This window comes from Pseudomonas sp. 2hn (genome assembly GCF_019646095.1).
GTDB lineage: Bacteria > Pseudomonadota > Gammaproteobacteria > Pseudomonadales > Pseudomonadaceae > Aquipseudomonas > Aquipseudomonas peradeniyensis.
In genome coordinates this window covers 4,998,341-5,054,790 of the sequence record NZ_CP081016.1, presented here as the reverse complement: position 1 = coordinate 5,054,790, position 56,450 = coordinate 4,998,341, and the positions used below count along the sequence as shown (strand labels likewise).

The following is a 56,450-nucleotide window of genomic DNA, read 5'->3' as shown; positions in this document are numbered from 1 at the left end:
TTGCTTTTTAGGTCGGGCAAGGCGTTTCGCCTGCGAGTGGCTGGTCGCTACGCTTGGGGAGGGGTACCCATGAATCCGTTCAAGTCGCGTTCTGATAAGGTCAAAAGCCCCTTCGCTGAGTTCATTCGCAATGCGAAAGCTGACGAGAAAAAGCGTGTTTACACAGCCGTCCTGGTTGAGGCTACTAAGCGACAGAACGAGATCATGGTTGCAGCCCAAGAAAAGAGCGTGTGATCAAAAATGCGTTACACGAAGCCCGGCTTAAAGTCGGGCTTTTCTTTGGAAAAGGGCCAAGGGTAGTCCATGTGGTTGGCTGTGGTGCAGATTGCACAATGGAGTTTTGGCTGAAACCATTCAGTCATAGGCTTCAGCCGCTGACCCGTCAGAATATAAATCTGTCACCTTTTTTATGGTCACTTTTTTATGAAGTCCGCAAACTCAACGTTAGCCAGGAACCACGATGACCATCCTCTTTCGCCCGCAGGGCGCCTTCGGCTGGTTCAGTTACACCACTTCCAGGGACACGATCCTGGACTGGGTGGCCCTATGCTTGAACGAGCGGCGCCTGGCAAATGCCCCCTATGCAATGGCCGGTTTCACAAATCCCTAGTACGTAGTAGCATTTTGCACTAATGAAGGTGCGCAGAAAGCTGAGAACCGACATTGAGTGAACCTGTTCTGAAGTAATCGGAAGTCAATTCATACTCTTCAAGCAAAACTACTGATCGCTACAGCTTCTACTGTAATGTTGCCCGCTTTAATTATGGAGAAGCTCAGGCGTGACGAACCCAAAGGTGAAGCCATTATATGAAAATTGAATTTCTACCCCATAAAAATTATCAAGGTTCTGTCGCCGTTGAAGCAGGTCCATTTAAAAAGTGGCTCAAGATTAATCATCCAGAGATAGAGGTCGCAACACTACAGGATGCGTCTATCTATGATCTTCATGATTATTCATTTATCATGCCTCTGGTGAACCTAGCTAGCGATATGTCCCTGCCAAACTATCTGGCGCTTGTGATTCAGTACTTGGAAACCTACACAAGCAGTCGCCTGGAAGGAGAAAGTGACGAGGTCCAAATCAGTGCTTTTTACCAAGATGGAACCACAACGAAAGAATTTAACTTCAAGGGAAGCACGGATGCACTAAAGGCCAGCATGAAAAAATTTGATCTTACCAAATTCATGGAAACCCCTTGATGTACGGATTAAATCTTCTTTGCGCTGAGCTTCCAGGCAACGAAAGAGCCGTTTACGAAACCCTGAAGCACATAGCAGCTCGAAAATACGACGATGCCTTGAAGCTCGCCAATGAAGCTCAGGCGACAATCGACGCGTACAAAGCCAGCGCAACCGAAGACTCTGTAAAAAACAACTGCTTTATCTATGCTGGATTTTTTGAATTACTCACAAGTCTTGCGTCGTATTGGAAGTTTGTTGAGTCAGAAAAATACCATAATTCTTGGTGCAGGCTCCAAGATGCCCTAGATTGCTTGCGCCAACTTAAAAAATTTTACAAAGATTACAGTGTCACGCTTTGGTACCTCACTCGACAGCTACTCTCCATAGAGAAGGCTTATCCCTATAAGCTCTTCACAAGCTGCGGTTTTATATTTGAGAGATTTGAGTGCAGTATCTGCTCTCAGAATATAGATGGTGACGAGTGCCCGCACATCAAGGGCAATATATATGCTGGTGAAATAGCAGTGGCGATCGCTAGGAAAATAAAAAAAATAGATCATGTATCACTAGTCGAAAAACCTAAAAATAAGCGTCTCGTGGTTGGGCATGAAGATTCAAGTCAGTACTTTGATTTGTTTCGAATGCTGATTGCGGAATTTGATAAAAATAAGTGCTCACCACTAACGTTGTCGCAAGTTCAGATTGTTGAAACAATCCGCGTCGATCCAGGCCACAGGCAAGCCCCTAGGAACTCTCAGTGCTATTGCGGGAGTGGCAAAAAATACAAAATCTGTTGCATAAGGTTCGAAAGAATTCCTCATGTCCATATGAGTATTTCTCTCGGAGAGTTGATTGGCAACTCGCAGCTCCAACTGAGTAAAAATACCACCGCAGTGTAAATCTTAACCAACTTTAGGAGTAGAAATGGCCAAGGTGACGCCAGAGATGAAAATGCCGGAACTCATGGTGTTTTTTCGCACATTAGCGGTTGGTTTTCTGGCAGCAGAAGTCTGGAGGGTGGCATCCTATTTTGGCAACAATTTTTCTCCAGAATTGATTAATGTTAATTTTTGGGTTCAAGTCTCAGTCATCTTAATTATTACAGTCCTCTGCTGCTATTACGCTCTCTGTCGAGGAGCTATTTCAGATACAGCTCGTATAATGCAAAGCTGTAGGATTGACCTGCTCCTTGCAGTAATAGTCGGAGTATGGGCAAATTTTCTTTTGGCACCGAAGCTCAAAAAATTTCACGATATCATTCACGGTGCAGACCCCTACTGGACACCTGCAATACTCGCAATCTTATGCACCATGTTGCTGTCGCCGATAGTCCAGAACTTACGAGCGCGATTAAAAAAAGATAGGTCTCAGCTATATTTCTTATCAGATGATGAAATACAGCAGGGCAAAGAGGATGCATTGAATTGCGGATCGCAAGCTGAGTCATTCGCGAGAACTGTAATGGCTAGCAACGCACATCCAGGCTTGGTGTTCGGTATCGATGGACCTTGGGGTGTAGGCAAAACCAGCTTCATAAACCTTGCAGCTCGTCATTGGGAAGAACACTCTAAAAAAATCATTGTCTGCCGCTTCGAACCCCTTCGCTTTGCTTCTGAGCCTGATCTGACAGACAGACTGATCAAAGAGCTGTCGGCCACTATTCAACGAGAAGCCTACGCGCCCGAATTCCGACCAGCTGCGAATCGGTATTCGCGCCTGATTAAAGGCAAAGCAGATATATCGTTCCTGGGCTTCAAGCTTGCCGTCGAGCCTTCGCAAGAAACCTTGGATGAACTTTTAGATGACATTGACCATGTGCTCCGCCGTATTGGCAAACGCGTTGTCATCGTCATAGATGATCTCGACCGTTTGGATGCCAAGACAGCCAACTCAGTCCTATTTGCTACCCGCAGAACATTCAGACTATCTCAGGCAACTTTCATACTCTGCTATGACACAGAAATTCTAGCTGGCATTCAAGAGGAAACCTCACGCGCACGTGAATTCCTCGAGAAGTTCGTTACTGTAAAACTCAGCTTGTTTGTCGACACTTCGTCAATACGGAATTTCCTAACAAGGGACTGGCACAACGAGGAGCAAAAACTTACATCGGTACCTTCAGACACGATGATACGGCTTGGTGAAGTGCTCAGTGAGCTTGCGGATATTATTGATGGAGATAACGCAGCAAGCTATTTGCCGTTTGTTGGGAATCTTCGAAAGGTAAAACGTTTCGTAAACGCCCTTCTTATTCTACAGATGGAACGCAGCGACCTATCACGAACAGACTTCAACAAGGTTGACTTGATCAATCTACTATTACTCCATCTGTTCTACCCAGGCACCTTCAGGCTAATTTATGCAGAAGAGACAGAAGGTAGATATGGTCGATTCTCTCTGAAGAGAAATCCTGATGCTGACAACTTTATAAACTCACCAGCGTTCTCAGGGCAATTGGAAAAGGAGCCAGTTCAAGCTTTCCTGCTACGTCAACTCTTCGACGCAGAAACTCTTGAACTGCCCGCACGCGCAGACATAGAGCCATCAGTAAGAGCTAGCCGCGCATGCTTTAACCATGAAGGCTCTCGAAACCTAGAAAACTACCTAAAGCTCATTGTAAGATTTGCCACTCCTGAGCCCCAAGACACTTTCGTTCTGTATCAGAAAGCTGTTGAAGAAGTGGTAAGCGGTAAGAAAATCGATATCATCCTTTCATCAGATAACTTCGACCTGGCTGTACATGAGCGAGCCCATGATCAATTCTGGAGACTGCTAGTCAATAGCTCTTCCAGCTTCAATCACGTTGCAGCCGAGGATGCCATTAACACCTTGGTTGAATACCTCCCCCGCTATGCATCCATCGGTCGGTTCGACGGAAGCTTGCGCCATAGATCGATCTACTCACTCTTGAGACTTCTTGATCGAGCCGGTTGGGGGAGGACGGATAGCAAGCGTCTCGAAAACTCCAATGAAAATGTGATAGAGATCGCTCGACGAATTTTTGGCACTGAAGAGTACAAAAATAAGGGGCTGCTTGACCGCCTTGTCTGCGCTGAGCGGGGCGCCTTGGGTTGGAATGACTTAATGCTATTTAGGCTTCAATGCTCGGCAGATCGCCAAGGCCAACTGTATAACCTTCAAAAAGCACTCATAGTGTTTGATCATCCGGAAGCAGCAACTTCTGGAATAGTGAGTGGATTGGCAATTATGGGAATGAGAAGAATCTCCCAAGTGGTGTTTGCCAAATTCAAAGCCGAGTACATTGATAGTAAAGTCAATTTTTACTCTGCGGTTGATGCAATTCCGGTCGAGAATTTTGACACTACGGGGCTTTTGATTGCCAATAAAGACGATCCGGATACTAAAGATGCAGTCCTCAGTAGCATACTTGCCAGCCGCTCAGGCATAAAAAGCTTTGTTATATACCAGTTAAGCAACAGCAAAAAGGCTAATGGCTCTGGAGTCGGCTGCGGTTACTACGATGAATCAGGGGTTGAGGATAATCACGGCATATCAAGACTGATGGGTCATTACATATTCGACTTTTGCTTCAATCCTGATATTGATGAAAATAATGCCCATCACTTTCTTGACTATTGCCTTACTAACCTCACTAATTCGTATTTTGAGGGAATTCCAGGTGATGGCTTTGTGGCCTCAAAAGGCGGTTTGATAGGGCACTTCGATGTTGAGATTATTGCCTTGTATTGGAGAAAGCATGGAGCTTTTGTCCGTGCAAAATCCGAAGAAATCCCCAGTCGGGAAGTGGTGACGTCTAACTATGTCGCTACCTATGCCGAAGATTTGGATGGAGTATTCAAAGTGCTCGATGATATTATGAGCGAAAGCGAGCCAGCATAACTAAAAGCTAGCATGACGAAACGTCTGCCCTGAGTGCGAGAGAACACTGTCCACTTTTGGCCGCTTTCTGCCCGTCACCAAAGGCGGGAGTCGGTCAAAAGCGGCCCTTGGGGTGCTCTTAGTGACTTGGTGCGAAGCGATCTAGTAACCTAGAAACCCGCCTAAGCGGGTTCCTCAGAGTACATTTGTCGGATGCACCTATTTCAGCACTTTATTGATCTTGTCAATAAGGGCCTTGAAATGATTACGTTCGACCTCTGTCAAGTCGTTAGCACTATTCTCACGTGTCCAACGGATATATGCCTTGCCCAACTTGTATTTCGAAAAACTGCTGTTCGCGGAACTGAGTAGGTCAATGACTGGGCGGGCCGGTTGTGCGGCAGCCTCGCTGGTCACATCAATACCTAGCGACTCCTTGGCAATCTTGATCAAGGTATCGCGTAGAAGATCTTCAACTTCTGGCCTGGCGACAGAGCCAGAATAAGTATCCTTAGTCCGTAGGATACTTTTGTTGCCGATAGTATGAACCAGCGTCTCCTGCTGTGCTGCCTGGTCGCCGGCCGTATCAGAATCCAGTAGCGCCGCCACTTTGAAGTTCTGTGCATAGAGTATAGTGGCGTAATACACCACCTTCCCTGCACTGGCAGCTGGGATAAGAGCGATTTTATCGTTCAGGCTGATAATGTTAGCTGCGTTCAGCAGTGCAGAGGTTGCCTCCAGATACCAGTAGTCTGTTAGTCCCTCCAGTACCAAGTTCCGCTCCTGGGTGAACAGGCTCTGCGCTAGGTCGTAGCCCAATGCTTCCTGTAGTGGCAACAGTGCCGCTGGATCTCCCGAGGCAACTGTCGTATGCACCTTAGTGCCGGCCTTGCGATCGGCCATTTCTACCACCCGAACTAGATCCAGTTCGTCAGGGCCGACCAAAAAGGGAGAATGGGTGGTATAGAGCGTCTGGTTGCCTTCAGAAAGTCGACCAATAGTCGAGCGGAACTCGCGCTGCTTTAGCCCATGAAGGGATAGACCTGGCTCATCCAGCAGCAGGATAGCGTTGTTGTGTTTGCCGGCAGCCTCGGCGAAGAACACCACAAAGAATGAAACTAACCATTGGAACCCCTCGGAGCGCTGATGCAGTTCGATCTCGACACCGAGATCATCCTCCACAACCACTTTGAGATATTGCCCGTCGGCTGAGATACGGAGTTTATCAGCCTCGGCTCGTCCTACCCGAGGACGCCAAACGGATCTTATTTCGTCGGTCAACTGCACGCTGGCGGCATTCAGTTGGTAACTACGATTGTCCAATTGGTCACGGTAGCTCTGTAGAGCTGCTGCGTTGTTCGTCGGTGGTGGCGCTGCTTTCCCGAGATCGGAGAGTTGCTGCGCAGTGAAGCCCAACAACTTCAGGAGGCAAACGTTACCATAGTCATATTGATCGTCGTCCAATAGGTTACTAGCGAGGCGCTGGGCCAGATGATCGAGTTGGATTAATGGCTTAACTCGGTAGTAGTTGTTAAATAGCACAAACACCGGTTTGCGCTTGTCCAGTGCCTCTAGCGTAGCGACTCGGTCGAAGTGGGCGTCAGTAATTTTGACTAGTTTGTCGAACCGCTCTTCTTCAGCTTCGCTGCTCTCGTCAACTAGCGGTAGGATTTTTTCCAGCCATGCTTTGAGCGACTTAGCTTGGTCTCCACCTATGGTAGTGGTGCTAGACCATCCCGCAGTTAATGCAGCCAAATCCTCGCTCGGTGCAGGACTTTCGGGAGCGGTTGTTTTAGCGCGAGGATCAATATGAGCGCATAGGCGCGTCAGGTCTTTTGAAATGGAGCCGTAGGTAGGAGTCACAGGGGCATTATTTAGCGAATGCCAGGCAGAGTTATCCAGCCTTCTGCCGAAAACGTACGTCACCCCACGCATGGCCTCCGGAAGGGCGGAGCGGTCTTCGTCATCTAGCTCGAATTCGACCTCAACTACCTTCACGCTCTTTGGGTCAACACGTCCAGTTGTGATGTCGTTGTATTTGGAACGCGGATAGTCACGAAGAGCGTCAAACTTGGGCACATTCTGCGGGGGGTTGATCTGCTGGAGGGCCTGGAGTATTGCCGACTTGCCGGCCTCATTCGGCCCCACGAAAATTGTCTTAGCGCGTTCCAAATCGAACCAGCCGGTATCGACGATGCTTCGATAGTTGGTGACTCTTGCCTGCTTCAACCGCATACAACGTTCTCCTCAATACCTTCCAGTGGTCTCTAAAGTCGAACTGAAGCATACCATGAGCCGTATAGGACCAGACTACCTCAGTCAGACCGATACTATTCGAGAAGGAGCGTCTTAGGCCAGAGGCGCTCAATGTCTAATTTCTGGGAGCTAGGCCTGACACTGAATCAGTTGGCAGTTTGCATAGGTCAGGTTAGAGGCAGCTTCGATTCGATTTCAGCCGGTAACGGGAGGCCGCTTTTGGCGCATGGGTGACAGAATGCTCCACCACCTTCCATCATCCTGTCAGGGCTTTTTACGGCGCTTCGCAATCCGGAAATAGGCTGAGGATAATTTTAGAGATGAAGAGTTTTACGCAAAAGAATAATGACCATTGAATTCAGTCTCTTTCATGTTGATACGATTCCTGTCTCCGCACCAGCTCCCAGAAGTCATCCCCGTCCTTGCAGCGCGGGCGTTTTGTTTCTAGCTATCTCAGCAGGCCTCATCAATGACCAGATGTAGCTAACCTGCACGCGCCTGCTGTGACATGGCTGCTGTACGCAGGAGACCGTCTGATCTACCGGGTTGTCTTTTCCTCGGTTCGCCAATCTGCGTACTACTGCCACCCTCTCCATACGTAGGGCTGTCTATATCGGGTACGTTTCCATCATGGCGACAGTATGTGGGACACCTCAGGTGTGCCGGTCCCTTTCGTCCCGGTCGGTCAACCCACGTACTGTTGCCACCCAGCCCCTCCGTGCAAGCCATTTCCTACGCTTCCCATTGCCATTTCCCATCCCCAAGAACCTTGCACTAGAAGCCCCCAAGGAATAAATTCCCTACCAGTCGCGGCAAATTCCGCGACCGGGTTTGGGATCGTGTCCCGGGAAGTGGTGTAACTCATCATGGCCTTGACCACTGAGTTTGCCGTTTAGTTGATCACGGCCGACAGCTTGGCCTGTGGATTATCGCTGACTGCCTCGAAGGCCTCCAACTGCATATACCGCCGTTGCAGGCACCACTCGTCGTTCTGCTCCAGCAGCATCGCGCCTACCAGCCGTGTGATTGCAGGGTCGTTGGGAAAGATGCCCACGACGTCGGTGCGACGTTTGATTTCAGCGTTGAGCCGTTCCAGTGGATTGGTGCTGTGCAACTGCTGACGGTGCGCTTTTGGAAACGCCATGTGCGCCAGCACTTCATCCTCGCAGCCGTCCATGAGCGTCGCGATCTTGGGGTACTTTTCGCGCAACTGATCGGCGACCAGGCGCCACTGCTGATGACATTCGGCACGGCTGTCCTGGGCGAAAACCGTGCGCAGAAGCGCTGCCACCATGGTGCGCTGACCCTTGCCGACATGGGCCATGGCGTTACGCATGAAATGCACGCGGCAGCGCTGCCAGGTCGCGTTGAAGACCTTGGAGACAGCCGCCTTGAGCCCCTCGTGGGCATCGGAGATGACCAACTTCACTCCACGTAAGCCACGCCGCATCAGGCTTCGCAGGAAGTCCGTCCAGAACGGCTCGGCTTCTGATGGGCCAACACGCATGCCCAGGACTTCACGGCCACCATCGGTGTTCACGGCCACAGCGATTATTACGGCGACCGAGACGATGCGCCCGGCCTCCCGCACTTTGACGTAGGTGGCATCTATCCAGAGATAGGGCCAGTCGCCTTCAAGCGGTCGGTCAAGGAAGGCGTGAACGCGCTCATCGATCTCACCAGCCAGCCGTGACACTTGGCTTTTGGAGATGCCGGTCATGCCCATGGCCTTGACCAGCTCGTCCACCGAACGCGTTGAAACGCCCTGAATGTAAGCTTCTTGGATCACCGCTGCCATGGCCTTCTCGGCGGTACGTCGAGGCTCGAGAAAGCCAGGAAAGTAGCTGCCCTGGCGCAGCTTCGGGATCTTCAGGTCAACGTCACCGGCGCGGGTTTGCCAGAGGCGATCACGGTAGCCATTGCGGCTGTTTGTCCGGTCTGGGCTTTTGACATCGAAGCCGGCGCCGCACAGGCCTTCGACATCGAACTCCATCATGCGCTGGGCAACGAACTGGATCATTTGCTTGAGCAGATCAGCGTCTGCCCCTTTCTCAACCAACTCGGTCAATGCGATAGTGGGCTTGGTCATCGTGGTTTCTCTGGTGAAGGTTAAGTCCGCAAACTCAACGTTAGCCAAGAACCACGATGACCATCCTCTTTCGCCCGCAGGGCGCCTTCGGCTGGTTCAGTTACACCACTTCCTGGGACACGATCAAGTTGCACCATTTTGAGCGCGAGGCACAAACAAGATCCTGAGGTTACAGGCCCAGCATGTCTTATCTAAAGGAGGTTATTTTCCTAGGAAAATTTCCCTCGCTATTTTCGGAAATTTCCTCCTGCCGTAACCGTTGCGCACTGATCCTTCCTGGAGATAGATTCTCCAAGTCGCAGTAAAACCTGCGGCCAGGTGTAGGAACCTGCTGGTAAACTTGGCGCACGCACTAGGCGCCCCATCAAAACGGCTGGCGCCTTTTTTGCGTCTGCTGCGATGTCATGGCGGCTGTGTGTGGGCAGGCTTCGGCCTGGCCGGTTCCAAGTTTCCCGGTATTCCTACCCCACACACAGCTGCCACCCAATCCCGTAGGAAGGATCGTGGTAGCTCCAATCTCAAACTTGGAGTCTCATGCATGCTTATTCGCATTCTGAGCAGGATCCTCGCATCCGCTCTCCGCCGCCCAACCCCCGCGGCCACCCCATCCCCAACCTTCTACCCGATCGACAGCCACTCCCTCGCCACCCGCGCCAACCGGGAGGTGCCCCATGCCTGACCATGAACGCCTGTCTACCCTCCAGAGCTACGTCTGGACCCTCGAACTGCTTGGCGAGGCGCTGGTCCAGCATGACGAGGTGCTGGAGTGCGAGCACAACCCGCAGCTGAGCTTCCGCAACACGGCGGGGATTCACCAGGCGATCCGGATCATCAGCCGGTTGGCCAGCGAGCAGTTCGGCAAGCTGGAGGCAATGAAAGAAGAGTGTGTTTCTAGAGACTGATGCCGCGCATCATCGGGGCCGCTTAGCGGCCCTACTGCGTGGCGTGCCCTGATCGGGGGCCACTTGCACCGCCCGGCTTTCAACCATTCGCCAGAACAATATGGCTGCTTCACCCACCCCCCATCTCGTATCATCAGCGCCTTCGCATCCGGAACGAACTGTGTGAAATCGCCAACTGGGAAAGCGCCAACTGCCGCTGATGGGCCGAAGTGGGACGTCGCCGAGGCTGTCAATCAGCTCTCGTGGGATGACTTGCGCATCATCAAGACGCTCAGTGATTGCGGCAATCGTGCGGCGACGGCCAAGAAGCTTGGCATCAATGTCTCCACCGTTTCGCGCCGGGTTGCCCAGGTCGAGCGTACGCTCGGCATCGCGCTGTTCGACCACCGCAAATCAGGCTATCTGCTCACCGCCGAGGGCGCCGAGTTGCGAGCACTCGCCGAGCGCGTGGAGCTGGATATCGTCAGCGTCACGCGGCGTGTTTCACGTTCAGGCCAAGGCCCCCTGGGGAAACTTCGCATTACCACCAGCGACTCGCTGCTGCTGTACTTCTTCACCCCCATCATCGCGGACTTCAAGGCCCTGAACGAGGGGATCAGCCTCGAGGTGCTGGTGGGCAACGAAACCCTCAGCCTCGCCCGGGATGAATCGGATATCGCCATTCGCGCGACAAGAAAACCTGCGGAAAGCCTGGTGGGCCGTAAACTGGCGAACATTGCCTGGGCACCTTACTGCAGCGCCAAGCAGGTGACTGGCGAGCCCCTGTTCGAAGAGGGGCAGGCGTGGGTGTCCTACTCGGCAGCGCTCTGCGGTTTGAGGGCGACCAGTTATGTCGAAAGCAGGGTCGCAGCTGAGCGCATTGCCTACCGCACCGATTCTGTTGCTGCAGCAAGCGTCGCCATCGCGGCGGGCCTGGGGTATGGATTCCTGCCCTGCATGCTGGGCGACATCACCCCGGGGTTGGTACGCGCAGGCCCAGTGGTGCCAGAGCTTCAGGACGAGTTGTGGCTGCTGACGCACCAGGACATTCGCAAGTCGTGGCGCGTCAAAGCATTCATGACCTTCTGCGCCGCTGCCGTGGCCAGTCAAAAGCCCTTGGTCGAGGGGCAGTCGGTACTCCCGGTCAGCTGATCGCAACCGGGAGTGCAGCTTAGATTTCCCGGGCGCCAATCACGGCCTTGCAGGCGATCTCGATCAGCTGCGGGCGCTGGGCAAGCCTCGACACCCCAATGATATTGCTCGCGCACTGAGGCCGCTCAGTGCCATAGGCCGCCTTGCGCACTTTGCCGACCACCGCGAAGGCAGCATCCATGTCCAGGACATAGAGCGTTTCCTCGACAACGTCTTGCAGCGTCGCGCCATACAAGGCGAGCAGCTTTGAGATGTTGTCGTAGGCGACCTGCATCTGCTTGCCCATCGACGAGAAATCGCTGGGCTTGCCGTCGGCGTTCAGCGGCGCCGGGGCCAGCAGATTACCGGCCTCGTCATGGTTGAACTGGCCTGATACGTAGATCTCGTTGCCTACCCGCCGTGCCTGCGGATAGCCATACGCCTCCTCCCAGGAAACGCCCCAGTAGGCGGTCTGCTTGTTGAACGGTTGTGAAGCTGCCATTGCATTCTCCTGCACATGACGGACCGGCTTGATCCGAATGGAACGGCGAATGCTAGCAGCGCGACCGCGTATTCAATGGCGCAAAAATGAGCCGGTAGAGGCGCAAAAGTGCGCCACCGATAGGCGCTTTGTTTCGTTATCTTTTGCTCGTCCTCAAGCAACGGCGCTGAGGAGCGTACTCGTGGCTACGGCAATGCCCGCAACATGCGGGCCCCGAAACGGGTGCGATCGAACTTCATCAAATTGAAAGGAAACAACAATGAGCAATCCTAAGACTGAAGTCCTGACCCCGTTCAACAGCCAACTGATCTTCATTGATCAGCAGCCGCAGATGGCCTTCGGCGTTCAGAGCATCGACCGGCAAACGCTGAAGAACAACACCGTTGGCCTGGCCAAGGCCGCGAAGATTTTCAATATCCCCACCACCTTCACCACGGTCGAGACGCAAAGCTTCTCGGGCCACACCTACCCCGAGCTGCTCGCGGTGTTCCCGGACGCGCCGCTGCTTGAGCGCACCTCGATGAACTCCTGGGATGACCAGAAGGTGCGCGACGCCCTCAAGCGCAATGGCCGCAACAAGATCATCGTTTCCGGCTTGTGGACCGAGGTCTGCAACGCCACCTTCGCCCTGTCGGCAATGAACGATGCCGGCTATGAAATCTACATGGTCGCCGACGCCTCCGGCGGCACCACCAAGGAAGCCCACGATTACGCCATGCAGCGCATGATCCAGGCCGGCGTGGTGCCGGTGACTTGGCAGCAGGTGCTGCTGGAATGGCAGCGGGACTGGAAGAACCGCGACACCTATGACGCCGTGATGGCGCTGGTCAAGGAGCATTCCGGTGCCTATGGCATGGGCGTCGACTACGCCTACACCATGGTGCACAAGGCGCCTGAGCGCGTTCAGCATGGCCCTACCTTGGCGCCTGTCGCTGCAACTGTCTGAGCCATTGCCAGCCCCTGTCCTGGGGGCTGTTCACTGACGTGCGAAGGGTGCGCGGTGGGCTGATCCGAATCAACGAGCCTGGCCTGGAGCCTCTGGGGTTTCCAGCGCCCAGCGCTGTTCGCGTCAGGCGCTCGCATCCTGCTACCTGGATTGATGGGTGTGTATGAACAAGGACAACTCTACCGTGCTGGCGACGCTGACACTGGCGTCGACAGGGCAGCTCAAATCCTGGCAGTTGAGAACGGCCAAACAGCTGATGCTGGACAGGCTGGATACCTGCCTGTCAGTGACTGAAATCGCCCAAGCGTGCGCTTTGTCGCGCAGTCACTTCTCACGCATGTTCAAGGAAAGTACCCGGATGTCCCCGCAACAGTGGTTGCGTGAGCAGCGGGTGATGAAGAGCAGGGAGCTATTGAAGACTTCCACGATGTTGCTCGCAGAGATCGCGCTGGAATGCGGCTTCTGCGATCAATCTCACTTCTGCCGCACCTTCGTGAAGGCTGAAGGCATGACACCAAAGGCTTGGCAGCAACAAGCCGTCTGCACGTGACCATCTGACTACTGCCTCAACAGAAACAGGGGAAATGAATTGAACGTTTTGACCAAAACACTCGCGGGCTCGCTCCTTGCCTTGTCGATCGGTAACGCATTCGCCGACGCTGGCGTCGAGCACAATACCCAGGCATTCCTCGATGCCTTGAACGCGGGCGGTGGCAAACCCATCGAGCAGCTTTCGCCGAAGGATGCCCGCGCGGTGCTGAGCGGCGCCCAGGCTGGGGTGAAACTGACACTGCCCAAGGCGGATGTCAGCGAGAAGACCATCACCGTCGATGGCCAGGCCCTCCGCTTGACCATTGTGCGCCCGGCGGGTGTGAAGGGGACCTTGCCGGTGTTCATGTACTTCCACGGCGGCGGCTGGGTGCTCGGCGACTTCCCGACCCATGAGCGCCTGGTGCGCGACCTGGTCGTCGGCTCCGGGGCGGTGGCGGTGTTCGTCAACTACACCCCGTCCCCTGAGGCGCACTACCCGACGGCGATCAACCAGGCCTACGCGGCAACCCGATGGGTGGCCGAGCACGGCAAGGACATCAATGTCGACGGCAAGCGCCTGGCGGTCGCGGGCAACAGCGTCGGCGGCAACATGGCGGCGGTGGTCAGCCTGATGGCCAAGGACAAAGGCACCCCGGCCATCAAGTACCAGGTGCTGCTGTGGCCGGTGACCGACGCCAACTTCGAGACCGCGTCGTACAACCAGTACGCCGAGGGGCACTTCCTCACCCGCAACATGATGAAGTGGTTCTGGGACAACTACACCACCGACCCCAAGCAACGTGCCGAGATCTACGCCTCGCCGCTGCGCGCGACCACCGAGCAGTTGAAAGGCCTGCCGCCAGCGCTGGTGCAGACCGCGAGTGCCGATGTGCTGCGTGATGAAGGGGAAGCCTATGCTCGCAAGCTGGACCAAGCGGGTGTACCGGTCACGGCGGTGCGCTACAACGGCATGATCCATGACTACGGCTTGCTGAACGTGGTCAGCCAGGTGCCGGCGGTGCGCGCTGCAATGCTGCAGGCTGGCGAGGCGCTGAAGGTGCATTTGAAGTGACCCCACCCAAGCCCGCAGGTGGATGCCATGAGTGGGCGATCAATGCGGGAAACGAAAAAGCCGCCAGTCAGTTAGCGCTTCGTCGCACTTATTGGGGCTGCTTTGCAGCCCTTCGCGGGTAAACCCGCTCCTACACGTACAGCGCTCGATTCAGCGTTTGCGCAATCCTGTAGGAGATCGCCCAGCCTTTCGGGCTACGCTGTCGCGCAGGGAACAGAGTTCCAGCGTGGGAGCGGGCTTGCCCCGCGATCACCGGCGTAGCCGGTGCCAAACGCCGCATCGCGGGGCAAGGCCGCTCCCACGCTGCCCCAGTCAAATCAAAGAGTTGTGTTTTGTTCCATGAGAGCGGGTTTACCCGCGAAGGTACGCGGAGCGACCCCAATGGGCTTAACTGACTGGCAGTGGGTTTTTGGGGCGGCAACGTATCGTCAGGCGTCCCTACCAGAACCACCCACCCCGCGCGAGCTCCTGCTCGCAACTCCGATACTGCGCCCCGAACACCGAAGCGCGGGTCTGGACCTTCTGCGAGACATTCTTTAACCACGGCTTGGCGTCGTAGCTGCGGTTGCGGTAGCCGCCCCAGCCTTCGTGGTAATTCAGGTACTGGCCATAGGCGTCCCACTTGGACACGCCGTTGACCTGCTGGCTCTTCTGCATATACCAGCCCATGAAGTCGATCGCGTCGGCGAAGTCGTCGCGGGCGGCGCCCCAGCCGCCGGCATCGCGCTTGTAGTCGGCCCAGGTCTCGTCCTTGGCCTGGGCGTAGCCGTAGGCGCTGCTGACCCGGCCCCAGGGGATGAAGCCGAGGAAGTAGTAGCGCGGCGGCAGGGCGTCGTGCTTGAACGAGGACTCCTGGTACATCATCGCCATCGGCACCTGCACCGGCGCACCCCAGCGCGCCTGCATCTTCAGCGCCGCCTCGTGCCATTTCGGCTTCTCGCGGAAGATCTCGCAGAGGTTGTCGGGGTTGGCCGGGGGCTTGGTGGCGCAGCCGGCAAGCAGCAGGAGCAGGGCTGGCATCAAGAGCCGAAGCATGACGGGGTTTCCTTTGGCAGACGTCGGGGGCGCGGGTTGCTGGCGCTTTATACATTCTTTGGCGATGCATATGAATCAGCAGCCAGTCGTGTGCTGAAAACCATGTGGCTGCTCCAGCAACTGATCTACCGCGCTAGGGGGGGGCTGCCGCTGAGACCAAAGTGGCGGAGTTGCTGAGCATGAAGGTCTGCAGCCCTATCAGGCGTGCAAAACTGGGGTTACTGGGCCAGTAGTGGCGACATCCTGGCCGACCTTGAAGAGACGCATGTGGATACAATTGATGAGGCGAGCGTGCGTTGACGCGTTCTTCCTCTCGGCCTATTTTTCGCGCATCCCGCCCAAGGCAGTAAGCCGTCCACTTTTATCCAGGACGTGCCGAGCCCTTGGGCGTTTTGCAATCTGGAGAGCGTCCATGCCGACAATCAGGATCACCAGTCGGTTGGCCGGTGCGGCGTTTGGTCAGCGAGTACAGCTGCGGACCCTTCGCGGGGCAAGCCCGCTCCCACGATGACATCAGTGGGTCTGGGTTGGGCAGTCGAACCGGGCTTCCATCGTCTCAAGGCTTATGGTTTCAACTTCACCCAGGCCGGGTAGGCGTTCGGCGGCAAGCTGATCGGCACGCAGATCTTCGATTTCCGCGGTCATGGCCTGGAACGCCCGAGCATTCATAAGCACTGCCGCAGGTTTGGTGCTTCTGAGAATGAGCATGCGGCGGCCTTCGTTATCGATCACTTCGCCCAACCGTGCCTTGAAGGCTCTCTTCATTACACTGGCCGGTAGTACCCTCAGCTGTTTGTTCATGGCTTAGCTACCTTCATCGTCGCGTCAGTACTTGTGGGTGAATACCGAACGTCATTGCCTGGCGTTCAAAAATGGGCCTTGAATGGGACACCAGCCTCGTCCATTAAAAGTGATGAAGCCACCCCGCCAATCAGCACGTACTGATCGCGATAGCGACTGAAGTGCTGCCCGAAAAGCGTTAGTCCCCTGACCCCAACCATTCCACCCGCTCCCTGAGTTCATCGAGCGCCATCTGGACGCGCTCATCCTGGGCATTGTCCAGGCTCAGGAACAAGGAAGCTGCATCGGCACGGTTGCCGGATGTATCGAGGGTGTCGTAGGCCCAGATTTCCACCCACGCCCGTGTGTCGTCCACCGATTGGCTGAGGCGCAGCAAGCCATCGGCAAGCAGCGCATCAAAACGTCGCTTGGTCATGCCGTAGACGGGCTGCGCGGGTGCGGCCAGGAGCGTTTGGCTGGCCAGGGCTGTTTCACCGGCCAGGAAAACACCCTGGCCGAGAGCTGGTTCGGCGGAAATTGCGACTTTGCGTTTCACCGGGGAGCGCAGGTAAGGCCGAGCCTGTTTGAACAGCTCGGGCGCGCTGGCGCTGAAGGCATAGGCCTGCACCCCGCCTTTGGGTTGGCTGGCGATCAGCAGGCCCGTTTGAAGCAGTTGTTCCACGACCTTCGAGAGGGTCACTCGGCTGTAGCTCAGGTCACCCAGGAGTGCACTGGCCGGGAATGGCGTGTCGTTGATCCCTCCTCGATAGAGGCGGGCCAGCAACATGGCCTGGGCGGCGGGGAGCAGCGTGGTGATGGCGGCCTGCTCGCGGCGTTGGCGAACACGTTCGCGCAGGTCCATGGCCAGTTCAGGGATGAATAGTTGATAGCCAGGCTGGATGAAATTGAGCTGGTGGCTGATCAGGCTGCGCCGGTCGGCAGCGGACAAAGCAGGGCATACGTAAACGGGTGTGGCGTGGGTAGCTTGGCTTATCTGGGCGATGTGTTTGGTAAGGGTAACTGCGCCTGGGTAGGTTGGATTGCAGGGGAAGAGCAGCAACACCACCAGCGGCGCCGGCTTGAACTGGAGGGTGAGTTCGAAGCAGGTGTAGGCGTCCAGAAGATGGTAGGGGAGCCTGGGGGATGTCGGTTTCAGGTGAGTGGTTACACCGAGGACGGACTCAAGGTAGCGCTGGGTTTCCTTGTGTGGGTTGGCCATGTCGAGAGTGTGTCGTGTTAAGTGATTTTTTAACTGTAAGCTTAAGTAGTTAACAAGGCAAAAAAATGGTTTACGCGCGGTACTATTTGTCGCCTATCGCGGGGCAAGCCCGCTCCCACGCCAACGCCCTGTGGTTCTCGCGTCGTTGATGTAGATATTGTCTTCTTGATAGCGGTCGAGCAGAGTCTGCCTACCTTGTCAGGAGACGCCCATGCCACCAGCCGTTTTCGCCGCCGCCCAATGCGCCATCCGTGATGGCGACATCCCCGCCAATCTGGCCTTGCACTTGGCGTTCATGCGTCAAGCCCATGAGCAGGGTGTGGACCTGCTGCTCTTCCCCGAACTGTCCCTCACCGGCTACGCCCCCGCCATGGCCAGTGCCTTGGCGCAGGACCTGGACACGCCGCTGCTGGCGCCACTGCGCCAGTTGGCCCAGGCAGCAGGCATGACCACGGTGGTCGGGATGCCGCTCAAGGTACCGGGCCAGGACAAGCCGCGGATCGCGGCCTGCATCCTCCACCCGGATGGCTCGATTGCGGTCTATACCAAGCAGCACCTGCATACCGGCGAGGACGTGTTCTTCAGTGCGGGGAGCGGCGGTGAGTTGTTGTCCGTCGGCGGGCTGTCCGTGGCCTTGTCGGTGTGTGCCGATTTCAACCATCCGGAGCATGCCGCCCAGGCGGCGCAGCGTGGTGCGCAGGTGTATGCGACCGGCGTGCTGATCGGGGAGACGGGTTATCCGGCTGACAGCGCGTTGCTGCAGGGGTATGCGCAGCGGCATGCCATGGCGGTGCTCATGGCCAATCATGGCGGGACCACGGGCGGCTGGGCGGCGGCTGGGCGCAGCGCGTTCTGGGACGAGCAGGGGCGGTGTGTCGTGGCTGCTTCAGGGGCCGGCAATCGGCTGTTGGTCGTTTCCGGGCAAACGGGTGAATGGCAGGGGCGTGAAGTGTTCGTGTCTCTGGATGCATGGAATTCGAGTCTATAGGTCATCCAGCGTTACCCTGACCCTCTGCGGCGCGGCCAGGCGTTCGCGTACCGTGGCGAGCAATGCTTCGTCCTCTTCGGTCAGCAGCACGGGTTTGAGCGGCAGTTGCCCGTGCTCAGCGACGTATTGCAGTGCCTGGCGCATCAGTTCGGAAGGGGTTACACCCAGTTTTTCCAGCTCACGGTAGGCGCGCACCTTGAGTTCGTCGTCGATACGCACCTTGATGGATGCCATGCTTGCAGCCTCTTTGTAATGACAATTGTCTGTACGGCGAGGCAGGGCCGGCAGTTGAGCAAGAGGGCGACGCGATTGCCGACGAGCGTGTCAACCAATGCTCACAGCCCGCCCACCAACTTCGTCTCCAGCACGCCTTTGCGGCCCACGGCTTCGGAAACCACGTGCAACTTGGCATCGGCGGCGCCAAAGCCCATTTTCATCTCCTGCCAGATGAACAGGTTCTTGCCTGGCTGGGCTTCGACTTTGATCATCCTCAAGGTGCCGCCATCGGAAGCAATGGTGTGCGGCCCAGGCGGTACTTCCGCCACTAGGTAGGTGTGGGCCGCCGTTGCACCGATCATGCGGCCGTCGACCAGCACGTTGTACTTTATGGCCGCGCCCATCGTTTCATTTCGATAGATGTAGATGCGTGTCATGCCTGGAGCGCTTTCAAAGCGCTTCATTCGTGCATCCACTGCCGGATCGCCTTGCGGGACGGTGACACAAGCAGAGAGCAGCAACAGTGCCGAAGCAGCGAGCATCTTCCTCATCGGACTTCCTTATCTTCCCAAAGTGCCAGGTTGCCAAAGGTTATACGCTGTGCGCGGCTGCATTCCAACAAGAGGGAAAGTATCAGTCGTTGAGTTCTGCCGTCGCGCCGACCTGTGTGGTTGGAGGGCTGGTCGTGGTGGTGTCGAACCACACCGGCCACGAACTGCGATGCCGGTTCTCCACCTGCACGCAAGGAATCAACCGCTCGCGCAACACCTCGGTCTGGCCCACGCTCACCGCCAGCCGATACTTGGCACTGTGCACGCACTCCCGGTCACCAAACTCGCAACGGTCCAGGTTCGTGCCTCCGCAGGGGCCGTTCGCCAGGCCTTTGGGGCAGGTCTCGGGGCAGATGTAGAGCGTGTCCTCCAACCGACAGCTGCCGCAGGTATCGCACCCTACCATCGGGCGTTTGATACGCCGCTCCAGGTGATGCAGCCACTGTGCTGCGGTGGGGTTGGCCCAAAGCGGCCGGGTCACGGTCCAGCCGAAGGCCTTGCTCAAGGCCGTGGTGCGGCTGAACAGCTGATGGTGCATCGCCGACAGCAGGTGGTAGCGAACCTTTTCCTTGTTGGAGGCGGTGATCTGCCGTTGCCCGAAGCGCCAGGCATGTCCGGGTGGGTGGAAGGTGACCGGCGTCAGCCCAGGTGCCTGCCAGGCCGCTTCCCAGGCCGGGGCCCAGTCCTGCAGTGAGGTGAACTGCGCTTGCAGCGCGTCGATGGCCTGCTCCAGGGCCTCGAACTGAGCCACCTCGTGGATACCGGACAGGTGCACGCCGGCATAGCCCATCAATTTCAGGCCGATCACCTGCAAGGCCAGGCGATGGTTGGCGCGTTCCTTGGCGTAGGCCTTGGACACCGCCGTTTCGGCGGCCAGCAGCGCGCGCATCGACGGTGTGACGGTTACCCCGGCGACATGATCGAGCATCCCGGCGCGGCCTTCGGTCAGCGCCATGATGCAGGCCATCAGCGGCTTGGGCCGGGGCTGGCGCTGCATCCAGTCGAAGGCTTCCTGGTGTTTGTCGATATCGAAACCGAGCTGCAGGATGAGCAGGTCGGCGCCGGCGGCGAGTTTCTTTTCGGCCTTGCAGTACTGCGCGCCGCCCTCGGCTTCCTGGTACTTGAACGGGTTGAGCGCGGCGGCCAGCAGCCAGTGGGGGCGGGCTTGGCGGACGATCTGCAGGGCGGTGACGGATTCCAGGTAGCGCACCGGCCGTTCGCCCGGGTTGTGGCCGGGCAGGCGGTCGCCGGTGAGCAGCAGCAGTTGGTCGAGGCCGGCGGCGTCCATGCGTTGCAACTGGGCCAGCAGGTCGCGGCGTTCGCGGTCCTTGCCGGAGAAGTGCAGCAGGGCGGGGACGGGGGTCGCGAGGCTGCCGAAGGCCTCCAGCGGCGACATGTCCAAGGCGCTGGAGACGCGGTCGCCGATGGCCACGGTCAGCGGCCAGCTGCACAGCCGGGTGCGCGCCATGAGGGTTTCGAGGGTGGCGAAACGCTCGGCGCCGGGCTTGGGGACGAATTCCAGGATGCAGGTGAAGGCGTTGGCGTCCAGGGTCGTTTTCAGCAGGCTCATGGGGTGCGGGCTACCGGGTTGGGGCAGGGTGGCAGTGTGCGGCAGATTGGTGGGTGGGGCATGTCTGATTGCGCGGAGTACTGTGCTGGTTGAGACATTCACGGCGACTCAGATCCCTGTAGGAGCGGCCTTGTGCCGCGAAAGGGCTGCGCAGCAGCCCCAGGATTTCAGTGTTGATGCAAAGATCGCAGGGGCCGCTTTGCGGCCCTTTCGCGGCACAAGGCCGCTCCTACAGGGTTCGATATTCCTGCCAGCCATCATGAGGAAATTTTTAGTTCATCTCAAATTTAATGAGTTTGTCTCACCTTTGCCTCGCACCCAAAATGCCCTCCATTCATTTCAAGGCTCGAGGGACGACAACATGGCACTGGCACACAACCTGGGGTTTCCGCGCATCGGCCGCGACCGTGAGCTGAAGAAAGCCCAGGAGGCCTTCTGGAAGGGCGAGCTGGACGAAGCTGGCCTGCGTGCCGTGGGGCGTGGCCTGCGCGCCGCGCATTGGCAGGTGCAGAAGGCCGCCGGCATCGAGCTGCTGCCGGTGGGCGACTTCGCCTGGTACGACCAGGTACTCACCCACTCGCTGACCTTCGGCGTGATCCCCGAGCGCTTCCGTGCCAAGGACGGTGCCAAGCCGACCCTGCAGACCCTGTTCGCCATGGCCCGAGGGGTGAGCGACAACTGCTGCGGCGGCGCACACGCCCAGGAAATGACCAAGTGGTTCGACACCAACTACCACTACCTGGTCCCCGAATTCACCGCCGACCAGCAGTTCGCCTTGAGCTGGGAACAGCTGTTCGAAGAAGTCGAGGAAGCCAAGGCCCTGGGTCACACGGTCAAGCCGGTGCTGATCGGCCCGCTGACCTACCTGTGGCTGGGCAAGACCAAGGGCGCCGACTTCGACAAGCTGGAACTGCTCGATCGCCTGCTGCCACTGTACGACCATATCCTCAACCGCCTGGCCGTGCAGGGTGTGGAGTGGGTGCAGATCGACGAGCCGATCCTCGCCCTCGACCTGCCGCAGGACTGGAAGAACGCCTACGAGCGCGTCTACAACATCCTTCAGCGCGCCCCTTTGAAAAAACTGATCGCCACCTACTTCGGCGGCCTGGAAGACAACCTGGGCCTTGCCGCCAACCTGCCGGTCGATGGCCTGCACATCGACCTGGTGCGCGCCCCGGACCAGTACCCGACCATCCTCGACCGCCTGCCGGCCTACAAGGTGCTGTCGCTGGGCGTGGTCAACGGCCGCAACGTCTGGCGCTGCGACCTGGACAAGGCACTGGACGTGCTGCGCCATGCCCACGAACGCCTGGGGGATCGCCTGTGGGTGGCGCCGTCGTGCTCGCTGCTGCACAGCCCGGTGGACCTGGCGCGTGAAGACCAGCTCGATGACGAACTGAAGAGCTGGCTGGCCTTTGCCGTGCAGAAGTGCCAGGAAGTGGCGCTGCTGGCCAAGGCGCTCAACCAGCCCGAGGCGGCCGATGTCGTCGAGGCGCTGGCGCAGAGCCGCGCCGTGCAGCACGCCCGCACCACCTCGCCGCGCATTCACAAGCCGGCGGTGCAGGCCCGCGTCGCCGCGATCAAGCCCGCCGACAGCCAGCGTGCAACCGCCTTCGAGCAGCGCATTGCCAAGCAGCGCGCCGGGCTGAACCTGCCAGCCTACCCGACCACCACCATCGGTTCGTTCCCGCAGACCTCGGCGATCCGCCTGGCGCGCCAGTCGTTCAAGCAGGGCAAGCTGACGGAAGCGGACTACGTCGAGGCCATGCATAGCGAGATCCGTCATGCGGTGCAGATCCAGGAAAACCTCGGCCTGGATGTGCTGGTGCACGGCGAGGCCGAGCGCAACGACATGGTCGAGTACTTCGCCGAGCAACTGGACGGTTATGTGTTCACCCGCTTCGGCTGGGTGCAGAGCTATGGTTCGCGCTGCGTGAAGCCGGCGGTGATCTTCGGCGACCTGAGCCGCCCGAAGGCCATGACCGTGGACTGGATCAAGTATGCCCAGGGCCTGACCCGCAAGGTGATGAAGGGCATGCTGACGGGCCCTGTGACCATGCTGATGTGGTCCTTCCCCCGCGAGGACGTGAGCCGCGAAGTGCAGGCCCGTCAGCTGGCGCTGGCGCTCCGCGACGAGGTGGTCGACCTGGAAGCCGCCGGCATCAGGATCGTGCAGATCGACGAGGCCGCCTTCCGCGAAGGCCTGCCGCTGCGCCGCAGTGCCTGGCCGCGCTACCTGGAGTGGGCCACCGAGGCCTTCCGCCTGTGCGCCTCGGGCGTGCGTGACGAAACGCAGATCCACACCCACATGTGCTACAGCGAGTTCAACGACGTGATCGAGTCGATCGCGGCGATGGATGCCGATGTGATCACCATCGAGACCTCACGTTCGGACATGGAGCTGCTGGAGGCCTTCGAGCGCTTCGACTACCCGAACGAGATCGGCCCGGGGGTGTACGACATCCACTCGCCGCGGGTGCCGAGCAAGGAGGAGATGGTCAACCTGCTGCGCAAGGCGGCCCGGCGGATTCCGGCCGAGCGCCTGTGGGTCAACCCGGACTGCGGCCTGAAGACCCGCGCCTGGCCGGAGACCGAGGCGGCGCTGGTGAACATGGTGGCGGCGGCGCGGGCGTTGCGCGCCGCAGTCTGAAAACCGCGCTGGCTCCCGATGCGGCAGCCAATGCGCTTCAGAAGGTGCCGCGCAGGGTCACCGAGACATTGCGCGGATCGCCCCAGTAGTAGCCGGTCGGCGTCGGCGCCACCTGGCGGTAGTACTTCTTGTCGAACAGGTTGTTGGCGTTCAACTGCAGCGAATAGTTGTCGTTGAAGCGGTAGTTGACCATCGCGTTGTACACCGCATACCCCGACTGCGAGGCTTCGGCGCTGCCGCTGCGGTTGTAGATGTCGCTCTGCGCCTGCACGCCGCCACCCACGGTCCAGGCCTGCAGCTCGCCCGGCAGGCGATAGCTGGTGAACAGGCGCAGCATGCGCTTGGGGTCGGTGGTGCGGATCGGGTTGCCGTTGTTGCCGGTGGTGTCCTTGAGGTATTCGGTGGTGTTGTAGGTGTAGCCACCGGTCACGTTCCAGCCCGGCAGCACTTCGCCGGAAATCTCCAGTTCGAAGCCCTGGCTGCGGTTCTTGCCCGCGGCGACCTTGCAGTAGCCGCTGGTGTAGTTGGGCAGGCAGGGGTTTGGTCCGCTGAGGTCGTCCAGCGCATTGCCGACCTGGTAGATGCGGAAGAACGCCAGCGAGGTGTTCAGCCGGCCCTCGTAGAACTCGCCCTTGATCCCCGTCTCGTACGCTTCGCCGGTGACCGGTTCGAGCACGGAGCCGGCGGCATCGGTGTTGGTCTGCGGGTTGAAGATCTCGGTGTAGCTGGCGTAGGTGCTGAAGTTCTCGTTGAGGTCGTAGATCAGCGCGGCGTACGGCACGAGCTCGTTGTCGACGCTGAACTTGCCGCTGGCCTTGGTGTTGTTCTCCTGCTCGTAGTCGTACCAGTTGGCGCGGGCGCCGATGATCGCGGTGAGCGGGTCGGCCAGGGAGATGCGCCAGGTGGCGTAGGCGCCTTCCTGGGTGGTGCGGGTGCGCACCGGGTGGGCGGTGATATTGATGTTCGGGTTGGCCAGGCTGGTCTTCGGGTCCCAGGTGCGGATGTCGAACACGCCCGACTGCACATTGTTGGTGGCCGAGGCGTAGGAGTCGTTGCGGATGCGCTCGACGCCCAGCATCAGCTCGTGGGTGCGGCCAAGCAAATCGAACGGGCCGTTGAGGGTGGCGCTGAGGTTGTTCTGCAGGCTCTCGCCGCCATCGCCTTCGGTCACCTGGTAGCTCATCAGGTAAGGGTTGCGGGTCGGGTTGGCGGTGCCGGTGGCGCGGCTGAAGTAGGTCTGCTTGAAGCCGTTGTCGTCCAGCTCGAAGTGGGTGCGCTGGGCCATCAGCTTGAGCGTCCAGTCGTTGTCGAAACGGTGTTCGAGCTCGGCGAAGGTCTGCAGGTTGCTGCGGTTCCAGCGGTTCCAGTCGGCGCCCAGGTAGGTGCTGCGGCCGAATGGCAGCGGCGAGCCGTCGTAGTCGGCCGGCAGGTTGCCCCAGGCGCCGGTGGCGTCGAGCTGGGTCCATTCCAGGCCGGTGGTCAGGGTGGTGCTGTCGTCGAGGTCGAAGGCCATAACCCCGTACAGCACGTCCTTGCGCTCCTGGCGCGACTGCTGGAAGTGGTCCTTTTCGTCGTGCACCGCGATCACCCGGCCACGCACGTTGCCGGTTTCGGTCAACGGCCCGGAGAGGTCGGCGACGTAGCGCTGGGCGTCCCAGGTGCCGAGGGTGACGCTGCCTTCGCCCTGGAATTCGTAGGTGGGGCGCTTGCGCACCAGGTTGACGGTGCCCGAGGGGTTGCCGGCGCCGCGCAGCATGCCGGTGGCGCCGCGCAGGACCTCGGCGCGGTCGAGGATCGCCGAGTCGCTCTGGATGAACGAGCCGCCGCCGCTGCTCTGCACCACGGTGGCGCCGTCGTACTGGATGGCGTCGATCTGGTAGCCGCGCGAGTAGTACTGCACCCGCTCGCTGTCGGTGAGGTTGACCACCACGCCGGGGGTCTGTTCGAGCAGGTTGGTGAGGTTGGTGATGTTCTGGTCGTCGATCCGCTGGCGGGTGACCACGGTCACCGACTGCGGGGTGTGGCGGATGCTTTGCGGGGTCTTGCCGATGGTCACCGCCCCGGTGGTGTAGGAGCCGCTGTGTTCAGTGGTCTCGCCCAGGCGGTTGCTGGAGATGCTGGTGGCGCCCAGCTGCAGGGCGTCGCCGACGTCCAGGGCCGGGAGCAGCAGGAAGCTCTTGTCGCTTTCCTGCTGGACTTGCACGTCGCTGCCCCGCAGCAGGATCTGCAGGGCCTGGGCACTGTCATGCCGGCCTTGCACGCCCTGGGTGGTCTTGCCCCGCAGGCTGGTGGCGTCGAACGACAGGTTCAGCCCGCCCTGGCGCGCCAGCTGGTCCAGCGCGGCGGCCAGCGGGCCGGCCGGGATGTTCCAGTCGCGCTGCTGGCTCTGGCTGGCGGGCACGGCAAGGGCGAGGGTCGGCGGCAGGCCGGCGCAGGCCACGCCCAGGCCCAGGACGGCGGCGCGGATGGCATGGCGCAAGGGGGCGTTGCGGGGGGAACACGGGCGGATCATGAAGCGCTCCTGAAGGTTGGCAGACCACTGTTCGGGCTTGTTTCCTTCAGGCCGGACGAGAATGAGATTCCACCTCATTTATTTTTTGCGATGTTTTCAGGCGGCGTCGATGCTCACCCAGAAGCGCGTGCGGTAGTCGACGCGCACCGGCAAGCTGCGGGCTACCAGCAGCAGGATCTGGTCGGTGTCGGCCAGCTGGAAGGTGCCGGAGACCTTGAGCCCGGCCACTTCCGGCGCGCAGCGCAGCAGGCCGGGGCGGTAGCGCGACAGTTCGTCGATGAACTCGGCCAGGGGCATCTGCTGCACGCTGAGCACGCCATCGGTCCAGCCCCAGGGGTCGTTGTGCAGGGTGGCGGGCTGGTAGTCACCTTGGGCGAATACCTGCAGCACCTCGCCGGGCTTGACCTGATGCGCGGCGGCAGAGGCGGGGAACAGCGTCACCTCGCCCCGGCGCACGGCCAGCAGCAGGCCCTGGGCGTTTTCCCGCAGCAGCAGCTGGCCGCCCTGGGTGCTCAAGGCGCCGATGCGGGTGTCGATGCTGAACGGGCGGTTGTCGTTGGCGTTGCCGTCCAGGCTGACCTCGCCGCGCAGCAAGGTCAGCCGGCGCTGCTCGGCGCTGTAGCGCAGGTCGATGGCGCTGGCGGTGTTCAGGCGGATAAGGCTGCCGTCGCTGCCCAGCAGCTCACGGCGCTCACCGGTGGCGGTGCGGCTGTCGGCCATCAGCGCCGGCAGGCCCAGGGGCTCGCGCGCGGCCCAGCCGACGCTGGCGCCGAGCGCGAGCAGCGACAGCAGCTTGAGGTGGTCGCGCCGGCTCATGCGGCGGCGCTCGCTGCCGGCCAGGGTCTGGCGGCTCAGCTCGGCGGGCAGGCTGGCCAGTTCGTCGCCGAGGCTGCTGACCCGCTGCCAGGCCTGGGCATGCTGCGGGTGGCTGGCCAGCCAGCGCTGGAACTGCTGTTCGCTGCGTGGGCCGGGGCTGTCGTAGCGCAGTTTCACCAGCCATTCGATGGCCTGGTCGACCTGGGCCTGGGTCGGGTTCTGGTCAGGCATCGGCGTAGCGGATCCGGTAGCAGACACCCAGGGCCTTGGCCAGGTCGCGCTCGACCGTGGCCCGGGAGACGCCCAGGCGTTGCGCGACCTGGGTGAGGGTGAGGCCGTCGAGCTGGGCCAGCAGGAACGCCTGGCGCACCCGTGGCTTGAGGCGTTGCAGGGCGCGGTCGAGGCGTTCGAGGGTGTCGAGGATCAGCAGGCGCTGTTCCTCGCTGGGGGCTTCTAGCTCGGGCAAGCTGGCCAGGCTCTCGAGGTAGGCTTTTTCCAGGGCGCGGCGGCGGAACTGGTCGATCATAAGGCCGCGGGCGATGCTGCACAGGTAGGCCCGCGGCTCCTTGAGCGGTGAAACCTGGCGTGCCTTGAGCAGGCGTACGAAAGTGTCCTGGGCCAGGTCCGCGGCGTGCTCCCGGCAGCCGACCCGGGCACCGAGCCAGCCGCGTAGCCAGCGGTGGTGCGCCTGATAGAGCAGATCGACCTCGGCCGGTTTCAGCGTGTCTTCGATCTGCATCGTCTGGAGAGCCTGCCCGGATAATGTGATTGTTAATAGTTCTCAATTCTATGCGTGGCGTGGCGGGCGGAGCAATGGTAGGCCAGTAATTCGATGCGCAAGATTGAGCGTTTCACCGATGAACGGTTGGGCTAGGCTAGGGGATCGTGACTTGTGCGAATGCCCTTGATGATCCTTGCAGACCTTTCCCCGCAAGCCTTTGACGATGCCGCCGCCTGGCTGGCCGGGCAGGACCCGGACTGGGCGCGGCATATTGCCGCCGTGGGGCCTTGCCTGCACCGTGCCACGCCCGGGCGCGAGCCGTACGAGGCGCTGGTGCGGGCCATCGCCTACCAGCAGTTGCACGCGCGGGCGGCCGAGGCGATCCTCGGGCGATTGCTGGCGCTGTTTGCGGAGGGGGCGTTTCCCGCGCCCGAACAGTTGCTGGCGGTGACGCCGGAGGCGATGCGCGCCTGTGGGTTTTCCGCGAGCAAGATCGCCACGGTTCACGGGATCGCCCAGGCGCGATTGGAGGGCGTGGTGCCCAGCCGGGACGAGGCGCTGCGCATGTCGGATGCCGCACTGATCGAGCGCCTGGTGGCATTGCGCGGGGTGGGGCGCTGGACCGTGGAAATGCTGCTGATCTACAGCCTGGAGCGATCGGATATCCTGCCGGTGGATGATTTTGGCGTGCGCGAGGGGTATCGGCGCATGAAGGGGTTGGACAAGGCGCCGACGCCTGCGCAGATGCGGGTATTGGGCGGGGCGTGGAGCCCGTATCGCACCGTGGCGGCCTGGTACCTGTGGCGGGCTTGAAGTGTCGTACGCCTGCATGGCCCTATCGCGGGGCAAGCCCGCTCCCACGCCATCAGTGTTCAGCGTGGGAGCGGGCTTGCCCCGCGATAGGGCCCGTGAAAACACCGCAAGAATCGGAGTTCCACGCATCATCCACCCTGCCAGGCTGACGGTATCGAATCCCAGGAGAGGCCCCTGATGAAGCCCGCCCCGACCACCTACACCACCGACGCCGAACGCTGGCACGCCGTGCAGGCCCGCGACACCGCCGCCACCGGCCATTTCGTCTACGCCGTGCGCACCACCGGCGTGTATTGCCAGCCCGCCTGCAAGTCGCGCCTGGCCAAGCGCGAGAACGTCGAGTTCTTCAGCGCCGCCACCCAGGCCGAGGCCGCCGGCTACCGCCCGTGCAAGCGCTGCAAGGGCGGGCAGGGCAGCCGCCGCACCGAGCTGGTGGCCCGCGCCTGTCGCCTGATCGAGGCCAGCGAGACCGCGCCCAACCTCGACCAGCTCGGCAGCGAGCTGAACGTCAGCCCGTTTCACCTGCACCGCCTGTTCAAGGCCGAGACCGGCCTGACCCCCAAGGCCTATGCCTCGGCCTTCCGCGCCCAGCGTCTGCGCGAGCGCCTGGACGCCGCCGGCAGCGTCACCGAAGCCATCTTCGATGCCGGCTACAACTCCAACAGCCGCTTCTACGAAAGCGCCGGCGAGCGCCTCGGTATGCGCCCCAGGGAATACCGTGCCGGCGGCCAGGGCGCGACCATTCGCTTTGCCCTGGCCCAGTGCTCACTTGGGGCGATCCTGGTGGCCCAGAGCGAACGGGGCATCTGCGCGATCCTGCTCGGTGACGAGCCCGAGCCCTTGCTCAAGGACCTGCAGGACAAATTCCCCAAGGCCCAGCTGATCGGCGGCGATGACGCCTTCGAGCGGCTGGTGGCCGAGGTGATCGGCTTTGTAGAGGCCCCGGCCCTGGGCCTGGCGCTGCCCCTGGATGTGCAGGGCACGGCGTTCCAGGAGCGGGTCTGGCAGGCGCTGCGCGAGGTGCCGGCCGGGACCACGGTCAGCTACACCGACATCGCCGAGCGCATCGGCGCGCCCAAGGCTGTGCGGGCCGTCGCCCAGGCCTGCGCGGCCAACGCGATCGCCGTGGCCATTCCCTGCCACCGGGTGGTGCGCCGCGACGGCGACCTCAGCGGCTACCGTTGGGGCATCGAACGCAAGCGCCAGCTGCTGGACCGAGAGACGGCACTCTCCTGAGCCTCCAGACCGCGTAGAATTCACGCCCTGTCGAGTTGTGTAGAGGAGCATTCGATGAGGCGTGTCAGCCTTGACCGATTCTATGCGGGGATTTTCGCCCTGCTGTTGTGCCTGGCCGTGCCTGCCTGGGCCGCGCCAGCCACGCCGGTATCGCGCCTGGCCGTGGCCGAGCAGCAGGTGCTGGACGAGAACGCCAGCCTGGAGGAGTTGAGCGAACGGCTCGACCAGATCCGCCAGGGCGTCACCAGCAACGCCAACGACGACCTGCTTGCGCAGTTGCGCCAGTCGGCCCTGCAGGTGCAGCGCCAGGCCGATGTGCTGGTCACCCAGCGCACCGCCGACGTGCAGCGCCTGGACGACCAGCTCAACGTGCTCGGCCCGCCGCTGGAGGAGGAGGCCGAGAGCCTGACCCGCCAGCGCAAGCAGCTCAACGACGAAAAGAACAAGCTGGTCGCCGAGCAGAAGGACGCCACCACGCTGACCCAGTCGGCCCGTGACTTGTCGACACAGATCGTCAACCTGCGCCGCAGCCTGTTCAACTCGCAGATCACCAGCCGCGCCGCCAGCCCGTTGAGCCCGGCGTTCTGGTCGAGCCTGATCCGCCCCACCGACGACGACGTGGCGCGCCTGCGCGACCTGCGTGGCGAGGTGTCGGACGCCATGGCCAGCGCCTTCAGCGCCGAGCACCGCTGGTTGTTCATCACCGCGCTGGTGGCGGCGGTGCTGGTCTGGACCTTGGTGCGCCGGGTGCTGGAGCGCCTGCTGGCCGACGCCATGATCCGCTGGCTGCCCGAAGGCCGCCTGCGCCGCAGCGCCCTGGCGCTGAGCGTCAGCCTGGCGACCCTGGGCACCATCTCCGGCTCCGTGTCGCTGCTGCGCTGGGGCCTGGAGAGCAGCGCCGACCTTGGCACGGACCTCGCCAGCCTGACCAACCATATCCTCGCCCTGGTGATCTTCAGTGCCTTCATTTCGGGCCTGGGCCGCGCCATGCTGATGCTGCAGCGCCCGTCCTGGCGCCTGCCGCCGATCCCCGACGAAGTGGCCAGCGCCCTGGGCTGGTTCCCCAAGGTCCTGGCCCTGGCGCTGATGGTGCTGCTGACCCAGGAGCGCATCAACAGCGTGATCGGCACCAGCCTGGCGCTGACCCTGGCCACCAACGGCCTGACCGCCCTGGTGGTGTCGCTGCTGTTCGTCGTGGCCCTGCTGCGCTACCGCCGTGCCCGTCGCCAGCATGACCTGGAGCGGCCCAAGGGCCTGGCCGGGCTGATCCCGTTCGTGATCGTGGTGTGGGTGCTGGCGATCCTGCTGACCCTGCTTGCCGGCTACCTGACACTGGCCTACTTCCTCACCGCCAAGCTGCTGTGGATCAGCGTGGTGGTGGTCTGTGCCTACTTGCTGGTCACGGTGTTCGGCGATTTGTGCGAAACCCTGCTGTCGCCCCGCCAGCCCGGTGGCCTGGCACTGGCCTCGGCGCTTGGCCTGCAGCAACGCCACCAGGCCCAGGCCAGCACGGTGCTGGCGGGTATCGGTCGCACGCTGCTGCTGTTCGCCGCCGCGTTGCTGGTGTTCATGCCTTCGGGCACCAGCCCGGGCGAGTTGCTGCTGAGCCTGGCGGACTGGGACGGCACCGGCGGCAAGGTGTTGGGCAACCTGAACATCGTGCCCCAGGACATCTTCCTGGCCGTGGCGATCTTCCTCGGTGGCTGGTTCGCCATCCGCGTGGTCAAGCGCTGGCTGAGCGAGCGACTGCTACCGGAGACCGACATGGACGCCGGCATGCGCGCCTCGCTGGTGACCCTGGTCGGCTACCTGGGCTTCCTGTTCCTGGCCATGCTGGTGATGTCCACCCTGCACATCAACCTGACCAGCCTGACCTGGGTGGTCAGTGCGCTGTCGGTGGGTATCGGTTTCGGCCTGCAGCAGATCGTGCAGAACTTCATCTCCGGCCTGATCCTGCTCACCGAGCGCCCGGTGAAGGTGGGCGATTGGGTGAGCCTGGCCGGTGTCGAGGGCGACATTCGCCGGATCAACGTGCGCGCCACCGAGATCCAGATGTCCGACCGCTCGACGGTGATCGTGCCCAACTCGCAGTTCATCTCGCAGAACGTGCGCAACGTGACCATGGCCAATGCCCTGGGGGTAGTTGGCATCACCCTGACGCTGCCGCTGGAGACTGACCCGGCGAAGGTGCGCGAGGTGTTGCTGGCGGCGTACAAGGAGCATGAGTCGATCCTCGATGCGCCGGCCACGTCGGTGACCTTCAAGGATTTGACCAGCAGTGGCATGGTGATCGGTGTGAGCGGTTACGTGGCCTCGCCGCGGCAGGTGTCGAGCACGCGCAGCGACCTGCTGTTCACCATCCTCGGGCGCTTGCGTGACGAGGGCATCGCCCTGTCGTCGCCGCAGAGCATGGTGCTGGTGCAGGAGAACGGGCGACCGGCCGACGAGCCGGCGTGAGGCCATCGCGGGGCCTGCCCGCCCACGCCCCTGTAGGAGCGGCCTTGTGCCGCGAAAGGGCTGCGTAGCGGCCCCGACGATCTTTGCTCAACACTGAAATCTGGGGCCGCTACGCGGCCCTTTCGCGGCACAAGGCCGCTCCTACAGGGATCGTGCAGGGCAGGTCTCCAGGCGTCAGCCGCAAGAGCAGCGGTTCAATGCATGCTCCGCCAGCGCCCGCCCCATCTGCACGTTGTGTGCGGCGTTCACCAGCATCCCCAGCCCGAGTTCGCCGGACAGGGCGCAGCAGTACTCGTCGATGGTGTCTTCGATACCGCGCATCAGCTGGATGGCGTGAAGCAGCGCTTCGGTGGTGGGCATATCGTCGTTGATGGTGAAGAAGGGGCGGTTGAGCGATTTGGCAGGGGGGGGATCAGGAACGATCTTTTTCATTGCGAATCTCCAGGTTAGTCAGGAGCTGCACGCTGATCCCTCTCACAGGATTGGGTGGCAGCTGTACGCAGGGTGAGAGACCGGAAACCTGGGAACCCGGCCAGGACGAATCCTGCCCGCGCACAGCTGCCGCAAAGGCTGCAAACCAGATCTCAGGCTCTCACACCTGATCGTCAGAACGACGACCTGGGGAAGTTAGTCCTGCTGATGGCCCTCGACAATTCAGACGCGTCGGCAGCGTGCGTAGGGTAATTCCCAAGCTGTTCTGCTTTGAAGCACCTTGTTTCAGGTTCGGAAATGTCTTACGGCTGAAGAGGTGTTGATTGTCGTGGGAGCGGGCTTGACCCGCGATGGGTTCCAAGTGATATCGCGAGAAGGCGACCTTGTCTTCGCCGATAGCCTTGCAGCGCTTATGAGATCGAGCGCCGCCCGCGCGGCGCATCGCGACGCAAGGCCGCTCCTACATCTGTTTCGGGCCAGTCAATCCTGTGCCATTACCGGGTCCGCCTTGTTGGTACGACGCGGTCGCAGCGTGGGCACCACTGGCGCCTCACCTGTCTCAAGACATGCACCAAGGCGGGCAACCATGGCCTGACAGGTTCGGCACGTTGCAACAAATGTAGGAGCGGCCTTGCGTCGCGATGCGCCGCGCGGGCGGCGCTCGATCTCGCAGGCGCTGCAAGGCTGCCGTCGAACACCTGCCAACCTCACGCGTCCTGTGAAAGGGCTCAGCTACTCACCCCAAACACCGCGTTACATGCTTCACCGACTGATACCCCGAAAGCCCCCAAGGCCCAAGCTCTCGGCCAATGCCGCTGCCCTTGGTCCCGCCCCACGAGGTCTCGACGAACACCGCCTGCACCGAGTTGATCCACACATGCCCGACCTCCAGCGCATCGGCCACGCGCTCGGCGCGTTCCAGGTCGGCGGAGCATACGGTGGCCACCAGGCCGAAGCGGCTGTCGTTGGCCTGGGCGATGGCTTCGGATTCACTGCCGAAGCGCCGCGCGCACAGCACCGGGCCGAAGATCTCCTCGCTCCACAGGCGGCTGCTCACCGGCACATCCACGTACAGCGTCGGGCTGACGAACCAGCCGTCGCGGTCCAGCGCCTTGCCGCCGGCCAGGCACTTCAGGCCTTCTTCGCGGGCGGTGGCGAAATAGCCGGCGACCTTGAGCCACTGCGCCTGGCTGGTCAGCGGCCCCATGTCCACTTCTTCCGCCAGCGGGTTGCCCACCCGCAAGGCTTCCAGCGCCGCCTGCAAGCGCGGCAGCAGGGCATCGGCGATGCCGTCCTGCACCAGCAGGCGCGAGGTGGCCGAGCACATCTGTCCGGCGTTCCAGGTGATGCCGGCGACGATCCACTCCACCGCCTGGTCGACATCGCAATCGTCGAACACCACGATGGCCGACTTGCCGCCCAGCTCCAGCGTCACCGGTCGGCATTGGGCCGCGGCGGCGCGCATCACCTGGCTGCCGACGCCGTTGCTGCCGGTGAACGACAGTTTGTCCAGGCCATTGTGGCCACTCAGGGCGGCGCCGGTCTCGGCCTTGCCGTTGACGATATTGAGTACGCCGGCCGGCAGGCCCAGCAGCTCGGCGATCTGGCCGTAGGCCTGCTCGATCAGCGGGGTGACCTCGGAAGGCTTGAGCACCACCGTGCAGCCGGCGGCCAGGGCCGGGGCGAGCTTCCAGGCGCTGGTCACCAGCGGGAAGTTCCACGGCACGATCAGGCCGACCACGCCCACCGGTTCCAGGCGGGTGCGGGCGGTGAAGCCCGGGGCGGCCAGGGGCACGTCGCGGTTCTTCGCCGGCAGTTGCTCGGCCAGATCGGCGTAGTAGGCGAAGGTGGCGATGGCGTCGTCCAGGTCGATTTCGGCCTCGTGGCGCGGCTTGCCGTTGTTGCGCATCTGCAGGGCGATCAGTTCGTCGCGGCGCTGGCCCAGCTGTTCGGCGAAGCCGCGCAGGTAGGTGGCGCGCTCGGCGGCGCTGACCGTCTTCCACGATGCCAGGGCGCGACGCGCGGCGGCCACGGCCTGGTCGACCTGGGCGCTGCTGGCGGCCATCAGTTCGGCGAACGGCTGGCCGTCGGACGGGTTGTGGACAACGATGCAGTCGCTGCCCTGGCCTTCGACCCAGCGGCCGTCGATGTAGTGGGGTGTGGTCATGGTCGGATTCCAGTCAGGCCATTTCGGCGGTGGTCACGGGCTTTACGGGCGTGCTTTTGCAGCGCACCCAGCGCGGGCCTTGTGGGCCATACACGCCAGCGGGTTCAGGAAACAGGTTGAGCAGGATCAGGTACAGCACGGCGGCGATGCCGAGGGTCACCGGCAGGCTCAGGTCGATGCCGCCGGCCAGCTCGCCCAGCGGGCCGACGAACTGCCCCGGCAGGTTGACGAAGCACAGGCCGATGGCCGCGCTGGGGATCCACGCGCCCATGCCGCGCCAGTTCCAGCCATGGTCGAACCAGTAGTGGCCGCCTTGCTGGCCACGGGTGAACACCTGCAGGTCGTCGGCATGGTAGAAGCCGCGGCGGGTGATCAGGCCGAGGATCATGATCACCATCCAGGGGCTTGTGCAGGTGATGATCAGCACGGCGAAGGTCGACACACTCTGCACCAGGTTGAAGGTGAAGCGGCCGACGAAGATGAAGCCGATGGCCAGCACGCCGATCAGCAGGGTGGCGGCGGCGCGGCTGAGCAGGCGCGGGAACACGCTGGACATGTCCAGGCCGGTGCCGTACAGCGCCGTGGTGCCGGTGGACATGCCGCCGATCACCGCGATCAGGCACACCGGCAGGAAGAACCAGCCCGGCGAGATCGCCAGCAGGCCGCCGACGTAGTTGTTGGCGGCGATGTAGTCCGGTGCCTGGCTGGCCACCAGGGTGGCGGTGCACAGGCCGAACAGGAACGGGATCAACGTGGCGGCCTGGGCCAGGATCACCGCCAGCATGATGCGCGACTTGGCGGTTTCGCGCGGGATATAGCGCGACCAGTCGCCAAGGAAGGCGCCGAACGACACCGGGTTGCTCATGGCCAAAATCGCCGCGCCGACGAACGCCGCCCAGAAGCCGGCCTGGCCGAGGTTGACGCTGCCGGCGTAGCCCGCGTCGAAGGGCCCGGCGAAGGCGAAGATACCCAGCAGGAACAGCAGGCTCGAGGCCCACACCGCGATCTTGTTGACCCACAGCATGAAGCGAAAACCAAAGATGCACACCACCAGCACCAGCACCGCGAACAGGCCGTAGGCCAGGCCCAGGGTCAGGTCGGTTTCCGGCAGGCCGACCAGGCGCTTGGCGCCGCCGACCAGGGCATCGCCCGAACTCCACACCGACAGCGAGAAGAACGCCACGGCGGTCAGCAGCGACAGGAACGAGCCGACGATGCGCCCGTGCACGCCGAAGTGGGCGCCGGACGATACCGCGTTGTTGGTGCCATTGAGCGCGCCGAACAGGCCCATCGGCGCAAGGATCAGCGCGCCCACGCCGACGCCGAGCAAAATCGCCCAGACGCCGGCCTGGAACGACAGCCCGAACAGCACCGGGAAGCTGCCCAGCACGGCGGTGGCAAAGGTGTTGGCGCCGCCGAAGATCAGGCGGAACAGGTCCAGCGGGGCGGCGTCGCGTTGATCGTCGGGGATCTGTTCGACGCCATTGGTCTCGATACCGGTCGAGTGGCTCATGGTGATGCTCCAGCGCGAATGTTGTCGGCCGTCGGGCGGCCTTGTTGTGTGTGCGATGGCAGTGCGGCAGGGCCGCTTGAAAGGGGATCAGGCCGGCGAGACGACCGACAGGTGCTCGTGGCAGGCCAGCCAGCGCTCGCCTTGCAGGCGCAAGACGATGGTCTCGCGCTCGTTCAGGTCGAGGGTTTCGCCGGCCACGCGCAGGCGCGTGGCCACATCGTGCATGAAGATCGCCACGTCGCCCTGCAGGCTCACCTGCGCGTTGCTGGACTCACAGCCGAGCACGGCGAATCCATCAGCCTGCCAGCTGGCCCAGAGATCTTCATAGGCGCGGCGAGACATCAGCGGTTGCGGCACGGTGTGGAAAAGGAAGGTGGCGTCTTCGCTGAAGCAGGCGAAGTAGCGGGCGGTGTCGTTGCTGGCGAAGGCGGCGACGAGGTCGGCGGCGGCCTGCCGTACCTGGAGTGTCTGGTCCACGGGAGTGGCCTCACGGTTTATTGTGATTGTTGGTGAAGCGATTCTGGTGGGGGCGGGCGGGGGGAAAAATCGCTGTGGGCAAATAATCAGTTCAGGAAATCGTGAACCAAAGGGGTACTGTGCTTTACCCGGGTGTTGCCACTGGCTAAGGTGTCGGCAGCCTTGACGTCATCAAGCTTCACGATCGTTCCCACGCTTTCAGACCCGATGGACATTCCCATGAGCCAGTATCTGCCGCCACTGACCGTGACACCGCGCATGCTGGCGCTGGTTGCCGATATCAGCGAGCAGGTGGGGGCACTTACGGCCAATCGGGAAGTGGCGCTTACCCCGCAACTGCGGCGGGGCAACCGCATTCGTACCATCCAGGCCTCGCTGGCGATCGAAAACAATACACTGAGCGTCGAACAGGTCACTGCGGTTCTGGAAGGGAAGCGGGTACTCGGCCTGCCGCGTGAAATCCAGGAGGTGCGCAATGCCTTTGCCACCTATGAAGCGATGAGCGGCTGGCTGCCCGAGCGTCAGACTGATCTGCTGGCTGCCCACAAGCTGCTGATGATGGGGTTGATCGACGACGCCGGCCAGTTTCGCCAAGGAGGTGTCGGCATCTATCGCGGCCAGCGCCTGTTGCACATGGCACCGCCTGCCAGTCGCTTGCAGCCGCTGATGCATGACCTGCTGCATTGGCTGGGCGCCAGTGACTGGCACCCGTTGATCAGCAGCTGCGTCTTTCACTACGAATTCGAGTTCATCCATCCTTTCGCCGATGGCAACGGGCGAATGGGTCGTCTGTGGCAGACGCTGATACTGAGCCGCTGGCGCCCGGTACTCGCCTACCTGCCGGTGGAGTCGGTGATCTGTGCCCAGCAGGAGACGTACTACGGTGCTTTGGCGGCTGCGGATCAGGCTGGCGAGGCCACGCCCTTTGTCGAGTTCATGCTCCAGGCGCTGCGAAAGGCATTGGCCGAGGCGAGTGAGACCGACCAAGTAACCGACCAAGTAACCGACCAAGTAGCGCGATTGCTGGAGGTTCTGAAACCGGGTGTCGCGCTGCGCGCCAATGAACTGATGGAGCGCCTCGAGCTGTCTCATCGGCATACCTTCAGAGCGAACTACCTCAAGCCAGCGCTGGCGGCCGGTCTGATCGAAATGACCGATCCGGCAGCTCCGCGCAGTCCGATGCAGCAATATCGTCGTACCTCACAATAACAGTGCCCGCCTCATTGTTCTCCAGATGGAACTCTGAGGGTTCACCCATGGGCCTACCGGCCCGCGCCTCTCCTCTCTACCGTTAGCCCTGTCGCCCGCCTGGCCCCAGGCCGCACGGGTATTTGCCACGGCCCGCCGACTGACGGTCGCTTCGTTCAGCCTGCGTTGCCTACTCTCATAGTCCCCACTGTGGATGTGTGGGGCGCGGCCCGACCGCAGCGGCCAGGATGGCCTGTTCTCCACGCCAAGAGGAGAGAACGATTAGCAATTTCTCGCAAGCTGCCAACGTTGAAGGCCAGGTGCCACGACTCGACCCCGGAAACGCCGCGATGCTGCTGATCGAGAGCTACACCAGGGCCCAGGCCGTCGTCACCGGTCATGAGCAACTAGACTCGCAACGCAACTGACTCTGGCTGTTCCCCATCCAAGCAAGGAGATCCACCATGGCATTCCAATACAAGCGTCTGGACAAGAACAACGCCGCGGTACTGCTGGTCGATCACCAGACCGGGCTGCTGTCGCTGGTGCGCGACATCGACCCGGACCGGTTCAAGAACAACGTGCTGGCGCTGGCCGACCTGGCCAAGTACTTCAAGCTGCCGACCATCCTCACCACCAGCTTCGAGACCGGCCCCAACGGCCCGCTGGTGCCCGAGCTCAAGGAGCAGTTCCCCGAAGCGCCCTACATCGCCCGCCCCGGCAACATCAACGCCTGGGACAACGAGGACTTCGTCAAGGCAGTGAAAGCCACTGGCAAGAAGCAGCTGATCATCGCCGGCGTGGTCACCGAGGTGTGCGTGGCTTTCCCGGCGCTGTCGGCGCTGGAGGAGGGCTTCGATGTGTTCGTGGTCACCGACGCCTCCGGCACCTTCAACGAGCTGACCCGCGACTCGGCCTGGCGTCGCATGGAGGCCGCCGGCGCCCAGCTGATGACCTGGTTCGGCGTGGCCTGCGAGCTGCACCGCGACTGGCGCAACGACATCGAAGGATTGGGCACGTTGTTCTCCAACCACATTCCCGACTACCGTAACCTGATGACCAGCTACAGCAAGCTGGCCAAGTGACGGTGTGTCCGGGCCCCGGTGCCGGGGCCCGGACCCGCCTTGTCGGTTACGAGGTAATGGATGGCTCCACTGATTGCCTATTTCAGGCTTGCCCTGCGCCCCGGGCGCGATGTGCTGCTGTTCGCGCTGCGTACGGTGGTAGCGGGCCTGCTGTGTCTCTACCTGGCATTCGTGTTCGACCTGGAACAACCGAAATGGGCGCTGATGACGGTGATCATCATCAGCCTGCCGCTGGCCGGCATGACCCTCAAGCGCAGCCTCGCGCAGGTGCTCGGCACCGTGGTCGGCGCGGCGGTGGCCGTGCTGCTGATGGCGTTGTTCGCGCAGATGCCGTACACCCTGCTGGTCAGCCTGGCGCTGTGGCTGGGGCTGTGCACCGCCGGTGGCACCTTGCTGCGCTATACCGATTCCCATGCCTTCGTGCTCAGCGGCTTTACCGCGGTGGTGGTGGCCATGCTGGCCGTACCCGAGCCCGAGGGCACCTTCATGCTGGCCGTCACACGGGTTACCGAGACCTTGCTGGCGGTGGCCTGCGTGGCCGTTGTCAGCCTGCTGACGGCCCGCCCGCAGGCGGTGGCCAACAGCTATTTCGCCAAAGTCGACAGCCTGCTGAAACTGATCGCCCAGCATGCCGCCGAGGTGATCCGCACCGAAGAGGACGAGGCCGCATTCGGTCAGCGTCAGGCCCGGTTGATCGCCGAGGTCAGCGCGCTGGAGGGGTTGCGTCGGCACCTGTACTTCGATGCCCCGCACCTGCGCAGCGGCGATGGACTGGTGCAACTGTTCGCCAACCAGCTGGTGCTGCTGGTTTCGCGACTGCTGGTGCTGCGTCAGCAGCGTGAGCTGATCAAGGCGCATTGGCAGGGGCCGCTGCCCGCGGATATCCAGCTGCTGCGCGACGCCGAACTGGCCAGCCTGGATGCGCTGGCGCGTGACGGTATGGCGCTCTCGGCAGCGGACCGCGAGGCCCTGCGCACCCTGCACAAGGGGTTCGATGACGCCGCCGACCGTGCGGAATTTCTCAATGAGCCACTGCCCCCGCACCTGCGCGCCCTGGCCTGGGCCTTGCGCTGGGAGCAGGCGCGCCTGCTGCAGCAACTGGACGAGCTGATCGAGCTGAACGAGGCGATCCAGCAGGGTCGTCTGGCCAGTTGTCCCCAGCAGCAGGGGCGCGCCAGCGCCTTGCACCTGGACTGGCCGCTGGCGGCGATGAACGCCGTGCGCGCCTGCCTGGCCCTGCTGCTGATCGGCGGGTTGTGGATCGAGAGCGCCTGGGATGGCGCGCGTTCGGCGGTGATCCTGATGGGCGTGATGTGTTCGCTGATGGCGACCTTGCCCCGACCGCTGCTGGCCAGCCAGAACTACAACCGCGGGCTGTTGGTGGGCATGGGCTTGTCGGCGCTCTATCAGTTCGCCCTGCTGCCGCTGTTCACCGACTTCGAGATGCTTGCCCTGTGCCTGGCACCGTTGCTGTACCTGGCGGCGGTCGGCCTGGCCAACCCGATGACCGCGGGGATCGGCATGGGCATCGGCCTGATCAGCCTGTTGATGATCGGGCCGCAGAATGTCGGGGCCTATCACAACAGCGATATCCAGTGGTTCGAGTTCGCCGGTGGCTACCTGGTGGCCGGGGTGCTGGCGATGGCCGTGTTTGCGCTGGTCTTTCCGTTCAATGCGCAGAAACGCATCGCCCGATTGTTTCGCCAGACCCGTGAGGATGTGCGCCGCCAGGTGCTCGGGAGCGGTTCGCTGGCCGGGCAGTTCGCCTTCGAGAGCCTGCTGCTTGATCGCCTGTCGGCGCTGATTGGTCTGTTGCCGGCCGCTGCGGACATGACCTCGCGCGAGCGTGTCGAGTGCGCGCTGGTATGCCCGGCGCTGGCCATCGCCCTGGGCCAGGCGCGTGCTTTGTCCAACAGTGATCTGGCGTTGCCATCGGCGACCCGGACACGCTTGCGGGAAAGCCTGCAGGGCGTCGCCGACTTCGTCGGTGGCCAGGGCGCGGTAGCGCTCGATCCGCTGTTACGGGAACTGGACGATCAGGCGCAGTTGCTCGATGCCCTGCATGGCGCGCCAGGGCAGATGGGGCGTGACGCCTTGCGCCGACTGTTCATCCTGCGGGTGGCGCTGGCGGTGGCCGGGCAGTTGCTGGCGCGTTATCGCCAGGTGCTGGAAGCTGAACGATCGCGGCTGTTGCCGGAGGTGGCCAATGCCCATTGATTTCGAGGTGGGCGGGGTCTACCTGCCGCCCATCGCCCAGGCGCTGCTGCTGGCGCTGCCGTTGTTTCTGCTGGTCGATGCCTTGTTGCGCCGGGTGGGCGTGCTGGCATTCGTCTGGCATCCGGCGCTGTTCCAGGGTGCCTTGTACACCGCGATTTGCGCGGCCCTGTTGTTGTGGATGGGAGTGAGCAGGTAGATGTCGTCGATCAAGCCGCTGTTGTCGCGCAGCCTGACCCTGGTCATGCTGACCGTTGCCATCGTGCTGGGCTGGCTGGCCTGGACGCACTATACCCAGGCGCCCTGGACCCGCGACGCACGGGTGCGGGCCGATGTGGTCACCCTGGCGGCGGAGGTCAGTGGCCGAATCGTCGCCCTGCCGGTGCGGGACAATCAGTTCGTGCACAAGGGCGACCTGCTGTTGCGCATCGACCCGGCGCGCTATGAACTGGCCGTGCTGCATGCCCGGCGCGCGGTCGAGGTGGCACGGGCAGCCTTGGGGCAGTCGCAGGCGAACATCGTCGCCAACCAGGCATTGCTCAAGCAGCGGCGTAGCGAGGAACAGCGCCGGGGCAAGCTGCAGTCACTGTCGGCCATTTCCGCCGAGGAGTGGGAAAAGTCCAAGACTGATGTGGCTGTGGCCCAGGCCGACCTGCTGCGCGAGCAGTCCAGCCTCGGCCTGGCGCAAGCCAATGTGCAACTGGCCGAAGCCACGCTGGAACAGGCACAGCTTGACCTGCAGCGCACCGAGGTGCTGGCGCCGGTCAATGGTCATGTCACCAACCTGCTGACCCGCCAGGGCGACTTCGCGCAACCGGGCGCCGCGTTACTGGCGTTGGTGGACAGCGATTCGTTCCATGTCAGTGGCTACTTCGAGGAGACCAAGCTGCCGCGCATCGCCGTCGGCAGCCGGGCGCGCATCGTGCTGATGAATGGCCAGGCGTTGCAGGGCACGGTGGAGAGCATCGCCTACGCCATCACCGACCGTGAGAACCAGCCGGGCAACCGCCTGCTGGCCAACGTCAATCCGAACTACACCTGGGTCAAGCTGGCCCAGCGCGTGCCGGTACGCCTGCGCCTGGAGCCCAAGAATGCCGAGGCGCCTGCTTTGCGGGCCGGGACCACCGCCACTGTGACGATCCTCGAAGAATGACGGATGATGCAGCAGTGAGCCGTGGACGAGTGTTGCCGATGTTCGACCTGAACGACCTTTATCTCTATGCCAAGGTGGTGGAGCACGGCGGCTTCGCGCCCGCCGGGCGCATCCTTGGCCTGCCCAAGTCCCGCCTCAGCCGGCGCGTGGCCAAACTCGAGGAGCGCCTCGGCGTGCGCCTGATCCAGCGCTCCACGCGGCAGTTCCAGGTGACCGAGGTGGGGCTGGAGTATTACCGCCATTGCCTGGGTATGCTCGAGCAGGCCGTCGCCGCCGAGGATGCGGTCGAACGCAACCGCGCCGAGCCCCGCGGCATCGTGCGCCTGGCCAGCAGCACCGCGTTGCTCGATTCGCGGCTGGCGCCGATGCTGGCGCGCTTCATGGCGCAATGCCCGGTGGTCGAGCTGCTGGTCAAGAGCTACAACCGCCGGGTGGATGTGATCGGCGAGGGCTTCGACCTGGTGCTGAGCGTGCAGCACCAGCCACTGGAAAGCAGCGAGCTGGTGATGCGTCGCCTGGCCCCGAGCCGGCAGTGCCTGGTGGCCGCGCCCGGCCTGTTCGCCGAACACGGGCGCCCGCTGTCGCCGGAAGGGCTCCAGGTTCTGCCGAGCTTGAACTGGGGCGCCAATGTGCAGGACGCCTCCTGGATGCTGGTCGGGCCCGCAGGCGCCGAGGCTGCCGTGCGCCATCGACCCCGCGTGGTGTCGGACGACCTCGCGGTGCTGCGCGAGGCCGCCCTGGCCGGCGTGGGCGCGGTGCTGTTGCCCGAGGAGGCGGTGCGCGACGACCTGGCCGCCGGGCGATTGGTGCATGTCCTCGACGACTGGGCGCCACGGGAAGGGGAGGTGGTGGCGTTGTTCCCTTCTCGTCGCGGGTTGATGCCCGCGGTGCGCAAGCTGATCGACTACCTGGCCGATGCCTTCGAGCAGGAGCAGCAGGCCGCTACGCCGGTTCGCGCTCGTTGAAACCAGGCTCTGCGGGTGGGCGGGCCGACCAGAACGCCAGGCCTGCCGCCAACGCGGTCAGCGCGGCGCCGGCCCAGGGGGTGGCCGCCAGCGTCGCCCCGGTGATCACCACGCCGCCGATGGCCGAACCCAGCCCGACACCGAGGTGCATGGCCGACATGTTCAGGCTCATGCCCGCCGGGAAGGTATCCGGGCCACGGGTCGCCAGGTAGCTCTGCACCACGGGCGAGGTGGTCCAGCTGAGCCCGCCCCAGAGCATCATCGCCGACAGGAACAGCCAGGGCGTGCCGACGCTCAGGGGCAGTACCAGCAAGCTGGCGAGATAGAGCAGTGGCGCCAGGGCGATGGAGCGGCCTGCACCGAGCCGGTCCGCCATCCAGCCGCCGGCATAGCCGCCCGAGACGCCGGCGATTCCGAAGGCGGCGAACAGGGCGGCCAGCCATTGCACGGGGATGTCGGCGACCTGCCGGGCATAAGGGGCCAGGTAGGCGAACACCGTGAAGTGCCCGGCGATCATCAACAGCGACACGCCCTGGGCGGCCACCAGGCGACTGTCGCGCAGATGGCGCAGGTAGCTGCCCAGGGCGATGCGTTCGCTGCTCTGCAGTTGCGGCAGCCCGCGCCAGGCCATCAGCAGCACTGCGATCGCCAGCAGGCTCAGGCCAGTGAACACCCCGCGCCAGCCCAGCACGTCACATAGCAGCATTCCGGCGGGAACGCCCAGCACGAGTGAGCTGCAGATGCCCATGAAGATCACGCCAATGGCTCGGCCACGCAGGGCTTCGGGCACCAGGCGCGTGGCCATCAGGGTGCAGGTCAGGCAGGTCAGGGCGCTGGTCGTGGCCATGCCGATGCGGGCGAGCAGCAGCGCGGTATAGCCCGGCGCCAGGGCCGCGGCGAGGTTGCACAAGGCGAACAGGGCCAGGGTGATGCAGAGCAGTCGGCGCAACGGGAAACGGGTGGTCAGCAGGGGAGAGAAGGGGGCGGCGAGGGCGAAGCTCAGGGAGAAGACCGTGGTCAGTTGCCCGGCGATCCCGAGCGGGACCTGCAGGCCATCGGCCAGGGCCGGCAGGATGCCGACCGTGATGTTTTCCGCCATGCCCGTGGCGAATGTCGCCAGGGCCAGCAGCCAGATACGCGGGCTCATGTGTTGCCTCCGATAAACGGGCCGGCCAAGGTCCGGACCCATTTGTCCCGACGGTTGACCGGCAGTGGTCAGGTCCATCGGGTTTCGAGGCAGTGCTTCGGTTATCCCGGTTCAAGCAGGAGGGATTGTAGACGGTTGTGCGCAGGCGATGAAGCTTTGGGTTCTTTCAGGCTGAACAGGACTCCATGGGCTGAGAGGTCGCGCAGGGAATCATCACCAGCGTGGGCTTGCCCCGCGATTATAGGCATGGCACCGGCTTCGCCGGTGATCGCGGGTCAAGCCCGCTCCCACGCTGGTGATGCTGCAAAGCTGTTCCCGATGGGGTAAATCCAAGTCTTCTGGCAGTCAGTCGTGCGAACACTCAACTTTTTCCGCCCAAACGCAACGCGGGGCCAGCCCGCTCCCACAGGCTCAAGGCTGAACCTGTGGGAGCGGGCTGGCCCCGCGAATGCGAAATGCCCTGAAGATCACAGCGTGATCGGCTTCAACTTGAGTCCCATGGCCTGGGCCCGCACCGCCGCGCCGCTGAAGGCCGCCGCATTGCCAGGTGGTGGCGTGGGCCCGTGCACGTGCCCGGCCAGCTCGGTGTTCATTTCCTGAACCAGGTCGAGCAGGTCGCAGAGCACCTGCAGCACGTTCACCGCCTCGGAGCCCAGCCAGGTCTTCGGCGCCTGCAGGCGCTGGCTGATCTTCACCACGCTGTGGCGCAGGCCCTCGATCCGCTCCTGGACGTCGCCGCCAATCGCTGCGTTGAGTTTCTGCCCCACCGCCAGGTTCAGGTCGCGCCCGGTGGCTTGGTGCAAGTCATCGAGGGCAGCCAGGCTGGCGGAGCCGCCGGACAGCAGCTTGAGCGCGCCGAGGGCCTCGATCTTCTTGACCCCGCCGACGGTCTCGGTCGAGTGGTCGTCCACCGTCCGGGCATGGCTCTGGAACTGCTCGGTGTTGGCCAGCGCCTCGACTTCACGCTCGATCGCCTTGTCGCGGATCCGCCCATCGGTCTGACGCAGCCAGTTGCCGTCGGCGTCGGCGCGCTGCTGGCAGGCCTCGCTGTGCTGCCACACCAGGTCGCCCTTCGGCACCTTGGGCAGGCTCAGCCCGTGGGGCAGGATCTGCTGGATGAACGGCTTGTGCGGCAGCCCGTAGGCGAACGACAGCACCACCGTTGTGCCCTCCTCGGGGAAGCCGAACATGCCGCGTTCCTGGCCGCCCATGGGTGCCGGCAGCGGCAGGCTGGTGAACACCGGTAGCGTCGGGTCGGGCTCGCCGTCCGGCAGCAGCACCTGGACATCGACGCCGAAGCGCGGGCGGAAATCGTCGCATAGCCCGGGCGCCGCCGGCGCATCGGGCACCGCGACCACGCGGCCGAAGCGCGGCAGGTGATAGCCGCCGGTGATTTCGGGGAACTGGCGCGCTACGGCGCGGCGGATTGCGTCTTCCATCGTATGGCCATCTGGCTGTCGGCCAGCGCGACATGGGTCACGCGCTCGCCGTGGTTGATCGGTGCGCCCGGACGCAGCCCCGGCAGGGCCGCAATGCTGGCGCTCTGGTTGCCCTGGTAGTTGTCGAACAGCTCCATGGGCAGTTGCAGCGCGGGGCGCGCGCCGAAGTAGCTGTCGGCCCAGCTGCCTACGTAGACCTCGCCGTTGCCCTGCTGCTGCCAGATGAAGTCGGGGATGTCGAAGACCTGGGCCAGGCTTTCCATGGCCTGGAAGCCGGCGGCCAGGCTGTAGAAGAACGGCGCGCGCACCGACGCGTAGGGCCGCTCGGGCACGCGAAAGCGCAGGCCGGTCTGCTGGCCGATCTGGTCGAGCACGCCGCGCAGGTCGACGTGGCGCAGGTTCATCGGCAGCGGCCTGGCCAGGATCGCCGCCAGTTCACGGCAGAACAGCAATTGCTGCCTGGCATTGGCGCTGGTACAGCGCTCGACGTAGCCGATGAAATGCCGCTGCAGCGGGCTGTCGTTGTAGCCGATGTCGAGGGTGACCAGGCCCTTGAGGGGCGCCTCGGCCTGGACGATGAAGGTCGCCCGCCCCGGGTTGCGCAGCTCCAGGCGCACGTCCGCCCTGACCAGCTCGTAACGCTCGCCGCCGACATTGAGTACCTGATGCAGCTTCATGACTTCTCTCCCAGCCAGTCATCCACTTTTTTCAGCAGGCGCTCGAAGCTGGTCAACTCCGGGTCCTTCTCCTCTTCCTCCTCTTTCGCGCCCACCGCCGCCCCCGGAGCGGCCTGGGCCTTGACGCGTTTTTTGGCGCGGCGCTTCTCGACCTTTTCCGGGTTGGAGGTCTTTTCGGCCAGGCCGAACTGTACCCGCCAGCAGGCCAGCGAGTCGTCCTCCCGGGCGTTGACGTTCTCGGCGAAGCGCACCTGGCGGATGCCAAAGGCCTCGGCCGTGTCGTTGACGATGCGGTAGGTCTTGAGCTGGCCGCCGCTCTCGGTAGCTTCGGCCAGGCGCATCAGGCTGCGCAGCCAGGCGCCGTTGACGTAGGGGATGGTCAGGGTGACCGTGAGGGTCTTGGGCTTGAAGCCCTTGTGCGCGGTGTCGGTGTTGCTGGTCTGGCCGGACAGGTCCTCGGCTTCGATGCGCAGGTTGCCGGTGACTTTCAGGGTCTTGCCTTCGACGGGCTGGCCGTCCAACAGTAGCAGTGTCATAAACCCACCATTTCACGAACGAAGCTCAGGCCCTTGGCCGAGCCGACCAGGATCACGCCGGCGCTCATCACCCATTCATGCCCCGGGGCATCGCCTTCGAGCAGCATGCGGCGCAGTTGTGTGTTGTTGCCCGGGCCCAGCAGGCGGGTGCGTACCGAGCTGTCGGCCTGGCCGCCCTCCAGCAGCTGGCGCAGGTCGGCCAGGCGTTGGTCACGGACCTGCTGCTGGTTGGCCTTGCGCGCCGCCAGCCCGGCCAGGTCGCTCATGGGCGAGCTGTCGGCGGCGTAGCTTTCCAGCACCGCGATCTGCCCGGCCAGCGACTGCTGCGCGGCTTTCAGCACTGTGCAGCGCTCCAGCGGCAAGGTTTCCCAGCGCGGCAGGGCGGTGGCCTGGGGAATCTGCCATTTCTCGGTTTCGAGCCGGGCCAGGTGTTCGGCGCGGCGTTGCGCGCGCACCAGTTCGGGGATCGGCATCAGGGCGTTGAAGCGGGCCAGGCCGGCGGCCAGCTGATCGTGGCGGGTACCCAGGAACAGCAGGCACAGTGCGTGCTGCTCACCCTGGGGGCTGCCGTTGTCGGTGGCGTCGGTAAGCTTGTTGGCCAACTGCTGCAGCAGGTTCGGCGCGGACAGGAAGCGCTGGTAGCCACGCCCCTGGCCGATACCGCTCTGGAACGGCGTCACCACCAGGCACCTGGGCACTTCGCCCAGCTGTTCGGCCAGGGCCTGGCGCCCGGCCTCGATCGCGCCCTTGGCTGCGGCACCGACTGGGCCGGGGTTGGTGCTGGCCAGGCCCTGCAGGCCGCTCAGGCGCTGGGCGGTACTGGCCAGCTCGCTGCCGGCCAGGGCCTTGGCGGCGTCGAGCTGGCCCATCCAGCGGGTCGCCTCAGCGGGCCAGCGCAAGGTGACGGGCGACCAGCTCATGCCGGCACCGTCCACTGGATGGCGCGCAGCGTGCCGAGTTTCTTGTCCTGCAGCGCCTTCGCCGCGTCACGCTTGAGTTGGTCGGCGTGTTGCAGGGCCGACTGTTTGAACAGGACCAGGTCCTTGTTAACTTGCAGCAACTGGTCGCGGGTATGGGCCAGGAACTGGCGCACGCCATCGCTGCCGGTGCAGGGGTAGGCGCTGTCCAGGCCGCTGAACACCAGGCCGGTCAGGTTGACCTGGTCCTCCAGCGAACTGCTGTAGCGGTGTGCCTCGCCCAGGGCCGACGAATCGAAGCCGGCCTCGATGTACTGCGCGCAGCCGGTGTTGATCTCGCCCAGCTTCTGCTGGTGGAGCTTGGCCAGAACGGCGGTGGTGTCGTCCACCCATTCGCCGTTCTTCCACACCTGGTCCGGTCCGGGCTTTTTCACCGTGTAACCCGAGGGGACCGGCCCCATGCCGGTGATGGTCAGGGCCTCGGCGGTGGTAATGCTGAAGACCACCAGGCCGTCGTAGTAGTCCACCAGGGACCAGGTCTGGCCATTCCAGTGTGCGGCCTTGTGCTCGGGGATCGACGGCGGCGCCGTCTCCACGCAGCCGCCGGGGATCAGGAACACGCCGGGCTCCAGCGGCGACTCGTCCGCTTCGGCGGTGCCAGTGAACAAGCCCAGTGGGGAGGTCTGGTAGACCGTTTTCGTCTTTGCCATCGGGCACCTCAGTATTTGATGTAGTAGTACAGGGCCATGTTCACGGGGCGTGCTTCGCTACCGCCGGAGGGATCTACCGTTACCGGGTGAGCGTGAACGCCGTCGCCAACGATGTTCAGGGTATGGCTGTGATCGCCGGCGGCTTGGATACGGTTGGTGGCGGCCCAATTCACGCCTGCCTGGTGCATGGCCGCGCCGATCCCGGGGATATCCTGGGTGGTCGGCGTATTCACGTAGTTGAAGGCGTGGGTATGGCTACCCGCGACCGAGGTGGTGCTCCCGCCATGGGCGTGCCAGCCGGCATTGCCCGAGGATGCTGAGTGGGCGTGGTACTGGTTCTGGTTTTGCTGGACCGTGCCTGGTGTTCGTCCAAGATCCAGGCCTTTGCCGTCATCGACATCACGGATGAACAGGCCACGGGTATCTGGCAGGTTGAACGTAGTCGCCCCGTCGCCTGCTCCGAAAGAGGTGCCGATTGCCGCGAACAACGCTGCGAAGGTCGTCCGGCTGACGGCCGCGCCATTGCAGCGAAGCGTGCCCGTCGGTGCCGCATGGCTGAAAGTCTGGACGAGCGTCCCTGGCGGAACGATGGCACCGGGCGTCAGGTTTCCGGTATGGAACACCTCGACGGTTGGGGTCCATTGCCCCTGGTTGGTCGTGGCGCGGGCAAACATGCGCACTCCAGGGCCTCCCTGGCTCATCGCGATCTGAGCCGAGAACTTCTCGGAGTAGTACGGCATGTTGAGCACGCTGCAATAGTTCGCCAGCGAGGTCGCGCCGTCGGCTATTGTGTGAAAGCCGCCGGCCAGTCCGATCGTGTCGACCGGGCTCAGGGAGGCGAAGTTGGTCGCTAATCCATAGTCGCCGCGTTTGATAGCATCGGTGATGCCGTACCCTTGCAGGGTGGTCGGTTTGCCGCTGGTGATCTTGCTCCAGTCAAGGTTGGGGATGTCGATCTGCAGCAGTGCCTCGCTGCCGATGACCTGGCCTTTGCCATTGATCGTGACTTTGGAGTAAGTCCCGGGCACCACGCCGATGTCCGCAAGCGTGGCCTGGATCGCCACGTTCCTGGAGCCGTCGAAGTCCACTCGTCCGACGACATCGCCCTGCAACGCGATCTGACGCGCTTCGGCCAGCTGGCGCGCCTTGCCGGCGGAGGTGACACCGTTCTCGAGGTCCGCAACCGACTTGCGGCTGGCGAAGTGCTCTACCAGCGGGCCGGCGATGGGGGCGGACTTGCGCTTGTCGGCGATGACTCCGGCGCTGGTGATGTCCGCCAGCTGGATGCAGTAGACCCAGCCGTCTGGCGTGACGGAATCCTGCTGGTCGGGCAGGTAGACCACCTTCCAGCTGGGGATCACATCGTTCAGCTTGCGCTGCCAGGTGATGTGCATCCACACTTGGGTCGCCCCTTGCGGCGGGCTCAGCGGCACGGCCTTGGGCAGCTCCAGGCGCATGCCTTCCAGGTAGGCAATGCCCGCTGCCAGTTGGTAGTTGTCACCCACTTTCTGGAACTGCAGACCGTCGCCGAAGAAGCACGCTCGCCCATACACGTCGCGGTTGCTCAGGCGCTCGCGCTCGTCGATGCCTTTCAGGCGCACGGTGAAATCGTGCTGCCAGGTGCTGGCATCGATGGTGATGCCGGTAAGCTCCTGGGCGCCGCTGTACTCCACCAGGATGTTGCGGGTGACGTTGTTGCCGATCTGCAGCGGCGGGATGTTGCGCCGCTTCTGCTGCAGCGGCAGGTAGGCCACGGCGAACAGTACGCCCTCGGCGCTTTCAAGTCCCATCCAGTTCCAGTCGAAGTCGCCGATGTCGCTGCCCAGCATCGAGCTGTAGACGACCTGGTTGGGGTTCACGTAGCCGCTGTTGCCCGCCGGGATGTCGTAGCTGTGCACGATCTGGCTGGCCGGCGGCTTGGTCGCGGCGCGGTCGACCGGCGTGTTCGGGTCGAGCCCGGGTACATTGGCGTAGATGAAGCGGGTGATCTGCAGGACTTCTTTGGCCCCCTGCTTCTGGGCGATCAGGCTTTCGCCCGCGAAAGTGATTCTGGCCACGGCGGACTCCTAAAGCGTGGCGACCAGCGTCTGCTGGTCGTCGTTGAATTGAGCTGCGCCGATGCGCAGGGTGACGGGGGTGATGCTGACGAAGTCGTAGCGGCGGCAGGTCCGGCCGTACTGCTGGATCAGTACCCGCAGCAGCTCGGGGTTCTCCGACAGCTGCGAGTCGGAAAGGCGCAGCAGGACCACGTCCCAGTCGCGGCCGGCCAGGCGTTCGTCGATCTCGACATAGCCCACGCCAAGCCGGCGCAGGATGCGCTTGAGCCCCGCAGTGCTGCCGGCATCGACCGCGTTGATGAAGGCGAACTTCACCCGCAGTCGGTACAGCCTTTCCGGTTCGTCCTTGAAGCGGGTGATGTCCCGCTGCCAGGCGAGCAGGTCCAGCACGGTGAGGTGGCAGGTCTCGGCGTCCATCTGCAGCAGCGGCCAGCGCAGCCACTCGGTCACCCTGGCCCACCAGGCCTGGGCGGCGTCCTTGAGCTTGGTCAGTTCGGTGCCGGCGAGCCAGAACGGCAGTTTCAGCGGGCTCATACCAGGTCCACCCGCAGGTTGGCGATGCGCGCGATGCTCAGCTGCGAGACGATGTCCTCGCTGGCGAAATGCAGCGACTCGATGTCGGCGAAGGCCTGGTGCAGCTCCTCGGCCAGGCGGCTGAAGGAGAACCGCGACTGTGGGTAGGTCAGGGTCGGGCGATAGTCGCTGGCCGTGCTTTCGCGGAACGCCGCACGGATGAACTGGGTGATGCCTTGCTGCAGCGCCTCGCGCCGCTTCGCCGTCAGGTTCGCCTGCGGCCAGACCGTCAGCGCGATGTCGTGGCGGGTCTCGGGCATGACCATCACCAGCAGGTCGTCGCCGTGGCCGTGGTTGCCTTGGTCGCGCACGTGGGCGTTGATCTGCTCCAGGTACGATTCCGCCGGCACGTCGGCGTCGAACAGCACGTAGGCGTTGGCGCTGCCCGGACCACGCGGTGCGTCGTGGAGGAAGTACACGCCATCGGGGCGCACCCCCGGGAAGGCGGCGATCATGGCGCGGTAGACCGCGTCGGTGTGCCACTGGTTGACCGCGCTGAACTGGTTGCGGGTGCGCAGGCGCAGCTGATCGTCGGGCTCGGGGTCGGCTCCGGGCGAGGTCATCCAGCCGTCGTCGTTGACCACCTGGACGATCCCCTGCACCGGCTCGGGCAGGATGGCGTAGTAGCCGGGCGCCAGGTTGTAGCCGCTGCCTACCTGCTGCGCCTGGACCTTGACCGACTGTTGCAGGCGGCCGTCGGGGAACACAGCATCCTCGACCGTCACCAGCTGGTAGACGTGGCCGTTGATCGCGGCGGATTGCACCACCACGCCGGCGCGCATCAGCAGCTCGCCGGCGCTGTTCTCACGGGTGAACAACAGCTGGCCCTGGGCCTTGGTCGCGCCCTTGCGCTCGACGTTCACCGCCCAGGCCAGGCTGTCCAGCCAGGCGCCGCTGGCCGTCTTGACGAAGAAGTTGGGCAGCACGGTGTCGCTGATGAAACCGACCAGCCACAGCACCGGCTTGGTCACCAGCGCCGTCACCACGCGCCAGAACGGCGAGTAGGCGCTGGTGTTGCTGAGCTTGCTGCCCTGGGCGGCCACTTCGGCCTCCCAGGCCTGGTGCAGGGCCGCCTCAGTGGTGGGAATGCCGGCGTCGGCCAGCACCTTGCGAAAGTCCAAGTCGCTCACAGGTATACCTCGATATCACCGAATTTCAGGGTTTTCGCCGTGACCAGGTAGTGGCCCGGATGCTCTTCCAGGACGCGGGCCGTACCCGGCAGCAGGCGCTCGTCGTCCTCCACCAGCAGCTCCAGTTGCAGGATGCAGTCGGCCTGGCGCTGGCGGCTGCGCTCGGCCACCAGGGTCACCAGCAGGCCGCTGTCGCGGATCATGTGGGCGATGTCCTGAGCGATGCTGGCCCGGTCCTCGATCAGCAGCGGTTGGTGGGAAGGGTCCAGGACCAGGTCGTTGTCGTGGATCAGCAGGTCGATGTAGTCACTCATCAGCCCACCGCCATTGCCATCATCTGTTCCAGCTCCAGCGGGTTCATGGCCTTGCTGGTGTTGATCTCCACCTTCTCGACATGCATGCGCCGGTCCTGCGTCTGGGTGGTGTTCTGGATCTGGTTCATCAGGCCTCCCTGGGGAACGCTCGTCGGGCTGGCCGGCGAGAGGTTGAGTGCGGTCTGGGTCATGCGCTGGCGCTGCTGCTCGAGTTGCTCGACCGGCGCGCTGGCCATGCTGGGGGCGAGGGCAGCGGGTGCCATCGAAGCCGTGTGCGGGGCCGCAGGTGGCACCTGCATCAGGGTCTTGAGCAGTGGCTGCGTGCTGCTCATGGGCAGTACGCCGATCGGCGCGACCTGGCTGGCAAGCCCTGGCACCTTGGGTGCTTCCGGCAGATCGGCGAACGAGGTCTCGATGTTGACGCCCGGGATCTTGTTCAACCACTCGATCACCTGGTCGAGTGAACTGCGGAAGATCTTGACGATGCCGTCCCAGGCCGCCTTGGCCATGCCGGTCCAGCCGCCCATGTCGGTGAACCACGTGCTCAGTGCGTCCAGCTGTGCGCTGACCCACTGGAAGGCGGCACTGTCCAGGAACGCGGCCTTGAGCTCGTCCCAGTAGGCAATGACCAGGACCACGGCAGCGACCAACGCGATGATGCCCGCGATGATGAGGATGATCGGGTTGGCCAGGAGTGCGGCGTTCACCAGCCAGAGCGCGCCTTGCCAGGCAAGGGTGGCGAGCCTCACGATCCCCATCCAGGCGTACATGGCGATCAGGCTTGTCAGGAAGATCGACAGCACCAAGGCGTGCCGGAGGAACATGAAGATGCTCTTCAAACCGGTCATGTTGAGCAGGGCCCAGGCGGCCTGTGCCCCCAGCATGGCTATCCGGGCCAGTCCGCTCAGCACTGCAAGCGCGGTCAGCGCGGCGCTGGTGCCAAGGATCGCCAGGGTGGCGATGGCGATCACCCGGGTGATGTTGGGAAACAGCTTGATCCAGCGGACCAGGGTCTGGGCGATCTCGACCAGGCGTGTCATCAGCGGTTGCAGGATGGGAATCAGCGCCTGGCCGAAGGCGATACGCAGCGCTTTCACGGCAGCCCCGAACTGCTGCCAGGGGTCGACCATGGCCTTGGCCATCTGTTCGGCCTGTTCCAGGCCGCGTACCTGGCCGAGTTTGTCGATGCCGTTCTTCAGGCGGTCGGTGTCCTGGGCCAGGGCGCCGATGAGCTGAGCCGCCTCACCGCCGAAGGCCTCGGTGATCTTGGCGTTGGCCGCCGCGCCGCGCAGGTCGCCGAACTTGCCCTGCAGCTTGGCCAGGATGTCGAGCATCGGCAGGACCTTGCCATTGGCGTCGGTGAACTTCATGCCGAGCTTGTCCGAGGCGTCCTCGATGTTCTCGAAGAAGGCTTTGTAAAGCCCGCCGGCCGCGCTGCCGTCCATGCTGCCGGACAGGCTGCCGATCACGGCCATCTGCTCGGCCAGGCCGATGCCGGCGGCGGAGGCCTGGGCACCGGCCTCCTTGAAACCATCCTTCATCTGTTCGCCGCTGGTGCGGAACAGCTGGACCGCCAGGGCGGTCTGCCCGCCCAGGATCTTGACCCATTGGCCCTTGCCCATGGCGTCGGCCTGCTGCTTCTGCAGGTTGTACATCGTGCCGACATACTCGGCCATCACGCCCTGGTCGGACTTGGTGGCCTTGGCCAGCACGCTGCTGGCGTAGGTGAACGTGGCCAACTGGGAGCCGGACAGACCTTTGATCGCGCCCTCGATCTTGTACGCCGAGGCGACGAAGTCCCGGGCGTTCTCGCCATAGGCGATGGAGAACATCAGGGCTTTCTTGTTCAAGGCCTCCAGGGCGTCCTCGGCCACGCCGAGCGAGCGTACATCCCCAAGGGCACGGTTCATTTCCAGGGCGGGCTCAAGGAAGGTGCCAAAGCTGCCGGCAGAGCTTTGCAGCCTCTGCGTGCCCTCGCTGATCTGCTTGATGGCGGCCTGGCTTTTTTCGCTCAGATTGTTGAACCCTTGGGTCATCCTCGCCAGCGGCGCGGTGACTTTATCGGTCAGCGACAGGATGAAATCCAGCCGGCTGATTGCGTTGTTCGCGCTCATGGGATGTCAGCCTCCATTGAATGCACGGGCGATGCCGTTGGCGATGGCGATTTCCATTCGCCGCCAGTGCTCGTCCTCCAGCCACTTGGCCGTGCCCAGGTTCTCGGGCGTGGACGGCGCACCGGGCAGCCAGCGTTCGGCCAGGGCCAGCAGTTGGCCCAGGCCGTCCTCGGTCAGTCGCTCTGCGTGGCCGAGCGCTTTTTTACGGTGACTTCCACGGTTGGGGCGTACTCCTCGACCAGGGCGCCGGCCAGCTGGATAACGGTCATCGGGTTGGCCAGCAGCGGCTTGAGCTGGTCCTTGTGCTCGGGTTTCACGGCGGTGACCAGCAGGTTGTTGGCCGGAGCGACCTTGTTGGAGGGGGTCAGGGCGTTGATGTACTTGGTCATCAGCGCCGGATCGATGGCGAAGTCCAGGGACAGGTCGCCGACTTCCAGGGTGATTTCGGTGCGTTGGGTCATGGGGTACTACTCCATTGGAATACGGGAATCGAAAAGAACGTGGCGGGCGCTGTGTTCAGCGGCCGCGCTCGTGAAGCTGTTGGCAGGGAACGCAGCGGCGCATGCCGCCCAGGGCGCGGCGCGCCTCGGCGATCTCGTCGCCGCAGTCCGTGCAGTGGGTGAGGCTGGGCCCAGTCGCCACGCGTCGGCCACGGACGGCGGCGATCGCCAGATCACGCCTGAGCTGTTCCAGGGCCTGGGCGCGGTCGAATGGGCACACCATCAGCTCAGGCCCTCGACCTCGGCGAAGGACAGGTACGGCACGCCGTTGACGTGGACGAAGTCCGGGCTGGTGACGTCGAACGGCAGCTTGTGCTTGGTCTTCTCGCCGCCCTTGGCGTCGATGTTGAGCAGGTTGGAGATCTTGAGGCGGCAGCCGAAGGCCTCGACGCGGATCTCGTCGGTGGGGGTCTTGGCGTAGAACAGCTGGTCGAAGGTCCCCAGCTGACGGAAGCTGCCGGCCTTGGCGGCGGCTTCGATGATCAGGTTGAAGTTGCTGGTGTCCACCTCCAGCTCGCCGCTGGCGGTCACGTTGCCGGCGACCCAGCCGTCAGGCACACCCTTGGTGTGCGCCACGGCGCTGTTGTCGGTGATGTCGAGGGTTGCGCTCTCAACGTGGATCTTCAGGTCGCCCACGTTGATGTCGAAGTTCAAGCCACTGATCTTGGCCATGGGTTACTCCTGGTTGTCCTGGGAAAGGTCCAGCGCGATGTTCGCGGTGATGTCCTTGGGGCAGTTGTGCGGGCGGATGCGAATGAACACTTCCACCTGGGTGTGGCTTTTCCAGACGATGACCAGGTCGCCGTCGCGCGGTGGCTGGATTTCGCCGGGGAACACTTCGCCGGCGAATTTCACCGCCTTGGCCATCCGTCGCAGCGGCGCCATCAGCGCGCTGGTGTTGGCGGCCATGCTGGCGGGGCTGTTGTTCAGGCGACGGTCGCCGATGCGGCGGATCAGCAGCGGGCGGACCTGGCGGGCGGCCTTGTCGGCCAGGCGCAGGTATTCCAGGACCTGGAAGTCGCTGGCGGCGGTGTCGAGCATGTTGGCATCGCCCCAGTACACGCCCTCGTAGTCCGGGTAGGTCTGCGAGACGGAGAAGCGTGCCTTGTCCAGCTCGCTGCGCACCGCCGATGGCAGTGGCACGCCGT

The 56,450-nt window shown here is 62.8% G+C and carries 52 protein-coding genes (1 of these 52 cut by a window edge); 20 read left to right on the top strand and 32 right to left on the bottom strand.

Annotated elements, in window-relative coordinates; genetic code table 11:
• Window positions 1–69: 69 nt before the first annotated feature.
• From K2O50_RS22785 to K2O50_RS22770, 4 genes are all read left to right on the top strand, one after another.
• Window positions 70–234: a hypothetical protein gene (locus K2O50_RS22785; RefSeq protein ID WP_156329577.1), complete on the top strand. Its 165-nt coding sequence runs from the start codon at window positions 70–72 to the stop codon at window positions 232–234.
• Between the two features lie 573 nt (window positions 235–807).
• Window positions 808–1,200, top strand: coding sequence for a hypothetical protein (locus K2O50_RS22780; RefSeq protein ID WP_156329578.1), 393 nt, complete (start codon window positions 808–810; stop codon window positions 1,198–1,200).
• Entirely contained in the window at window positions 1,200–2,081 is an 882-nt protein-coding gene (locus tag K2O50_RS22775; RefSeq protein ID WP_082337626.1) for an SEC-C domain-containing protein, read from the top strand. The genes K2O50_RS22780 and K2O50_RS22775 overlap by 1 nt, the downstream gene beginning before the upstream one ends.
• 25 nt (window positions 2,082–2,106) lie before the next feature.
• The gene (locus tag K2O50_RS22770; protein ID WP_082337627.1) at window positions 2,107–5,043 is read left to right on the top strand and encodes a KAP family NTPase; all 2,937 of its coding nucleotides are present in this window, start codon (window positions 2,107–2,109) and stop codon (window positions 5,041–5,043) included.
• A gap of 198 nt (window positions 5,044–5,241) precedes the next feature.
• On the opposite strand, the gene K2O50_RS22765 is transcribed toward K2O50_RS22770, so the two are convergent.
• Both K2O50_RS22765 and K2O50_RS22760 read right to left on the bottom strand, forming a co-directional pair.
• Complete coding sequence (locus K2O50_RS22765; RefSeq protein ID WP_050703681.1) at window positions 5,242–7,257, bottom strand: AAA family ATPase; 2,016 nt, start codon at window positions 7,255–7,257, stop codon at window positions 5,242–5,244.
• A 913-nt stretch (window positions 7,258–8,170) separates the two neighbouring features.
• On the bottom strand, window positions 8,171–9,367 hold the full coding sequence (locus K2O50_RS22760; protein WP_016391483.1) for an IS256 family transposase: 1,197 nt from the start codon (window positions 9,365–9,367) through the stop codon (window positions 8,171–8,173).
• Window positions 9,368–10,038: 671 nt separating this feature from the next.
• Here K2O50_RS22760 and K2O50_RS22755 point away from each other — a divergent pair.
• A complete protein-coding gene (locus K2O50_RS22755; protein WP_186594201.1) occupies window positions 10,039–10,269 on the top strand; it encodes a hypothetical protein in 231 nt (76 codons plus the stop codon).
• A gap of 162 nt (window positions 10,270–10,431) precedes the next feature.
• Window positions 10,432–11,400, top strand: coding sequence for a LysR family transcriptional regulator (locus K2O50_RS22750; protein ID WP_050703682.1), 969 nt, complete (start codon window positions 10,432–10,434; stop codon window positions 11,398–11,400).
• 19 nt (window positions 11,401–11,419) lie between these two features.
• Here the strand turns inward: K2O50_RS22750 and K2O50_RS22745 are convergent, their stop codons facing one another.
• The gene (locus K2O50_RS22745; RefSeq protein WP_050703683.1) at window positions 11,420–11,881 is read right to left on the bottom strand and encodes a Rid family hydrolase; all 462 of its coding nucleotides are present in this window, start codon (window positions 11,879–11,881) and stop codon (window positions 11,420–11,422) included.
• Window positions 11,882–12,140: 259 nt separating this feature from the next.
• Here K2O50_RS22745 and K2O50_RS22740 point away from each other — a divergent pair, with 259 nt between their 5' ends.
• The 3 genes from K2O50_RS22740 (at window position 12,141) to K2O50_RS22730 (ending at window position 14,430) form a co-directional block, all read left to right on the top strand.
• Complete coding sequence (locus tag K2O50_RS22740) at window positions 12,141–12,827, top strand: hydrolase (RefSeq protein ID WP_050703684.1); 687 nt, start codon at window positions 12,141–12,143, stop codon at window positions 12,825–12,827.
• A 163-nt stretch (window positions 12,828–12,990) separates the two neighbouring features.
• Window positions 12,991–13,377, top strand: a complete 387-nt coding sequence (locus K2O50_RS22735) for a helix-turn-helix domain-containing protein (RefSeq protein ID WP_050703685.1) — start codon at window positions 12,991–12,993, stop codon at window positions 13,375–13,377.
• A 39-nt stretch (window positions 13,378–13,416) separates the two neighbouring features.
• On the top strand, window positions 13,417–14,430 hold the full coding sequence (locus K2O50_RS22730) for an alpha/beta hydrolase (protein WP_050703686.1): 1,014 nt from the start codon (window positions 13,417–13,419) through the stop codon (window positions 14,428–14,430).
• Window positions 14,431–14,868: 438 nt separating this feature from the next.
• Here K2O50_RS22730 and K2O50_RS22725 read toward each other — a convergent pair whose 3' ends face one another.
• From K2O50_RS22725 to K2O50_RS22715, 3 genes are all read right to left on the bottom strand, one after another.
• Window positions 14,869–15,465: a hypothetical protein gene (locus K2O50_RS22725; RefSeq protein WP_050703687.1), complete on the bottom strand. Its 597-nt coding sequence runs from the start codon at window positions 15,463–15,465 to the stop codon at window positions 14,869–14,871.
• A 513-nt stretch (window positions 15,466–15,978) separates the two neighbouring features.
• Complete coding sequence (locus K2O50_RS22720; protein ID WP_050703688.1) at window positions 15,979–16,266, bottom strand: type II toxin-antitoxin system Phd/YefM family antitoxin; 288 nt, start codon at window positions 16,264–16,266, stop codon at window positions 15,979–15,981.
• Window positions 16,267–16,444: 178 nt separating this feature from the next.
• Window positions 16,445–17,464 (bottom strand): hypothetical protein, encoded by a 1,020-nt coding sequence (locus K2O50_RS22715; RefSeq protein WP_050703689.1) that lies wholly within the window; start codon window positions 17,462–17,464, stop codon window positions 16,445–16,447.
• 211 nt (window positions 17,465–17,675) lie between these two features.
• Between K2O50_RS22715 and K2O50_RS22710 the strand changes: the two genes are divergently transcribed.
• Window positions 17,676–18,452 (top strand): carbon-nitrogen hydrolase family protein, encoded by a 777-nt coding sequence (locus tag K2O50_RS22710; RefSeq protein ID WP_050703690.1) that lies wholly within the window; start codon window positions 17,676–17,678, stop codon window positions 18,450–18,452.
• On the opposite strand, the gene K2O50_RS22705 is transcribed toward K2O50_RS22710, so the two are convergent.
• The 3 genes from K2O50_RS22705 to K2O50_RS22695 form a co-directional block, all read right to left on the bottom strand.
• Window positions 18,447–18,686 (bottom strand): type II toxin-antitoxin system RelB/DinJ family antitoxin, encoded by a 240-nt coding sequence (locus tag K2O50_RS22705; RefSeq protein WP_050703691.1) that lies wholly within the window; start codon window positions 18,684–18,686, stop codon window positions 18,447–18,449. The two genes, K2O50_RS22710 and K2O50_RS22705, sit on opposite strands and share 6 nt — an antisense overlap.
• Window positions 18,687–18,787: 101 nt before the next feature.
• Entirely contained in the window at window positions 18,788–19,219 is a 432-nt protein-coding gene (locus K2O50_RS22700) for a DUF2846 domain-containing protein (protein ID WP_052896192.1), read from the bottom strand.
• 82 nt (window positions 19,220–19,301) lie between these two features.
• Complete coding sequence (locus K2O50_RS22695; protein ID WP_050703692.1) at window positions 19,302–20,789, bottom strand: methylenetetrahydrofolate reductase C-terminal domain-containing protein; 1,488 nt, start codon at window positions 20,787–20,789, stop codon at window positions 19,302–19,304.
• 361 nt (window positions 20,790–21,150) lie between these two features.
• Here K2O50_RS22695 and metE point away from each other — a divergent pair, with 361 nt between their 5' ends.
• Window positions 21,151–23,439 carry a 5-methyltetrahydropteroyltriglutamate--homocysteine S-methyltransferase gene (gene metE, locus K2O50_RS22690; RefSeq protein ID WP_050703693.1) on the top strand — a complete coding sequence of 763 codons (2,289 nt, stop codon included), beginning with the start codon at window positions 21,151–21,153 and terminating at the stop codon, window positions 23,437–23,439.
• A gap of 37 nt (window positions 23,440–23,476) precedes the next feature.
• Here metE and K2O50_RS22685 read toward each other — a convergent pair whose 3' ends face one another.
• The 3 genes from K2O50_RS22685 to K2O50_RS22675 all read right to left on the bottom strand — a co-directional run bounded on the left by K2O50_RS22685 (window position 23,477) and on the right by K2O50_RS22675 (window position 27,506).
• Window positions 23,477–25,951: a TonB-dependent receptor gene (locus K2O50_RS22685; protein WP_050703694.1), complete on the bottom strand. Its 2,475-nt coding sequence runs from the start codon at window positions 25,949–25,951 to the stop codon at window positions 23,477–23,479.
• Between the two features lie 96 nt (window positions 25,952–26,047).
• Entirely contained in the window at window positions 26,048–26,998 is a 951-nt protein-coding gene (locus K2O50_RS22680; RefSeq protein WP_050703695.1) for a FecR domain-containing protein, read from the bottom strand.
• Window positions 26,991–27,506 (bottom strand): sigma-70 family RNA polymerase sigma factor, encoded by a 516-nt coding sequence (locus K2O50_RS22675; RefSeq protein WP_050703696.1) that lies wholly within the window; start codon window positions 27,504–27,506, stop codon window positions 26,991–26,993. The genes K2O50_RS22680 and K2O50_RS22675 overlap by 8 nt, the downstream gene beginning before the upstream one ends.
• A 168-nt stretch (window positions 27,507–27,674) precedes the next feature.
• Here K2O50_RS22675 and K2O50_RS22670 point away from each other — a divergent pair, with 168 nt between their 5' ends.
• The 3 genes from K2O50_RS22670 to K2O50_RS22660 all read left to right on the top strand — a co-directional run bounded on the left by K2O50_RS22670 (window position 27,675) and on the right by K2O50_RS22660 (window position 31,994).
• The gene (locus K2O50_RS22670) at window positions 27,675–28,301 is read left to right on the top strand and encodes a DNA-3-methyladenine glycosylase (RefSeq protein ID WP_220689942.1); all 627 of its coding nucleotides are present in this window, start codon (window positions 27,675–27,677) and stop codon (window positions 28,299–28,301) included.
• A gap of 177 nt (window positions 28,302–28,478) precedes the next feature.
• Window positions 28,479–29,537, top strand: coding sequence for a bifunctional DNA-binding transcriptional regulator/O6-methylguanine-DNA methyltransferase Ada (gene ada, locus K2O50_RS22665; protein ID WP_050703699.1), 1,059 nt, complete (start codon window positions 28,479–28,481; stop codon window positions 29,535–29,537).
• A gap of 54 nt (window positions 29,538–29,591) precedes the next feature.
• Complete coding sequence (locus K2O50_RS22660) at window positions 29,592–31,994, top strand: DUF3772 domain-containing protein (RefSeq protein WP_050703700.1); 2,403 nt, start codon at window positions 29,592–29,594, stop codon at window positions 31,992–31,994.
• 174 nt (window positions 31,995–32,168) lie between these two features.
• On the opposite strand, the gene K2O50_RS22655 is transcribed toward K2O50_RS22660, so the two are convergent.
• The 4 genes from K2O50_RS22655 to K2O50_RS22640 form a co-directional block, all read right to left on the bottom strand.
• Window positions 32,169–32,426, bottom strand: coding sequence for a hypothetical protein (locus K2O50_RS22655; protein WP_050703701.1), 258 nt, complete (start codon window positions 32,424–32,426; stop codon window positions 32,169–32,171).
• A 736-nt stretch (window positions 32,427–33,162) separates the two neighbouring features.
• The gene (locus tag K2O50_RS22650; RefSeq protein WP_050703702.1) at window positions 33,163–34,593 is read right to left on the bottom strand and encodes an aldehyde dehydrogenase family protein; all 1,431 of its coding nucleotides are present in this window, start codon (window positions 34,591–34,593) and stop codon (window positions 33,163–33,165) included.
• A 13-nt stretch (window positions 34,594–34,606) separates the two neighbouring features.
• Entirely contained in the window at window positions 34,607–36,106 is a 1,500-nt protein-coding gene (locus K2O50_RS22645; RefSeq protein WP_050703703.1) for a cytosine permease, read from the bottom strand.
• Between the two features lie 87 nt (window positions 36,107–36,193).
• The gene (locus tag K2O50_RS22640; RefSeq protein ID WP_050703704.1) at window positions 36,194–36,583 is read right to left on the bottom strand and encodes a nuclear transport factor 2 family protein; all 390 of its coding nucleotides are present in this window, start codon (window positions 36,581–36,583) and stop codon (window positions 36,194–36,196) included.
• Between the two features lie 219 nt (window positions 36,584–36,802).
• Between K2O50_RS22640 and K2O50_RS22635 the strand changes: the two genes are divergently transcribed.
• From K2O50_RS22635 to K2O50_RS22610, 6 genes are all read left to right on the top strand, one after another.
• Window positions 36,803–37,792 carry a Fic family protein gene (locus K2O50_RS22635; protein WP_050703705.1) on the top strand — a complete coding sequence of 330 codons (990 nt, stop codon included), beginning with the start codon at window positions 36,803–36,805 and terminating at the stop codon, window positions 37,790–37,792.
• Between the two features lie 443 nt (window positions 37,793–38,235).
• Window positions 38,236–38,856 carry an isochorismate family cysteine hydrolase YcaC gene (gene ycaC / locus K2O50_RS22630; RefSeq protein WP_050703706.1) on the top strand — a complete coding sequence of 207 codons (621 nt, stop codon included), beginning with the start codon at window positions 38,236–38,238 and terminating at the stop codon, window positions 38,854–38,856.
• 60 nt (window positions 38,857–38,916) lie between these two features.
• Complete coding sequence (locus K2O50_RS22625) at window positions 38,917–41,073, top strand: FUSC family protein (RefSeq protein WP_050703707.1); 2,157 nt, start codon at window positions 38,917–38,919, stop codon at window positions 41,071–41,073.
• Complete coding sequence (locus tag K2O50_RS22620; protein ID WP_050703708.1) at window positions 41,063–41,269, top strand: DUF1656 domain-containing protein; 207 nt, start codon at window positions 41,063–41,065, stop codon at window positions 41,267–41,269. Before K2O50_RS22625 ends, K2O50_RS22620 begins: the two co-directional genes overlap by 11 nt.
• A 9-nt stretch (window positions 41,270–41,278) precedes the next feature.
• Window positions 41,279–42,223: an HlyD family secretion protein gene (locus K2O50_RS22615; RefSeq protein ID WP_050703724.1), complete on the top strand. Its 945-nt coding sequence runs from the start codon at window positions 41,279–41,281 to the stop codon at window positions 42,221–42,223.
• Window positions 42,224–42,261: 38 nt separating this feature from the next.
• Complete coding sequence (locus K2O50_RS22610) at window positions 42,262–43,188, top strand: LysR substrate-binding domain-containing protein (protein ID WP_050703709.1); 927 nt, start codon at window positions 42,262–42,264, stop codon at window positions 43,186–43,188.
• Here the strand turns inward: K2O50_RS22610 and K2O50_RS22605 are convergent.
• The 16 genes from K2O50_RS22605 to K2O50_RS22535 all read right to left on the bottom strand — a co-directional run.
• A complete protein-coding gene (locus tag K2O50_RS22605) occupies window positions 43,166–44,335 on the bottom strand; it encodes an MFS transporter (RefSeq protein ID WP_050703710.1) in 1,170 nt (389 codons plus the stop codon). The genes K2O50_RS22610 and K2O50_RS22605 overlap by 23 nt on opposite strands.
• Before the next feature lie 467 nt (window positions 44,336–44,802).
• Window positions 44,803–45,774, bottom strand: coding sequence for a hypothetical protein (locus K2O50_RS22600; protein WP_050703711.1), 972 nt, complete (start codon window positions 45,772–45,774; stop codon window positions 44,803–44,805).
• Window positions 45,747–46,451: a hypothetical protein gene (locus K2O50_RS22595; protein ID WP_050703712.1), complete on the bottom strand. Its 705-nt coding sequence runs from the start codon at window positions 46,449–46,451 to the stop codon at window positions 45,747–45,749. The genes K2O50_RS22600 and K2O50_RS22595 overlap by 28 nt, the downstream gene beginning before the upstream one ends.
• Window positions 46,448–46,987: a hypothetical protein gene (locus tag K2O50_RS22590; RefSeq protein ID WP_050703713.1), complete on the bottom strand. Its 540-nt coding sequence runs from the start codon at window positions 46,985–46,987 to the stop codon at window positions 46,448–46,450. The genes K2O50_RS22595 and K2O50_RS22590 overlap by 4 nt, the downstream gene beginning before the upstream one ends.
• Window positions 46,984–47,907 (bottom strand): hypothetical protein, encoded by a 924-nt coding sequence (locus tag K2O50_RS22585; RefSeq protein WP_050703725.1) that lies wholly within the window; start codon window positions 47,905–47,907, stop codon window positions 46,984–46,986. Before K2O50_RS22585 ends, K2O50_RS22590 begins: the two co-directional genes overlap by 4 nt.
• Complete coding sequence (locus tag K2O50_RS22580; RefSeq protein WP_050703714.1) at window positions 47,904–48,614, bottom strand: hypothetical protein; 711 nt, start codon at window positions 48,612–48,614, stop codon at window positions 47,904–47,906. Before K2O50_RS22580 ends, K2O50_RS22585 begins: the two co-directional genes overlap by 4 nt.
• 8 nt (window positions 48,615–48,622) lie before the next feature.
• Window positions 48,623–50,671, bottom strand: a complete 2,049-nt coding sequence (locus K2O50_RS22575) for a phage tail protein (RefSeq protein ID WP_050703715.1) — start codon at window positions 50,669–50,671, stop codon at window positions 48,623–48,625.
• 9 nt (window positions 50,672–50,680) lie between these two features.
• Window positions 50,681–51,205: a phage tail protein gene (locus K2O50_RS22570; RefSeq protein WP_050703716.1), complete on the bottom strand. Its 525-nt coding sequence runs from the start codon at window positions 51,203–51,205 to the stop codon at window positions 50,681–50,683.
• Window positions 51,202–52,374: a baseplate J/gp47 family protein gene (locus K2O50_RS22565; RefSeq protein ID WP_050703717.1), complete on the bottom strand. Its 1,173-nt coding sequence runs from the start codon at window positions 52,372–52,374 to the stop codon at window positions 51,202–51,204. The genes K2O50_RS22570 and K2O50_RS22565 overlap by 4 nt, the downstream gene beginning before the upstream one ends.
• Complete coding sequence (locus tag K2O50_RS22560; protein ID WP_050703718.1) at window positions 52,371–52,688, bottom strand: DUF2590 family protein; 318 nt, start codon at window positions 52,686–52,688, stop codon at window positions 52,371–52,373. The genes K2O50_RS22565 and K2O50_RS22560 overlap by 4 nt, the downstream gene beginning before the upstream one ends.
• Window positions 52,688–54,802 carry a phage tail tape measure protein gene (locus K2O50_RS22555; protein WP_050703719.1) on the bottom strand — a complete coding sequence of 705 codons (2,115 nt, stop codon included), beginning with the start codon at window positions 54,800–54,802 and terminating at the stop codon, window positions 52,688–52,690. Before K2O50_RS22555 ends, K2O50_RS22560 begins: the two co-directional genes overlap by 1 nt.
• Window positions 54,803–54,808: 6 nt before the next feature.
• Window positions 54,809–54,955 carry a DUF6890 family protein gene (locus tag K2O50_RS27015; protein ID WP_371263118.1) on the bottom strand — a complete coding sequence of 49 codons (147 nt, stop codon included), beginning with the start codon at window positions 54,953–54,955 and terminating at the stop codon, window positions 54,809–54,811.
• A gap of 20 nt (window positions 54,956–54,975) precedes the next feature.
• A complete protein-coding gene (locus tag K2O50_RS22550) occupies window positions 54,976–55,263 on the bottom strand; it encodes a putative phage tail assembly chaperone (protein ID WP_050703720.1) in 288 nt (95 codons plus the stop codon).
• A 55-nt stretch (window positions 55,264–55,318) separates the two neighbouring features.
• Window positions 55,319–55,525: a TraR/DksA family transcriptional regulator gene (locus tag K2O50_RS22545; protein ID WP_050703721.1), complete on the bottom strand. Its 207-nt coding sequence runs from the start codon at window positions 55,523–55,525 to the stop codon at window positions 55,319–55,321.
• Complete coding sequence (locus tag K2O50_RS22540) at window positions 55,525–55,974, bottom strand: phage protein (RefSeq protein WP_050703722.1); 450 nt, start codon at window positions 55,972–55,974, stop codon at window positions 55,525–55,527. Before K2O50_RS22540 ends, K2O50_RS22545 begins: the two co-directional genes overlap by 1 nt.
• Window positions 55,975–55,977: 3 nt before the next feature.
• Window positions 55,978–56,450 carry the 3' portion of a DUF2586 domain-containing protein gene (locus tag K2O50_RS22535; protein ID WP_050703723.1) on the bottom strand. The gene runs 643 nt beyond the window's last position, so only the last 473 of its 1,116 coding nucleotides appear in the window; the start codon falls outside the window, past its right edge; it ends in the stop codon at window positions 55,978–55,980.

Coding starts and splice junctions, on each gene's coding strand:
- K2O50_RS22785 (WP_156329577.1), top strand. CDS start 70: ATGAATCCGTTCAAGTCGCGTTCTGATAAGGTCAAAAGCCCCTTCGCT.
- K2O50_RS22780 (WP_156329578.1), top strand. CDS start 808: ATGAAAATTGAATTTCTACCCCATAAAAATTATCAAGGTTCTGTCGCC.
- K2O50_RS22775 (WP_082337626.1), top strand. CDS start 1,200: ATGTACGGATTAAATCTTCTTTGCGCTGAGCTTCCAGGCAACGAAAGA.
- K2O50_RS22770 (WP_082337627.1), top strand. CDS start 2,107: ATGGCCAAGGTGACGCCAGAGATGAAAATGCCGGAACTCATGGTGTTT.
- K2O50_RS22765 (WP_050703681.1), bottom strand. CDS start 7,257: ATGCGGTTGAAGCAGGCAAGAGTCACCAACTATCGAAGCATCGTCGAT.
- K2O50_RS22760 (WP_016391483.1), bottom strand. CDS start 9,367: ATGACCAAGCCCACTATCGCATTGACCGAGTTGGTTGAGAAAGGGGCA.
- K2O50_RS22755 (WP_186594201.1), top strand. CDS start 10,039: ATGCCTGACCATGAACGCCTGTCTACCCTCCAGAGCTACGTCTGGACC.
- K2O50_RS22745 (WP_050703683.1), bottom strand. CDS start 11,881: ATGGCAGCTTCACAACCGTTCAACAAGCAGACCGCCTACTGGGGCGTT.
- K2O50_RS22740 (WP_050703684.1), top strand. CDS start 12,141: ATGAGCAATCCTAAGACTGAAGTCCTGACCCCGTTCAACAGCCAACTG.
- K2O50_RS22735 (WP_050703685.1), top strand. CDS start 12,991: ATGAACAAGGACAACTCTACCGTGCTGGCGACGCTGACACTGGCGTCG.
- K2O50_RS22725 (WP_050703687.1), bottom strand. CDS start 15,465: ATGCTTCGGCTCTTGATGCCAGCCCTGCTCCTGCTGCTTGCCGGCTGC.
- K2O50_RS22720 (WP_050703688.1), bottom strand. CDS start 16,266: ATGAACAAACAGCTGAGGGTACTACCGGCCAGTGTAATGAAGAGAGCC.
- K2O50_RS22715 (WP_050703689.1), bottom strand. CDS start 17,464: ATGGCCAACCCACACAAGGAAACCCAGCGCTACCTTGAGTCCGTCCTC.
- K2O50_RS22710 (WP_050703690.1), top strand. CDS start 17,676: ATGCCACCAGCCGTTTTCGCCGCCGCCCAATGCGCCATCCGTGATGGC.
- K2O50_RS22705 (WP_050703691.1), bottom strand. CDS start 18,686: ATGGCATCCATCAAGGTGCGTATCGACGACGAACTCAAGGTGCGCGCC.
- K2O50_RS22700 (WP_052896192.1), bottom strand. CDS start 19,219: ATGAGGAAGATGCTCGCTGCTTCGGCACTGTTGCTGCTCTCTGCTTGT.
- K2O50_RS22695 (WP_050703692.1), bottom strand. CDS start 20,789: ATGAGCCTGCTGAAAACGACCCTGGACGCCAACGCCTTCACCTGCATC.
- metE (WP_050703693.1), top strand. CDS start 21,151: ATGGCACTGGCACACAACCTGGGGTTTCCGCGCATCGGCCGCGACCGT.
- K2O50_RS22685 (WP_050703694.1), bottom strand. CDS start 25,951: ATGATCCGCCCGTGTTCCCCCCGCAACGCCCCCTTGCGCCATGCCATC.
- K2O50_RS22680 (WP_050703695.1), bottom strand. CDS start 26,998: ATGCCTGACCAGAACCCGACCCAGGCCCAGGTCGACCAGGCCATCGAA.
- K2O50_RS22675 (WP_050703696.1), bottom strand. CDS start 27,506: ATGCAGATCGAAGACACGCTGAAACCGGCCGAGGTCGATCTGCTCTAT.
- K2O50_RS22670 (WP_220689942.1), top strand. CDS start 27,675: ATGATCCTTGCAGACCTTTCCCCGCAAGCCTTTGACGATGCCGCCGCC.
- ada (WP_050703699.1), top strand. CDS start 28,479: ATGAAGCCCGCCCCGACCACCTACACCACCGACGCCGAACGCTGGCAC.
- K2O50_RS22660 (WP_050703700.1), top strand. CDS start 29,592: ATGAGGCGTGTCAGCCTTGACCGATTCTATGCGGGGATTTTCGCCCTG.
- K2O50_RS22655 (WP_050703701.1), bottom strand. CDS start 32,426: ATGAAAAAGATCGTTCCTGATCCCCCCCCTGCCAAATCGCTCAACCGC.
- K2O50_RS22650 (WP_050703702.1), bottom strand. CDS start 34,593: ATGACCACACCCCACTACATCGACGGCCGCTGGGTCGAAGGCCAGGGC.
- K2O50_RS22645 (WP_050703703.1), bottom strand. CDS start 36,106: ATGAGCCACTCGACCGGTATCGAGACCAATGGCGTCGAACAGATCCCC.
- K2O50_RS22635 (WP_050703705.1), top strand. CDS start 36,803: ATGAGCCAGTATCTGCCGCCACTGACCGTGACACCGCGCATGCTGGCG.
- ycaC (WP_050703706.1), top strand. CDS start 38,236: ATGGCATTCCAATACAAGCGTCTGGACAAGAACAACGCCGCGGTACTG.
- K2O50_RS22625 (WP_050703707.1), top strand. CDS start 38,917: ATGGCTCCACTGATTGCCTATTTCAGGCTTGCCCTGCGCCCCGGGCGC.
- K2O50_RS22620 (WP_050703708.1), top strand. CDS start 41,063: ATGCCCATTGATTTCGAGGTGGGCGGGGTCTACCTGCCGCCCATCGCC.
- K2O50_RS22610 (WP_050703709.1), top strand. CDS start 42,262: ATGTTCGACCTGAACGACCTTTATCTCTATGCCAAGGTGGTGGAGCAC.
- K2O50_RS22605 (WP_050703710.1), bottom strand. CDS start 44,335: ATGAGCCCGCGTATCTGGCTGCTGGCCCTGGCGACATTCGCCACGGGC.
- K2O50_RS22600 (WP_050703711.1), bottom strand. CDS start 45,774: ATGGAAGACGCAATCCGCCGCGCCGTAGCGCGCCAGTTCCCCGAAATC.
- K2O50_RS22595 (WP_050703712.1), bottom strand. CDS start 46,451: ATGAAGCTGCATCAGGTACTCAATGTCGGCGGCGAGCGTTACGAGCTG.
- K2O50_RS22590 (WP_050703713.1), bottom strand. CDS start 46,987: ATGACACTGCTACTGTTGGACGGCCAGCCCGTCGAAGGCAAGACCCTG.
- K2O50_RS22585 (WP_050703725.1), bottom strand. CDS start 47,907: ATGAGCTGGTCGCCCGTCACCTTGCGCTGGCCCGCTGAGGCGACCCGC.
- K2O50_RS22580 (WP_050703714.1), bottom strand. CDS start 48,614: ATGGCAAAGACGAAAACGGTCTACCAGACCTCCCCACTGGGCTTGTTC.
- K2O50_RS22570 (WP_050703716.1), bottom strand. CDS start 51,205: ATGAGCCCGCTGAAACTGCCGTTCTGGCTCGCCGGCACCGAACTGACC.
- K2O50_RS22560 (WP_050703718.1), bottom strand. CDS start 52,688: ATGAGTGACTACATCGACCTGCTGATCCACGACAACGACCTGGTCCTG.
- K2O50_RS22555 (WP_050703719.1), bottom strand. CDS start 54,802: ATGAGCGCGAACAACGCAATCAGCCGGCTGGATTTCATCCTGTCGCTG.
- K2O50_RS22550 (WP_050703720.1), bottom strand. CDS start 55,263: ATGACCCAACGCACCGAAATCACCCTGGAAGTCGGCGACCTGTCCCTG.
- K2O50_RS22545 (WP_050703721.1), bottom strand. CDS start 55,525: ATGGTGTGCCCATTCGACCGCGCCCAGGCCCTGGAACAGCTCAGGCGT.
- K2O50_RS22540 (WP_050703722.1), bottom strand. CDS start 55,974: ATGGCCAAGATCAGTGGCTTGAACTTCGACATCAACGTGGGCGACCTG.